Source organism: Kitasatospora sp. NPDC097691 (assembly GCF_040302665.1).
Lineage (GTDB): Bacteria > Actinomycetota > Actinomycetes > Streptomycetales > Streptomycetaceae > Kitasatospora.
Map to the genome: position 1 here is coordinate 1 of NZ_JBEORY010000068.1, position 48390 is coordinate 48390.

Consider the following 48390-nt stretch of genomic DNA (forward strand, 5'->3'; position numbering starts at 1 on the left):
ACCGCAGCACCCTGACCGACGGCCCGAACACCATCTACCCGGGCCAGCACCTGACCTTCGGTGACCACGGCCAGACCCAGGAGTCCGCCTCGTCGCAAAACATCCCACCTTTCCCGCAACAGTCTGTTTATCATCTCCGGGTCCTTGTCCCCCATCCGGAGCACTCACGCATGCCCACACCCCCGCCCGCCGCCACGCCCGGACCGCACCCGCTGCACGTCCTGCGGGCCACCGTCTTCGTCATCGGCGCCCTGCTCCTGCTCGTCGCGGTCGGCGTGCTGCTCCGCCAACCCCTGCTGATCCCCCCGTTGGCGGCCAGCGCGGCGCTGGTGCACGGCGCACCCGGCCTGCCGATCTCGCAGCCCCGCAACCTGGTCGGCGGTCAGCTGATGTCGGCCCTGATCGGCTACGCCACCCTCGCCGTCACCGGCAGCACCGCCTGGGGTGCGGCCGTCGCCGCCGGACTCTCGCTGGGCGCGATGATGCTCACCCACCTCTCGCACTCCCCGGCGGCGGCCACCGCCGTCATCGTGGTCCTGCAGGCGCCGCATCCGGTGCCGTTCCTCCCCCTGCTCGTGCTGGCCACCGGACTCCTGGTCGTCATCGGCCTGCTGCCCGGCCGGATCGGCGGTCACCCGGTCCGCTACCCGCTGTCCTGGTGACCGCGCACGGGCCGTCGTGACCACGCGCCCGTGCGACCACACGCCTCGCCTACCCGACCGCACGTCCGCCTGGCCGCCCACCCGGCGTCCCGTTGACCGCCGACGGCCGGGTCGTCCGATCGGATGACCCGGCCGTCATCCGTTCCGCCCGACACGACCGGCCGCCCCACCGACGCCACCGCGCACCGCGACGTCAGGCTGGGAACACCACGCCGACCGACCACCCCGTGGAGGAGCCCCCGTCATGACCGACCGCCCGCTCTCCCCCGCCGACCGGTCACTGCTGGAGGCCGCCGAACGCGGCGACCTCGACGCCACCCGCGCGGCGCCGGCCGCGGGCGCGGCCGTCGACGCCCGGGACACCGAGGGCCGCACCCCACTGCTGCGGGCCGCCTTCGCCGACCGCGTCGCCGTCGCCCGGCTGCTGGTCGGAGCCGGCGCCGACGTCAACGCGCAGGACCCTGCGCTGAACCCACGCCGAGCGCCACGGCTTCCACGCCATCGGTGAGGCACTCCGCGAGGCCGCGGTCGACCGCCGCCCGATGACTCGCTGCCGCTGGATCGCCGGCGCCGTCGTCACGGCGCTCGGGCTCGGCCTGGTGGTGGTCGCGGCCGACAGCGCGTCCGACAGCATGATCAACAACGCTCTCGACGCGGCCATGGCGCTGATCGTCGGCCTCACCCTGTTCCTGCCCGCGATCGTCCCGCCGATCGTCCGCGCCGTCTGGTGGCGACTGTCCGGACTCCGCGGCGCCACCGGCCTGGTGGCCCGGGAGAGCACGCTGACCGCCGTCCGGCGCACCGCCTCGACCGCCGCGCCGGTGCTGGTCACGGTCGGCTTCGCGGTGCTGATCGCGGGCCTGTTCCAGCTACGGGCCACCGGCTACGCGCTGGAGGAGACCGTCCGTCAGCAGGCCACCGCCGTGGTCGCCCCGCACGGCTCCCCCGGGCTCTCGGACGCCGCCGTCGCCGCCGTGCCGGGCGGCGCCTCGCTGCTGCCCACCCGGCTCTACGCCGGCGGCACCGACCACGTCGGCGCGGTCGGGATGAGCGACGCGGCTCTCCGGAAGGCGCGTACCGGGATGACCGTCACGTCCGGCTCGCTGGACGGCCTGACGGGCGCGAACGGCGCGAACACCGCGGTGGTCAAGGCCTCCACCGCGCGATGGCTGGGCTGGGCCACCGGCCACAGCGTCCCGGTCACCTTCGAGGACGGGCGGACCGCGGACCTCACGGTCGTCGCCGAGATCACCGACGACTCCGCCACCGCGAGCGTCCTGCTGACCGCCGACACCGTCCGGGCGCACGATCCCTCGGCGCTCACCTCGGTCGTCTACGCCGCCGACGCCGCCCCTTCCCCCGCCCTGGACGCCGCCCTCGCCCGCTCGGCGCGCAGGCGCTGAGCACCGCCGAGTACGCCGCCCGTACCGACCCCGAGGACGACGCGCTGGTCCGGATCTTCCTGGTCATCCTGATCGGCATGTCACTGGGCTACACCTGCCTGGCCATCGCCAACACCCTGCTGATGGCGACCGCCGAGCGGGCCGCGGACTTCGCGGTGCTGCGGCTGTCCGGCGCGACCCGCCGCCAGGTCCTCTGGGTCGTCGCCGCCGAGTCGGCCCTGGCGGTCGGCATCGGCACCGCGCTCGGCCTGGCCGTCGCCCCGGTCACCCTGCTCGGCCTGCGCTCCGGCCTCTCCGCGCAGCTCGGCACCCGGGTCGGCCTCGACCTGCCGTGGTCCGCCGTGGCGCTGACCGTCGGCGTCTGCCTGGCCATCGCCCTGACGGCCGGCCTGCTCCCGGCCCGGCTGGCGCTGCGCCGCACCGGCGCCCGGGTGAGCGGGTGAGCGGCTGAGCGGCTGACGGCCACTGCCGCCCGAGGTCGGACCGACCGTCCCCGGTCGGACCCGCCGCCCCGGTCGTCGTCGCCGAACCCGGTCGCGCCTGAACCCGGTCGGGCCCGCTGCTCCTGGTCGACCCCGTTCGCACCCGGTCGTTTCGTGCCGCCCGGCAGGGCGACCGGCGGACCTCGGCGCCCGCCCACGCCACCCGTGCCGCCTCACCGCCCCTTCCGCGAACCCCGGGACCGGCTCACCCGGCCGGGGAGCCGGGGGGAGTGATCACCGGACGGGCCTACTCCCCCTGCTCGGCGAGGGACTTGACGCCTTCGAGGGTGGCCGTCATGGCCCTGTGCAGCTCGCCCAGCCGGAGGTCGATGACCTTCTCCTCGATCTCGGGCTTGGCATCGATGATGGGGCTCATGGCGCTGCGGCCCGGGCCGATCACCACCGACTGGCGCAGCCGGGTGCCGCCGTCCTCGGGGGTCAGGTCGAAGCGCCAGCGGGCCAGCGCACCGGCCGTCTCGGACACCGGCTCGCCGTAGCGGCCGTCGGCGTCCATCACGGCCCAGGCGAAGGCGCGCGGGCGGGTGGGGTCGGCGGATCCGGCCGGTTCCGTCACGACCGTCACCTCCGTCACCTCGGAGACCGTCCGCCAGTCGGGCAGGCCCTCACGGCGGTTGTGGCCCTCGAAGCGGGCGCCCAGCGCCGGGCCGTCCGCGCCGTCCAGCCAGGCGACGCGCTGGAGCTCGGGGCTGAGCCGGGTGGGCAGTTCGATGTCCGTCACCAGCTCCCACACCCGTTCCACCGGTGCCTGGACGAAGATCTCGCAGACCGTACCCGGACCGTCGGCGTAGCGCATTCCGTTCCCCCTCCTGCTCATCCACGTCGTGCACGTCGTGGGTGTGGCGAATCGTACGTGTAGCGAATCGATGCGGGTCGACACCCGCCCGCGCCCCCGCTTGTGCGTCCGGAACGCCGCGAAGGCAGCGGGCGGGTTGCCGCCCTGGGCCCGGAAACGATGATCGAGCCCGCCGAACACCCAAGTCAATCCACCGGTTTGCTGGGACATCTCCAAGCGATACCTTGGATCCCCGTGACCATCGACGATCTCCGCGTCTTCGCCGCGGTCTGCCGGGCCGGCTCGCTCAGCGCCGTCGCCCGCGACCTCCACTGCACCCAGTCCGCGGTCAGCCAGCACGTGAAGCGGCTCGAACGCGAGCTCGGCCTCGCCCTGATCGAGCGGCACTCGCGCGGGGTGGTGCCCACCAAGGCGGGCCGCCTGCTCCAGGCCGCCGTCGCCACCGGCCTCGGCAGCATCGACCACGCGCTGCACCGGGTCGCCGAACTCGCGCGCGGCGAGGGCGGATCCGTTCGGATCACCACCGGCGCCACCAGCATCCGGCACTTCATGTCCGCGGCCGTGGTGGCCTTCCGTCGGCGTTTCCCCCAGGTCAGCCTGGAGTTCCAGACGGAGGTCTCCAGCCGCAGCTGCCTGGAGGCACTCACCGCCGGGCGGGTCGACCTGGCCTGGATCACCCTCGGCACCCCGGTCCGCGGCATCGACCAGCGGCCGGTCGTCGACCTGCCGTGGGTCCTGGCCGTCGCCTCGGGCGACCCGCTCGCCACCAGGGCCCGCATCGAACCCGCCGACCTCCAGGACGCCCGGCTCATCGGGCTGCCGCAGAACTCCGTCGCCCGCTCCCAACTCGACGCCTGGCTCGGGAAGTCGGGCATCCGACCGGTCTTCGACACCAGCGTCGCGGACTGGGACACCGCGATCCTGCTCGCCGAACTCGGCCTCGGCCACGCCGTCGTCCCCGCCCTCCCCCAGTGGCAGGGCCCGAGCCACCCCGGCCTGCGGCTGCTCCCGCTCCCCGACCTGCCCGCCCTCACCGCCGGCTGGGCCGTCCGCGACTGGGCCAACCTCTGCCCCCTCGCCCGTGCCTTCGCCGACACCGTCGCCGCCCACTGCGGCGCCGATCCCGCCCTCCCGGCGGGGCACCCGGGCGCCGTCTGACCGCCCGCGACCGCCCGCGACCGCGCCCGGACGACTACCGACCGTTGCCCGAGATCACCCGGCATCGCCCGATTCCCCCTCCACAGCCTCACCGTTGGGCCCTTCCACCCCACCGCACCGGCCCGGGCGGGCGCCCCCGGGAACGCGGGACCTGTGGGGCCGCCGTCAGCGGGAGCCGGACGTACGGTCCAGGAAGCGCCGCAGCCCGTCCCGGACGCCCTCGGTCGGCACCGTCGACGCGAAGGCCGCCGCCTCCACCGCGAGCCCCTCGTCGATCGGGAGGTTGATGCCGCGGGTCACCGCCCGGAGGCAGGCGGCCACCGCCGTCGGCGCGTGCCGGATGATGCGGTCGGCCAAGTCCCGGGCCGCGTCCATGAGTTCACTCGCCGGGACGACCGAGTTGACCAGGCCGAACTCGGCGGCCCGGGCGGCCGGGATCGGCTCCCCGGTGAGGATCATCTCCAGGCCGCGCTTGCGTCCGACGTGGCGCGGGAGCCGCTGCGAACCGCCGAAGGGCGGCGGGAAGCCGAGCGAGATCTCCGGCTTGCCGAAGGTCGCGTGCTCGGCCGCGAGGGCCAGCGGAGCCGCCTCGGTGACCTCGCAACCACCGCCGTACGCAAGGCCGTTGACGGCCACGATGATCGGCTTGGGGAACTCCTCGATCCGTCGGGTGAGGGTGTGGCCGCGGCGGACGAACTCGCGCAGGGCCCGCTCGGGCCCGCCGGCGATGTCGGCCGCCAGGGACGGGATATCGGCACCCGCGCTGAACGCCCGCTGCCCGGCACCGGTGAGGATCACGGCGCGGACGGTGTCGTCGGCGTCGATGCGGTCGAACTCGGCGAGCAGCCCGTCGATCGTCGGGTGGTCGAGGGCGTTGAGCTTCTTCTCGCGGTCGATGGTGAGGGTGACGACGTGCTGGTCCCGCTCGCTGCGGATGGTCATGGGCGCGCGCTCCGTTCCCGGCCTGGCTTCCCGGCCCCACTGCCGGACGGATCGAGGCTAGGAACACCGCCCCATGACAATCCAGTTATTGTCCTGGATACACCTCCACACGTATGACACCCAGGAACGGCAGGTGGCCGGTGCGACCGCGCTCCTACAAGGCCATCGTCGACGAGTACGCGACGGCCATCCGCTCCGGCGCGCTCACGGCGGGCACCCGGCTGCCGACCCACCGCGCCCTCGCCCGCGAACGGCGGGTCGCCCTCGCCACCGCCACCCGGGTCTACGCCGAACTGGCCGCCGCCGGGCTGGTGGTGGGCGAACAGGGCCGGGGCACCTTCGTCCGGGTCCGCGCCGGCTACGACGGCCTCGAACCCTCCCGCGCGCTCCCGGTGCCGCGGGTGGCGGACCTCTCCTTCAACCAGCCGCTCGCCCCCGGCCAGGGCGACCTGCTGCGGCAGGCCCTGCGCGCGCTCGCCTCCTCGGGCGACGCCGAGGCCCTGCTGCGCCAGCACCCCCCGGGCGGCCACCGGCACGACCGGGCGGCCGTCGCCAGGTACCTGCTGGACCGCGGCGTCGACACGGCACCGGAGAACGTGCTGCTCACCAGCGGGGCGCAGCAGGCGCTGGACTGCGTCCTGCGCACCCTCACCCGCCCCGGGGACGTCCTGGCCGTGGACGCGCTCAGCTACCCCGGCATCAAGCTGATCGCCTCCGCGCACGGGCTCGACCTGGCGCCCGTCCCGGTCACCCCCGCCGGACCGGACCTCGACGCCCTCGACCGGCTCTGCCGCGCCCGACCGGTACGCGCGGTGTACACCATGCCGACCGTCCACAATCCGCTCGGCTGGGTGCTCGACCGGGCGCGGCGCGAACGCCTGGTCGGTCTCGCCACCGAGCACGGCTGCACGCTGGTCGAGGACGGCACGTACGCCTTCCTGGAGGCCGCGCCGCCCCCGCCCCTGCACGCCCTCGCGCCCGAGCGCACCTGCTACGTGGCCGGGCTGTCGAAGAACGTGGCGCCGGGCCTGCGGTTCGGCTTCGCCGTCCTGCCCGATCACCTGCTGCGGCCCGCGACCACCCAGCTGCGCACGGCTGCCTGGGGCGCGCCCGGCCTGGTGACCGCCGTCGCCACGGGCTGGCTCGCGGACGGAACGGTGGCCCGCCTGGAACGGGAGCGCCGTGCGGACGCGGCCGCGCGCCAGGCCATCGCCCGCGCCGCCCTCGACGGCCTCACCACGACCGCCCACCCCGGCTCCTACATCCTCTGGCTCGCCCTCGAACCCCACCAGCGCCCGGACCGTGCGGCCGCCGCCCTCGCCGCCGAGGGCATTCTGACCTCCACCGCCGATGCGTTCGCGACCACCGCCCACCGCCCCAACGCCCTCCGCCTCGCCCTCGCCACACCCCCGCTCACCGACCTCCCCGCCGTCCTCACCCGCCTCCGCACCACCCTGGACGCCATCGCCCCCTGACGCACCGGAAGTCGGCCCGTCCGACTTCCTACTCCGGCCGTCCCGCTACCTCCCCCGCCTCCTCCGCCCCGGGCGCCTCCCCCGCCTCCCCGGGCGCCTCCCCCGCGGCGGCCGCGCGGCCGAAGCGGGTGCTCCAGTCCACCAGCAGCGTTCGCAGGCCGGGAGGGCCGATCACCTCGAAGTCGGCTCCGAGCGAGCCCAGGGCCATGGCGGGCCAGTCCAGGGAGTCGGCGGTCATCAGCAGCCGACAGCGGCCGGCGGCGACGGGCTCGACGGTGCCCCAGCGGCCGACCCGCGCCCGGACGTGGTCGGCGGGCGCGTCGACCAGCACCTCCACCCGGTGCGGCCGGGGCACGCCGTTGAGGCCCGCCCGGACGAACTCCGCCGCGTCGGCGGCCGGGAGGGTGCGCGGGGCGAAGCGGGCGCCGCTGCCCTGTGGGGCGGTGAGCCGGTCGAGGCGGAAGCTGCGCCAGTCGGCGCGGTCGAGGTCGTACGCGACCAGGTACCAGCGGCGGTTGAGGCAGACCAGCCGGTGCGGTTCGACGTGCCGCGCCGAACGGCGCCCGTCGGCGGCGGTGTACGCGAACCGCATCCGTTCGTCGTCCCGGCACGAGAGCGCCACCACCGTGAGGACGTCCGGGTCGACGCCCACGCCCGCCCGGGTTCCCCAGTCGACCGGGACGGTCATCGCGCGCAGCGCCTCCACCCGGCGGCGCAGCCGGGCCGGCATCACCTGGACCACCTTCGCCAGCACGCGCACCGAGGCCTCGGCGACGCCCTCCACCGGGCTCTCCGCCGCCGCCTGCAGGCCCACCGCCAGCGCCACCGCCTCCTCGTCGTCGATGACCAGCGGCGGCAGTGCCGCGCCCGCCGCCAGCTGGTAGCCGCCGTCGACGCCGCGCTGCGCCTCGACGGGGTAGCCGAGTTCACGCAGGCGGTCGATGTCGCGGCGCAGGGTGCGGACGGAGACGCCGAGCCGGTCGGCCAGTTGCTCGCCGGGCCAGTACCGGTGGGTCTGGAGCAGGGAGAGCAGTCGCAGCGTCCGGGTGCTGGTGTTCGCCATGGGTCCGATTCTCCCCGGGATTCAGGACAGGAAGTGGCCGCAATGGTCCGTAGCGTTGTTCTTGTCCGAGGGAGCAGGAACCGAACGGAAGGCCAGAACCATGACGACGACCACGCCCGAGACCGACACCGCGACCACCACCAACGCTGCGGACAGCGTCACCACCGCCACCGCCAGCGCCGTACCGGCGAACGTCACCGGCGAGCGCGCCGACTTCCTGGAGACGCTGGCGAAGCACCGCTACTTCCTGCGCTTCACCACCCGCGACCTCACCGACGAGCAGGCGGGCCTGCGGACCACCACGAGCGAGCTGTGCCTGGGCGGCCTGGTCAAGCACGTGACCTCGATGGAGCGGCTGTGGGTGGCCTTCATCCTGGAAGGCCCGTCCGCGATGCCCGACTTCACCGTCTGGACCGAGGAGGACATCGCCCGCCGGGCCGACGAGTACCGCATGCTGCCCGGGGAGACCCTGGCCGGCGTCCTGGCCGCCTACGAGGAGGTGGCGCGCCGTACGGACGAGCTGGTGGCCGCCCTCCCCGACCTGGACGTCGCGCACCCGCTGCCGAAGGCCCCCTGGTTCCAGGCGGACGCCTCGTGGTCGGCCCGCCGGGTGCTGCTGCACGTCATCGCCGAGACCGCCCAGCACGCGGGCCACGCCGACATCATCCGCGAGGCCCTGGACGGCGCGAAGACGATGGGCTGAGCCGGCCGTCGGCGGGGTCCGTCGGAGCGGACCGACGGACCCCGCGCCGTGCGCTGACCCGCCCTCAGGCGGGCCCGACCAGGGTGAACCCGGCCCCGTCGACCGCGCCGCGGACCACGTCCTCGTCCAGCGGCTGCGCGGAGGCCACGGTGACCCGCCCGCTCGGCGCGTCGGCGACGACGTCGGTGACGCCCGGCAGCGCGGAGAGCCCGGCGCTGACCGTCCTCTCGCAGTGGCCGCAGCTCATCCCTTCGACGGCGAAAACGGCGGTGGTGGACATGACGGTGCCTCCCATGACGGGCCCATGACGGACAGGTGGAACGGATCGCCCCGCACCACCCCACCCCAATCCGGCACCCGACCACAGGGACACGCCGCACGGATGACACCATCGAGCGGTTCCGGGAACCGACCGGGCCGCACATCCGACAGGGGCCCCTGAACCACTGCCCCGTCCCCACCCGTTCCTCCAAATACGACCCGAACAGGTACGAACCGAACAGGTACGAACCGACCGACCCGATCACGTACGACCCGATCACGTACGACCCGAAACCCGACCAGGCCGTGCCGTGCCGGTCCCCGCACTGGAGCCGTTCCACCATGTCCACACTGGCCCCGATACCCGCCCGACCGGAGGCCACCACGGCACTCCGGCCGTCCCACGCCGCCCCGCACGGCGGGTACGGCCACCTGCCCGCCGGGAGCAGCCGTTGAGCACGCCGGCCGGTCCGAGCCCGCAGCGCCCGAGCCCCCGACGCCTGAGCCTCCGTCGGCTGCGCCTCCGCAAGCCCTGGCACGGCGCGCTCGCCCTCGCACTGGCAGCCGCCGTGACGGCCGGTCTGCTGTGGTGGCAGCCGTGGAGCGACCGGAAGCGCGGCCCGGCCCCGCTCGCGTTCACCACCGCGCCCGGCGGCACCGCCCGCTTCGGCACCGGCGAGCACCTGTACCGGTACAAGGTGCGGGTGGAGAACGGGATCGCGGAGAGCCCGGAACAGTTCGCCGCCGAGGTGGACGCGGTCCTCGGTGACGTCCGGCAGGGCTGGGCCGCCGGCGGCACGGCCTCCTTCCAGCGGATGCCCGCCGACCCGGTGGACTTCACCGTCTACCTGGCCACCCCGAAGTCCACCGACCGGATCTGCGGCCAGTACGGGCTGGACACCGGCGGCTGGGTGAACTGCGGCGTCACCCACCAGGTGGTCATCAACCTCAAGCGCTGGACCGAGCTGTCCGAGTTCTACCAGGGCAAGCCCGAGCTCTACCACGCGCTCGCGGTCAACCACGAGGTCGGCCACATCCTCGGCGAGGGCCACGTCGACTGCCTCGGTCCGGGTGCCCCGGCGCCGGTGATGATGCAGCAGATCAAGGGGCTGCACGGCTGCGTCCCCAACGGCTGGCCCTACTCGGACACCGGTACCCTGCTCACCGGCCCGCCCGTCCAGGCCCCCACCAACGCCCCGTAGCCCGTCGCAGCGGCCCCGCCGCCACCCCGTGCCGAACCGTCCTCCCGAAACACGGATAATCCTGGTCGGACCGGACGCCGCCCCACCGCGCGCGCCCGGTCCGAGCAGCAGCCCGGGCCGTGTCCGTACACGGTGCCGACGGCTGATGAACGTGGCTGATGAACGTGGCAGAACGTGGAGGACGAGCGTTGAACGGTGTGCCCGGCGGGGAGAACCTGGACTGGCCGGTGCTGCTGGCGGCCGCGGAGACGGCCGCCCGGGCGACCCGCGGCCAGGGCAGGGTCGCCGACTACATTCCGGCCCTCGCCACCGCCGACCCGGAGGCCTTCGGCATGGCCGTCGCCACCGTCGACGGTGAGCTGCACGGTGTCGGGGACTGGGAGCAGCCGTTCTCCGTCCAGAGCGTGTCCAAGCTGTTCTCCCTGGCCCTCGCGGTCGCCTACGGCGGGGACACGCTCTGGCGGGGCGTCGGCCGCGAGCCGTCCGGCAACCCCTTCAACTCCCTGGTGCAGCTGGAGACCGAGCACGGTATCCCGCGCAACCCGTTCATCAACGCGGGCGCCCTCGTGGTGACCGACCGCCTGCAGACCATGACCGGCGACGCCTCCGGCGCGGTACGGGAGTTCCTGCGCCGCGAGTCCGGCAACCCCGGGCTCGACACCGACCCGGTGGTCGCCGCCTCCGAGGCCGAGCACGGCCACCGCAACGCCGCCCTGGCCCACTTCATCGCCAGCCACGGCAACCTGGAGAACCCGGTCGAGACCGTCCTGGAGCACTACTACGCCCACTGCGCCCTCACGACGAGCTGCCGCGACCTGGTCCTGGCCGGCTCCTTCCTGGCCCGCTACGGCGTGCGCGCCGACGGCACCCACCTGATGTCCCGCAGCGAGGCCAAGCGGATCAACGCCGTCCTGCTCACCTGCGGCACCTACGACGCGGCCGGCGAGTTCGCCTTCCGCGTCGGCCTCCCCGGCAAGAGCGGCGTCGGCGGCGGCATCCTCGCCATACTCCCCGGCCGCGCCGCCGTCTGCGCCTGGGGCCCGCGCCTCGACCAGGCCGGCAACTCCGTCGCCGCGGTCACCGCCCTGGACACCCTGACCACCCTCTCCGGCTGCTCGGTCTTCTGACCGGCTCACCCCCACCCCGCCGCCGGCTCACCGCCCACCCCGCCGCCCGCCACCTGCGCCCCGCAGCGACGGCGACGGCGACGGCGACGGCGACGGCCGCACACGAGCACCTCCGAAGCCGACCGGGCCCCGGTCGTCCGCACAGCGACCGGGGCCCGACGTCTTCACGCGACGACCGTGACGGCTACTCCACCGTCACGCTCTTCGCCAGGTTGCGCGGCTTGTCCACGTCGCGGCCGAGGGCGACGGCGGCGTGGTAGGCCAGCAGCTGCAGCGGGATGTTGAGCAGCAGCGGGTCCAGCTCGGGCTCGCTCTTGGGCACCAGGATGCAGTGGTCCGCGAGCTTCTCCTCCGGGCGGCGGTGCGCGACGGCGATGACGCGCCCCGACCGGGCCTTGATCTCGCCCAGCGTGGTGAGGTTCTTCTCCAGCAGCTCGTCGTCCGGGACGAGGGCCACGGTGGGCAGTTCGGGGCTGATCAGCGCCAGCGGGCCGTGCTTCAGCTCGCTCGCCGGGTAGGCCTCGGCGTGCACGTAGGAGATCTCCTTGAGCTTCTGCGCGCCCTCCCGGGCCACCGGGTAGCCGCGCACCCGGCCGATGAACATCATGCCCGCCGACTGGGCGTACTCGGCGGCGAGTTCGGCGATCGACTCGCTCTGCTCCAGCACCTCGCGGATCTGGTCCGGCAGCGCCTGCAGGGCCGAGACGATCCGGCGTCCGTCGGCGGGCGACAGGTCGTGGATGCGGCCGAAGTGCAGGGCCAGCAGCGCGAAGGCGACCACGGTGGAGGTGAACGCCTTGGTGGAGGCGACCGAGACCTCCGGCCCGGCGTGCAGGTAGATGCCGCCGTCGCACTCGCGGGCGATCGCGCTGCCCACGGTGTTGACGACGCCGAGCACCCGGCCGCCCTTGCGCTTGATCTCCTGGACGGCGGCCAGCGTGTCGTAGGTCTCGCCGGACTGGCTGACCGCGACGTACAGGGTGTCCGCCTCGATCACCGGGTTGCGGTAGCGGAACTCCGAGGCCGGCTCGCTGTGCGCGGGGATCCGGGACAGCTCCTCGATCAGCTGCGCGCCCATCTCGCCCGCGTAGTAGGCGGATCCGCAACCGAGGATCTTGACCCGGCGGATCTCGCGCAGCTCCCGGGCGTCCAGGTTGAGGCCGCCGAGGTGGGCGGTGGCGAAGCGCTCGTCGAGCCGGCCGCTCAGCGTGCGCTCGACCGAGCCGGGCTGCTCGTGGATCTCCTTGAGCAGGTAGTGCTCGTAGCCGGCGGTGTCGAAGGAGTCGATCTCCCAGTCCACCGTGGACGGCTGACGGTGGGTGGTGCGGGCGTCCGCGGTGAAGGTGCGGAAGCCGTCGGCCCGGACGGTGGCCAGCTCGCCGTCCTCCAGGTGGACGACCTGGCGGGTGTAGCGGACCAGCGCGGAGACGTCGGAGGCGGCGAACATCTCCTTCTCACCGATGCCCAGCACGATCGGGCTGCCGTTGCGGGCGACCACGATCCGGTCGGGCTGGTCGGCGTCGAGCACCGCGATGCCGTACGTGCCGACCACCCGGCCGAGCGCGGCGCGCACCGCGTCCTCCAGCTCGACGCCCTCGGTGAGGTGGGCGGCGATCAGGTGGGAGAGCACCTCGGTGTCGGTCTCGGAGCGGAACACGGCGCCGTCGGCGGTCAGCTTGGCGCGCAGTTCGTCGGCGTTCTCGATGATGCCGTTGTGGACGACGGCGATGCGCTCGGCATTGTCCAGGTGCGGGTGCGCGTTGGCGTCGCTGGGGACGCCGTGGGTGGCCCAGCGGGTGTGGCCGATGCCGGTGGAGCCCTTGAACCGGGCCGGGACGGCGGCGGCGAGGTCGGCGACCCGGCCCTTCACCTTGCGCAGCTTGATGCCGCCGGTGCGCCCGGTGACGGCGACGCCCGCCGAGTCGTAGCCGCGGTACTCCAGTCGGGCCAGGCCCTCCAGCAGGAAGGGGGTCGCGTCCTTGGGGCCGATGTAGGCCACGATTCCGCACATGCGTGGACTCCTCGTTGATAGTGACGGGGCGTGAGCGACGTCGCTCAGCCGTGGGCGGTCCGCGCTCAGCCGTAGACGATCCGCCGCAGCTGGCGGGCCGAGAGCTCCGGCGCCGCGACGCGGCGCTGCGGGAGTTCCTCGGCGAGCTGGGCGAAGATCCGCTCGTTGGTCAGACCGCGTGCCTGCAGCTCGGTGTGGCGTCGGCGCACGTACTCCTCGGTGCTCTCCGAGAAGTACGCCAGCACCTCCGCCACGACCCGCGCCGCCTCCCGGGGTCCCAGCTGGCTGGTCCGGGTCAGGTGGGCGAGGAGGTCTTCGTGAGGGTGGGGTGAGCTCGGCACGAGTGAGGAGCCTAGGTCGAACCGCCACCGAAGACAAAGATCTTGCCCGAAATCGGGCAGACATGACGGCTTTTGGCCCAGTCCAACCCCACACCCACCCTCACGCCACCCCTCACGCCACTCCACACCCACCTTCCGCGGCACCCCTGGCGACCACCCGCCCCCGTTCGTTCGTCTTCCGCCGAACCCTTGAAGCGCCACCGGCTCCACACGTAGCGTGATCCCCTGAACACGAAGCGGAAGACCGGAGGCTTGCTGATGTGCGGGATCACCGGATGGGTCGCCTTCGACCGCGACCTCACCGCCGAACCGAGGGCCCGGCACGTCCTCGACGCGATGACGGCCACCCAGCTCTGCCGCGGCCCGGACGCGGGCGGCGTCCTCCTCGAACCGCACACCGCGATCGGCCACCGCCGCCTCGCGGTGATCGACATCGAGGGCGGCACCCAGCCGATGACGGTCGAGCAGGACGGCCGGCTGCTGGCCGCGCTCACCTACAGCGGCGAGGTCTACAACCACCGCGAGCTGCGCGCGGAGCTGGAGGCGGCCGGCCACCGCTTCCGCACCCGCAGCGACACCGAGGTCGTGCTGCACGCCTACCTGGAGTGGGGCGCGGGGCTCGCCGAGCGGCTCAACGGCATGTTCGCCTTCGCCGTCTGGGACGCCCGGCGCGAGGAGCTGCTGCTGGTCCGCGACCGGATGGGCGTCAAACCGCTGCACTACCACCCCACCCCGGACGGCGTGGTCTTCGGCGCCGAGCCCAAGGCCCTGCTCGCCCACCCCGCCGTCCGCCCGGTGGTCGACCTGGACGGGCTGCGCGAACTGCTCGGCCACACCCGCACCCCCGGCCTGACGCCGTACCGCGACATCCACGAGGTCCGGCCCGGCCACCTCGTCCGGGTACGCCGGGAGGGCCTCTCGGTCCACCGCTACTGGGCACTGGAGGCACGCGAGCACCGCGACGGCCTGGCGAACACCGTCGCCACCGTCCGGGCCCTGCTGGACGACATCGTGCACCGCCAGCTCGACGCGGACGTCCCGCTCTGCTCGCTGCTCTCCGGCGGCCTGGACTCCAGCGCCATCACCGCCCTCGCCGCCCGGACGCTGCGCGCCGCCGGGGCCGGCCCGGTGCGCTCCTTCTCCGTCGGCTTCACCGGCCAGGGCGAGTTCCAGGCCAGCGAGGTCCGGCAGACCCCGGACGGCCCGTTCGCCCGGATGCTCGCCGACCACGTCGGCGCCGACCACAGCGTGATCGAGCTGGACGCCGCCGAGCTGACCGACTTCGCCCGGCGCTCCGCCGCGCTGCGCGCCCGCGACCTGCCGGGCGGCGTCGGCGACATGGACGTCTCGCTGCTGCTGCTCTTCCGCGGCGTGCGCCGCCACTCCACCGTCGCGCTGTCCGGCGAGTCCGCGGACGAGCTCTTCGGCGGGTACCGCTGGTTCCACGACCCGCGGACCGTCGCCACCGAGGACTTCCCCTGGGCCGCCGGCCTCACCCACATCGCCGGCCTGGGCTCCGGCCCGCGCGAACAGCTGCTCGACGCCGAGCTGCTGCGCAAGCTCGACCTGGACGGCTACCGCCGGGCCCGCTACCGCGAGGCGATCGCCGAGGTCCCGCACCTGGACGCGGCAGACCCGCTGGAACGGCGGATGCGCGAGATCTCGTACCTCAACCTGACCCGCTTCGTCCGGATCCTGCTCGACCGCAAGGACCGGATGAGCATGGCCAACGGCCTGGAGGTACGGGTGCCGTTCTGCGACCACCGACTGGTCCAGTACGTCTTCAACACGCCGTGGGCGATGAAGAGCTTCGACGGACGGGAGAAGAGCCTGCTGCGCGCCGCCGTCCGGGACCTCCTGCCCGCGGCGATCGCCGACCGGGCGAAGAGCCCGTACCCGGTGACCAACGACCCGCACTACCCGGCCCAACTGCGCGCCGAGCTCACCCGGCTGGCCGTCGAGCGGAAGTCCCCCGCGCTCGACCTGCTCGACCGGCGGCGCCTCGCCGACGCGCTCGCCCCGGAGACCGACCCGCAGTCCGTCCGGCTGGGCGTCGACCTCGCGCTCGACCTGGACGCCTGGCTGAGGGAGTACCAGGTCACCCTGGAGCTCTGACACACCGGCGCCCACCCGGCCCGTCACCCGGACAGCCCCTCGAGCGCCCGGCCCGGCGGCCGGGCGACGCACCGTCACCCGGACGACGCCGCGGCCCGGTCGCTCCGGCCGCTGCGCCATCCGGGTGATCTTCGGGAACCATCCCGGCGCGCCCGGGCGTCGCACGGTGCGGTAGCGTCGCCGACACCTCCCGAATGGCGGGCGAAATCATGGATTCCCGCCCCCGTGCCGTCAGGATGGGAGCGAACCGTTCACCTCGATCCGCCGGGGGATCCCGTCATGCAGCCGCGAGTCTTCGCGATTCTCACCGCCCTGCTCCTGGGCGTCCTGGGCCTCGGGTCGGTGGCCGTCACCGACTGGTCGCCCGCGGCGGCCACCGCGACCCCGGCCGCCACGGCCGCCGGGGCGCCGTCCGGCGCCGCCCAGCCGGCCTCGGCGGGCGCGGCGAGCGCCACCCCGACCGGCGACCCGGCGGTGTGGACCCGCTCGACGCTGCGCAACAAGCTGATGGCCGAGATGGACGCCACCGACCCCGGTGTCGCCCTCGCCGACCTCGACAAGATCACCAAGGAGAAGCCGTACACCGTGCGCTTCTGCCACCCGATCGCGCACGAGCTCGGCCACGCGGCGGTCAAGCGGTTCAACGCCGACTTCCAGAAGGTCATCTCCTTCCCGCACGAGACCTGCGCGGCCGGCTACCTGCACGGCGCCGTCGAGGAGATGCTCAACGCCTCCACCCAGCCCGAGGTGGACCTGCTCAAGCTCTGCCAGCCCAAGAACAGCGGCCCCTGCATCCACGGCGTCGGCCACGGCACGATGTTCGTCGCCAAGCAGGACGTCGCCAAGGCCCGCGACCTGTGCAACAAGTTCCCGACCGACCAGAACCGGATCCGCTGCTCCGAGGGCCTGTTCATGCAGCTCTTCGGCCCGGACGAGGAGGACGAGCAGGCCAAGGCCAACCTGCCCGCCGACAAGCTCGCCCAGGACCCGCTCTACCCGTGCAAGGACCAGCCGGCCCTGTTCCAGTCGGCCTGCTTCTTCTACGCCCCGACCTTCTACCTCTCCTCGCACGACTACCCGAACCACCCCGAGGTCTACGCCGACGCCCTCAAGTGGTGCCTCAACGGCAAGGCCAGCGGCGGGTCGGTGGACTGCAGCCGCGGGGTCGGCTCGCGGACCATGAAGTACAACCTGGACCGCGAGGACTGGGCCGCCCAGCAGTGCGCCACCGCCGCCGACGGCTGGCAGCGCAAGGCCTGCGCCGAGGGCCTGGTCAGCTACTACACGGTCAACTACACGGACGCCGGGGCGGCCGGCCGGCTCTGCGCCAAGATCACCGACAAGGAGATGCAGGGGTACTGCCGCTCCGCGGGCGGCCTGTCCGGCTCGCTGGACTGACCGGACCGACCCCCGACGATCTCAGCATGAGGGCCCGCGCCGCACGGCGCGGGCCCTTTCCGTAGGATCACGGACCATCGCCTGATCAGGGTGCGCCGAGGACGCCGCGCCTCCCCTCCCCCGGCCTCCCTGGAGTGTCCCCCATGGCCACCGACGACTTCCGCGCCACCGCCCGCCCCACGCGCGACTCCGACCCCACCGACGACTTCCGCGCCGCCGCCCACGCCACCGCCGACCTGGTCTCCGACTACCTCGCCGAACTGCCCGACCGCCCGGTGTGGCAGCCCATGGACGAGACCGCGCGCAGGGCCCTGCTCGACGCCCCGCTGCCCGCCGACGGCCGCCCGCTCGCCGAGCTCCTCGACGCCGTCGGGCGCGACGTGATGCCGTACCCGATGGGCAACGGCAACCCGCGCTTCTTCGGCTGGGTCAACTCCGCCCCCGCGCCCGCCGGGGTGCTCGCCACCCTCGCCGCCTCCGCGATGAACCCCAGCTCGGCCGGCGGCGACCACGCCGACGTCCACCTGGAACGCGCCGTGGTCCGCTGGATCGCCGAGCTCGTCGGCTTCCCCCACCCGGCAGGCGGCGGGCTGCTCACCTCCGGCACCTCGATGGCGACCATCGTCTGCCTCGCCGCCGCCCGCAACCGCGCCGCCCGCCTGGCCGGCCGGGACGTCCGCGAGGACGGCCTGGCGGGCCTGCCCCCGCTGGTCGGCTACGTCACCGGCGAGACCCACTCCTGCGTCCGCAAGGCCGCCGAACTCCTCGGCCTCGGCAGCAGGCACCTGCGCACCGTCGCCACCGGCCCCGACGGCCGCCTGGACACCGCCGAGCTGCGCGCCGCCGTCGAGCGCGACCGGGCGGCCGGCCTGCTGCCGTTCCTCGTCGTCGCCTCCGCCGGCACCGTCGGCACCGGCGCGGTCGACGCGTTCGGCCCGATCGCCGACCTGTGCGAGGAACAGCGGCTGTGGCTGCACGTGGACGGCGCGTACGGTGCCTTCGGCCGGCTCGACCCCGCCATCGCCCACCGCTACGACGGCCTGGAGCGCGCCGACTCGCTCGCCCTCGACCCGCACAAGTGGCTCGGCGTCCCGGTCGACTGCGGCTGCGCCCTGGTCCGCGACACCGGGGAACTGCGCGGCACCTTCAGCCTCGTCCCGTCCTACCTGCGCGACGAGGCGGCCGGCTCACTCGGCTGGTTCTCCGAGTACGGCACCGAGCAGACCCGCCCGTTCCGCGCCCTCAAGGTGTGGGCCACCATCGCCCACCGGGGCCGCGCCGGTCTCGCCCGGGACATCGCCCGGTGCACCGCGCTGGCCCGACGCCTGGGCGAACTCGTCCGGGCCGACGAGGAGTTGGAGCTGCTCGCCGAGGTCCAGACCTCCATCGTGGCGTTCCGCCACCGCGCGACCGGCCTGGCCCCCGCCGCCCGTGACGCCCTCAACCGCGACCTGCCCGTCGCCGTCCAGCAGCGCGGCCGGGTCTTCGTCACCGGCGCCCGCCTCGGCACGGACGAGATGCTCCGCGCCTGCCTCCTCAACGCCACGACGACGGAGGAGGACCTGCACCTCCTGCTCGCCGAGGTCAAGGCCGCCGCCCGCGACCTGCTCCCGTAACAGCCCCGCGCGGACCGTAACCGCCTGGTCACGGCGGACGCGCGGCCGGGAAACACCGGTCGGGCACGGTGGTGGCATGGAGCATTCGAAGCCCTCCCCCCGCCGTGCCACCGGTGCTCTCCGCAGCCGCCGCACCCACCACTGGCGCCGTGACACCGTCGAACTCGCCGCCGTCTTCCTGTCCGTCACGGCGGCCGACCTCATCGCCAAGGTCGTCGTCCACGGCCCGGACGGCCCGGTCGTGGTGGCCGCCTCCGCGCTCGCCCTGCTCGCCACCGCCCTGCTCCACACCTGGTGGTCACCGCACGCCCCGCCACCGGCCACGCTCTGGCGGGTGCGCACCACGGCCCTCGCCCACACGCCCACGGCGCTCGCCGACCACCGGATCACCCTGCTCTCCGTCCACCCCCACCCCACCACCGACGAGCTCTACCTCCGCACCGAGCCCTCGGTCACCCCGGCCGTCCTGACGGCGCTGCTGACGACCACCGGCCACACCGTCCAGGACGTGCCGACCCGCATCGCCTGAGCCCACCCGCGCCGCCCCGGGCGCCGGCCCGACCGGGCGTCAGGCCGGGCGTCAGGCCGGGCCGGGGTCGTTGGGGTGCGGTTCGAGCGGGGTCACCACGGCGGTCATCCACGGCCACAGCGGGAGGCTGCCCAGCACCTCCGCCCGCAGCTCCGCCTCGTCGGCCGCCCGCCAGACACCGATGCTGCGCCGCTCGCCGACCGGACGCCACAGCCGCGCCAGCCGACCGGTGGCGGCCAGCTCGCGGGCCCGGACGGCCTCGGCGGCCCGCCGCCGGGAGACCTCCTCCTCGGCGGTGCCCTCGGGAATGGCGGTGGTGATCTCGACCAGGAACTCCTGCACGGTCCTGCTCCCTCCTCGCCCCGTCCCCCGCCCCCTCATCGTCGGCCCCGCACCCGCGCGACGCCACGACGGGTCGGCTGCCGGTGGGCCGGTCGGACGAATCCGGAGCCGACCCGGGCCGCCCCACGCCCGCCGTGGAGCGAACCGCTCAGCGACGGCGGGATCCTCCCCTTGGGCGGCCGGACGAGCACCGGGCGCGACACACACCGCACACCCCGGGAGCATCCGCCATGCACCGCACCACCGAGTCCGACGAGACGATCCTGCGCGGCGTCCTCGACGGCTGGAAGGCCGCCGTCGACCGGCACCAGCCCGACCGGGTCGCCGCCTTCTTCACCGAGGACGCGATCTTCCAGGGCCTGCACCCCTACAGCGTCGGACGCCCCGGCATCGCCGCCTACTACGACGCGCAGCCCCTCGGCATGACCGCCGACTACCGCGTCCTGGAGACCAGGCGCCCGGTCGACGACCTCGTCCTGGGCTACCTGGGCGTCGACTTCTCCTTCACCGACCGGCCCACCGTCGCCGTCAAGCTCGGCGTCCTGCTGCGCCGCACCGACGAGCAGGGCTGGGCCATCGCCCACTACCAGGTCTCCCGGCTGGACGGCACGCCCTGACAGCCCCGGGCCGGAGGCGCGTCCCGGTTCGGCACGGCGCCGGATACCACGTCAGCGCACGGACGCTCCTTTCCGGGAGAGTCCGTGCGCTGACGGATCGTGAGCCGCTCAGCCCTTGGCGGCCGGCTGCACGACGCACAGGGCGTTGCCGAGCATGGAGCCGAAGCCGCCGAGCAGGGTGCCGGTGACGGCCTTGCAGGCGGCGGCCTCCTGCGGGGTCTTGGGGCCGTTGTGGCTGTTGTCGGCCGCCGCGGCCGACTGCGCGAAGGCGAGCGGTACGGCCAGGAGCAGGGCGGCGCAGGCCGTGGCCGGCGCGAAGGTCTTGGAGAACACGAGGAGCCCCTTCGGGTCGAGGTGGGATCGGCGGAAAGCCGAGCCATCCCTATCCGAAGGGGCTCCCCCGCCCGCGGATCCTGGGCCATCCGTGAGCGTGTCCACCTCAGCGGGTGTCGCCCGTCCGCTCCAGTGCCCGGATCGCGGCGACGAGTTCGGCCACGCCGTGCTCCTTCAGCACCCCGTAGTGGTCCCCGGCCAGGTCGACCACGGCGGGCGGGGCGGCGGAGTAGCCGCTGCTGCCCTCGATGAAGGAGTAGTCGTCGCCGGCGGCCTTGAAGACGGTCACCGGGGCGTCCAGCCGCCGCTCGGCCAGCTCGCGGAAGCTGTACTCGAACTCGTAGGTCTCACCGACGATTCCGGTGATCCGGCGGATCAGCTCCTCGTCCAGTTCCGGCAGCATCCGGTGCACGGAGGCGACGAAGCTGTCCTCGTCCGCCGTCTCGGTCAGGCAGCGTGCCAGCTCGGGACCGCTGATCCGGCCGGTGAACACCCCGAACAGGATGGTCACGTACGCGGGGTTGGCGTACGAGGCCTCGCGGCCCCACCGGTTGCCGTCGTCCTGGCGCACCTCCGGGTTGCCAGGGCAGATCAGCAGCAGGTTCTCCACCCGCTGTCCGGCCTGTTCCAGCTGCCAGGCGGCCTCGAAGGCGACCCGCGCGCCGAAGGAGAAGCCCCACAGCGTGTAGGGGCCTTCGGGCTGCACCCGGCGCAGTTCGGCGACGTCGGCGGCGGCCATCTCCCGGATGGTGGGGTACGGCCTCTCGCCCTCGTTGATGCCGTGCGCCTGGATGCCGTAGAAGGCGCGGCCGTCGCCCGCCTCCCGGCCGAGCAGGCGCAGGTTCATCGGGTAGCCGCCCAGTCCGGGCCAGCAGAACACCGGCCGGCCGGACTCGCCCGGGTGCAGCGGGATCAGCCGGGAGCTCGCGCCCTCGGCGGCCGCGCCGCCGCCGGCCGTCCCGCGGGCCCGCTCGATCCGCGCGGCCAGGTCGCCCAGCCGGGGGCACTCGAACAGCACCTGCAGCGGCAGTGCGACGCCGAACTCGCGGTTGATCCGGTTGACCAGGGCCACGGCGATCAGCGAGTTGCCGCCGACGGCGAAGAACTCGTCCGCCACCGAGACGTCCTCGTACTTCAGCGCCTGTCCCCAGGCCTCGGCCAGCCACCGCTCGTGCTCGGTGCTCGGGGCGACGTACTCGCTGCGGACGTCGGCCGTGCGGACAGCGTCGGAGGCGGCGAGCGCCTTGAGGTCGACCTTGCCGTTCGCGGTGAGCGGCAGGGCGTCCACGATCAGCACCCGGTTGGGCAGCATGTAGTCGGGCAGCAGGTTGGCCAGTTCGTCCTTGATGATCTCGGCCGGGCCCTTCATGTGGACGGCGTCCTCCTGCATGCCCTCGCTGCGGATCTGCTCCTCGCTCACCTTGCCGCCGAGGAAGAAGTACGACGCTCCGCCGGCGATGCCGCGGCCGGCCAGGATCTCGTCGATGCGGCGGGCGGCGGGCAGCGGGTGACCGGACTTGGAGCTGTAGCCGGAGGACATGAAGCCCAGGCCCCGGCCGTTGCGCTGCAGGTGGTGCAGCTTGGTGCCGAGCGCGACGTACTCCAGCCACTCCTCGTCGGCGCGGCTGACGGCGGTGATGCCGAACGCGGCGCGGGCGTAGACGGACTGGTTGATCGCGATCACGTGCCGGGACTCCACCACCGCGTCCGAGACCGGTGCCAACTCGCCGTCGGCGTACCGGTAGAGGCCGCCCGGCAGGCCGTCCACCCGGCCCTCGTGGACCTGGAGGTACAGCTCGGTGCACTCGGCGCGGGCCGTGCCGTCGTTGCGCGCGACCGCGAAGCTGCCCAGGTAGTGGTCCTCCTCGGCGACGTCCAGCCGTTCCCTGACCTCCGGGTCGAGGCCGAGCGGGCGCACGTCCAGCCCGTACTCGGGCAGCACCTCCTCGAAGACGCCGAGCATGTGGCCGGTCTCGAACTCCAGCACCTCGCGGATGTTGTTCTTGTACACCGGCTCGATGGCGCCGTGCTTCCCGGAGAAGTGCAGCGTCAGGTACGCCTCCTCGCGGGCCTCGGCGGGGCCGATCCGGACCAGGGCGTGCTCGACCGGGTGGTAGTAGTACAGCCCGGCCGCGAGCCCGTCCAGGCCGCCGGTCTCAAGGTACAGCTGGGTGGCGTAGAGCGCGCCCGGCGAGGCGTACGCGTACTTGGGCAGCAGCCGCTCCTCGCTGTGGAACTGGCCGAACCACCGCAGGACGCGGCCGAGTTCGGGGAAGCTCAGCAGCTCCAGGTCCCGGCCGAAGGCGTCGGCCGGGCGCGGGGCGAGCAGCGCGGTGAGGTCCTCCCGGGTGACCGGACCGCCGTCGTAGAAGCGGTAGGTCTTGCGGGCGAAGGTCTCCCGGCGCTGGGTCTCGCTCTCCCTCCGCCCGTGCAGCTCGACCCGCTCGCGGCCGGCGAGCCGCTCCGGATCACGGACGCCCGGGTCGGAGAGCTGTGCCTTGACCTGCAGCTTGCTGGCCTTGGACTGGTGGTGGCCGCCGTGGTTGCCCTGGTCCATCAGGGCGGCCTCGCGCGGGTTGAGTTCGACGCAGGCGACCAGGTTCCGGTGGCCGGTGCGGTCGTCGCCGGTGACGATCGCGGCCGAGCGGCGCACCCAGGTGTGCTCCTCGATCGCGCGGGCGATCTCGTCCAGCTCGACCCGGTAGCCGCGCAGCTTGACCTGGTTGTCGACCCGGCCGGCGAACTGGATGGTGCCGTCCCGGTTCCACTGCGCGAGGTCGCCGGTGCGGTACAGCCGCTCACCGTGGGCGAACGGGGAGGGGACGAACCGCTCCTCGGTCAGCTCCGGCCGGTGCAGGTAGCCGCGGGCCAGCTGCACGCCGCCGATGTAGAGCTCGCCGACGCCGTCGGCGTCGACCGGCACCAGCTGCTCGTCCAGGATGTAGCACTGGGTGTTGTCGACCGGCCGGCCGATCGGCACCGAACCGGCGCCGTCGCCCAGCTCGGCCGGGTCGACCACGTGGGCGGTGGCGTTGATGGTGCACTCGGTCGGACCGTACAGGTTGACCAGCGCCGCCCCGGGCAGGGCCCGGCCCAGGTTGCGGGCGAGCCGCCGGGACAGCGCCTCGCCGCCGGAGAACAGCCGGGCCAGGCTGGTGCAGTCGGTGAAGCCCTCGGTGTCCAGCAGCGCCTGGAGCAGGGTGGGCACGCACTGCAGCGCGGTGACGCCGTGTCGCCGTACGGTGGCGACCAGCGCCTCCGGGTCGCGGTAGAGGCCGGGCGTGCCGGCCACCACGCGGGCGCCGACGGCCGGGGCGAGGATCTCCCACTGGGCGGCGTCGAAGCTCATCGGGGTCTTCTGCAGCACGGTGACCCCGGGGTCGAGGTGCCCGGCGTCGCGCATCCAGCGCAGCTGGGAGACCACCGCGCGGTGCTCGATCATCACGCCCTTGGGGCGGCCGGTGGAGCCGGAGGTGTAGATGACGTAGGCCAGCGACTCCGGCCGGGCGACGGGCTCGGCGACGGCCTCGGCGACGGGCTCGTCGACGCCGGTGTCCTCGGCCACGGCGTCCCCGGCCGCGGCGTCCCCGGCCACCGCACGGTCCGCCGGGGCGCCCTCGACGGTGACGATCGCGGTCCCGGCCGGGGCGAGCGCGGCCAGCCGCTCGCGCAGGTGCTCCTGGGTGAGCACGATCCGGGTGCCGCTGTCCTCGATCATGTAGCGGAGCCGGTCCTCGGGGTACTCGGGCGATAGCGGCAGGTAGCCGGCCCCGGCGTACAGGACGCCCCAGGCCCCGGCGACCAGCTCCACCGACGGCTCGACGTACAGGCCGACGCAGGTGTCGGCGCCGGCGCCGAGGCGGCGCAGCTCGGCGGCCAGCCGGCGGGCGGTCCCGGACAGCTCCGGGAAGGTGAGACCGCGGCCCTCGCCGATCACGGCCGTGGTGTCCGGCCGGATGCGCGCCTGCCGGTCGAGCAGAGCGGTGAGCGCGGTGCCGACCGGGGCGCGACGGGCGTGCGGGACGGCGGAGGCGGCGGTGGTGGAGGCGGAGGGAGTGTGGCGCATGGGAGGTGCCTTCGGTACTCGGTGGGAAGGGATCCCGGCGGCCTGCTCTCCAGGGGCGCCGGGCACGGATCCACCGTCGGCCGCCCGCTGTCCCGCCCGCCTGAGTCAGCGGTCTGGACCTGTTCCGGCTCGGTCCCGGCCCGGGCCCGGCCGGTCCCGGGCGCTTCCCGGGCACGTCCCGGCCGCGTCCCGGGCATTCGGGCGTTCACGATCACGTAACCGAACGGAAGCGAAGCGTAGGTAGCGTCGGCCCCATGACGGCATCGCGCACTCGACCCGAACGGCTCTGGCACCGACCTTTCCGCAGGTCGGACCGCAGGTGCGCGGTGCCCGACGGCCAGGCCGGCCGCCCGCCCGCGCTCACCGACGGCCCGTTCCGGGTCGCCCGGCAGCACCCGCACCAGCCGTCGCGCCCGCAGCCGCACACCCAGCACGGCCCGACCGGCCCGGCCCCGGAAGCCCCGTCCCGGCTGTCCCTGCCGGACGGGACCGAGCTGCAGCTGCGCCCCGCCGACCCGGCCGACAAGGCCGCCGCCCTGGCGATGCACGGCCGCTGCTCCCCCGCCGCGCTGCGGCTGCGCTACCACGGCCCGGTCCGCGACGCCGACCGCTACCTCGACCACCTGCTGGACCCCCGGCACGGCCACAGCCTCGCGGTGGCCGCCCCGGACGGGCGGATCCTCGCCCTCGGCCACCTGATGTGGGACGACGACGAGGCGGAGCTGGCCGTCCTGGTCGAGGACGCCTGGCAGCGCCGCGGGCTGGGCGTGGCGCTGCTGCGGCGGCTGTCGGCGACGGCCCGGGCGGCCGGGATCGCGACGGCGTACGCGGTGACCCACGCCGCCAACACCGGCCTGATCGCCGCGATGCGCCGGCTGGAGGCGCCGCTGGACGTTCGCGCCGAGGACGGCACCCTGGTGATCACCGCCACCCTGGGTGCCGGGGATCCGGCCGCTTGCACCCCCTGACCGGGCCTCCGATCATTTCTTCACCAGATCCTTACCGAAGCGTCCCGGGAACCCGGATGAGCCGGTGGGCGTCTTGAAGCGGCAGAGACTCCGTCCGTACACGGCTCTCCTTGACGGGCCGTCAGCAGCCCCGGTCGGCGCGTCGCAGCAGGCGGTGCAGGGTCCGGATCGTCCGGTCGGGCGACGGAGTCGGTAGGCTGACCCCCGTCCCCGCCGCCCGACGGCCTGTTGTCCGGTCCAGGGCGGTGCCGCAGCAAGGAGGAACCACTGAGCATGGCAGGCACCGAATCGGAGCCCACAGGCGCACGCGACGCCTCGCTGCCGGCCCGCGCCAAGATCGCGGTCACGGCCGGCCGGGTCGCCGCCGCCGTGTCGCGCAAGGCCGGACGCGGGAGCGGCTCGGTGATCGGCGGCAAGGTCGCCCTCAAGCTCGACCCCGACCTGCTCGCCACCCTCGCCGACCACCTCGACGTCGTCCTGGTCAGCGCGACCAACGGCAAGACCACCACCACCCGCCTGATCGCCGAGGCGCTGCGCGCCGCCGGCCCGGTGGTCTCCAACGCCCTCGGCGCCAACATGCCGGCCGGCATCACCTCCGCCCTCGCGGGCGGCACGGAGGCCCGCTTCGGCGTGATCGAGGTCGACGAGAAGTACCTCGCGACGGTCGCCCGCGACACCCGCCCCAAGGCGATCGCCCTGCTCAACCTCTCCCGCGACCAGCTCGACCGCGCCGCCGAGACCCGGATGATGGCCGAGAAGTGGCGCGAGGGCCTGCAGGACACCGAGGCCGTGGTCATCGCCAACGCCGACGACCCGCTGGTCACCTGGGCCGCCTCGTCCTGCAAGAAGGTGGTCTGGGTGGCCGCCGGGCAGGCCTGGAAGGAGGACGCCTGGTCCTGCCCCGCCTGCGGCGGTGTGATGCAGCGCCCCGGCGAGGACTGGTTCTGCCAGGAGTGCGGCTTCCGTCGCCCCAACCCGCACTGGGCGCTCCAGGGCACCCACGTGATCGACCCTCAGCGCGGCGCCTGGCCGATCCAGCTGCAGCTGCCCGGCCGGGCCAACCTGGCCAACGCCACCAGCTCGGCCGCCGTCGCCGCCGTGTTCGGCGTCTCCCCGCAGGTCGCCCTGGAGCGGATGCGCTCGGTGACCGCCGTGGCCGGCCGCTACGACGTGGTCCAGTACCAGGGCCGGGACATCCGGCTGCTGCTGGCCAAGAACCCGGCCGGCTGGCTGGAGACCTTCTCGCTGATCGACGGCCCGCCGGCCCCGGTGATCCTCTCCGTCAACGCCCTCGACGCCGACGGCACCGACACCTCCTGGCTGTGGGACGTCGACTACGAGCGCCTCGCGGGGCACCCCGTCTTCGTGATGGGCCAGCGCAAGCTGGACCTGGCCGTCCGCCTGGAGGTGGCCGGGCTGCAGTTCCACGTGGTGGACACCCTGGAGCAGGCCGTCCGGATGGCGCCGCCCGGCCGGATCGAGGCCATCGCCAACTACACCGCCTTCCAGCAGCTGCGGAAGGTCGTGGCCGGCTGATGCCGCGCCCGCACACCAGTCTTTACGTGACGGAAGGCCTTCGAGGATGAGTGAGAGCAGCCTGCGCGTGGTCTGGGTCTACCCGGACCTGCTCAGCACCTACGGCGACCGCGGCAACGCCCTGGTCGTGGAGCGCCGGGCCCGCCAGCGCCACCTCAACGTGACCCGGATCGACGTCCGCTCCGACCAGGCGATCCCCACCAGCGGGGACATCTACCTGATCGGCGGCGGCGAGGACCGCCCGCAGCGACTGGCCGCCGAGCGGCTGCGCGCCGACAGCGGCCTGGTGCGGGCCGCCGAGAACGGCGCGATCATCTTCGGCGTCTGCGCCGGTTTCCAGATCATGGGCCACGAGTTCATCAACGACCTCGGCGAGCGGGAGCCGGGCCTGGGCCTGCTCGACGTCTGGACCCAGCGCGGCGAGGGCGCCCGCTGCGTCGGCGACGTGCTCGCCGACGTCGACCCCCGACTCGGCCTGCCGCAGCTGACCGGCTTCGAGAACCACCAGGGCGTCACCCACCTCGGCCAGGGCGTCCAGCCCTTCGCCAACGTCTCCGTCGGCCGGGGCAACGGCACCGGTGACGGCACCGAGGGCGCCTGGCGGGACACCGTCTTCGGCACCTACCTGCACGGCCCGGTGCTGGCGCGCAACCCCGCCGTGGCCGACATGCTGATCAAGCTGGCGCTGGACGTCAACGCCCTGCCGCCGGCCGACACCACCTGGTACGACGCGTTGCGCGCCGAGCGCATCGCCGCGGCCACGCGCCCCGCGTAGTACGCCGGTACGCCCCGGCCGGGTGCCCGCGATGCGGTCACCCGGCCCGCGGGCGGCCCCGGACGTACGACAATGGGGCTGCCTACTGCACACCCTCCTCGGCAGCAGGCTGCACTTCCGCGCGGGGGCGCCGACGGCGCCGCTCCCGCGTCGGCTCCTGCCCGGCCGGACCAGGGGCCGTATGCTCGACATCACGGTCGGTTTTCGGATGTTCTGTCCGGATCGACCGGTCCTTCACCCCACGGCCACTCCCCGCCCCCTGCGGCGCGGGAGCGCCCCGTCACGGTGACGGCTCGTCGTCCCAGCCTGTAGTCCGGCCGTACCTCGGTTCTGCTCGGGAGTTGCAAAGCTAATGCGTATCGGAGTGCTGACCAGCGGCGGTGACTGCCCCGGCCTGAACGCGGTGATCCGTTCCGTGGTGCACCGGGGGGTGGTCGACCACGGCGACGAGATCATCGGGTTCGAGGACGGCTGGCGCGGATTCCTGGAGGGCCACCACCGCCCCCTGACCCTGGACTCGGTGAGCGGCATCCTGGCCCAGGGCGGCACCATCCTCGGTTCCTCCCGGGTCCAGCCCAGCCACCTGCGGGACGGCGTCGAGCGTGCCAAGAAGTACTGCTCGGACCTCGGCCTGGACGCGGTCATCCCGATCGGCGGCGAGGGCACCCTGAAGGCCGCCAAGCTGATGAGCGACGCGGGCCTGCCGATCGTCGGCGTGCCGAAGACCATCGACAACGACATCGCCGCCACCGACGTCACCTTCGGCTTCGACACCGCCGTCTCGGTCGCCACCGAGGCGCTGGACCGGCTGAAGACCACCGCCGAGTCCCACCAGCGGGTCATGGTCGTCGAGGTCATGGGCCGGCACACCGGCTGGATCGCGCTCAACGCGGGCATGGCGGCCGGTGCGCACGCCATCGTCGTCCCGGAGCGCGCGTTCCACATCGAGAAGCTCACCGCCGTCGTCCGCGAGCGCTTCGACCGCCAGAAGAAGTTCGCCATCGTGGTCTGCGCCGAGGGCGCCAAGCCCGAGCCCGGCACCATGCACTGGGAGGAGGGCAGCAAGGACATCTACGGCCACGAGCGCTTCACCGGCATCGCCACCCAGCTGTCCCGCGAGCTGGAGCACCGCCTCGGCAAGGAGGCCCGCCCGGTCATCCTCGGCCACACCCAGCGCGGCGGCACCCCGACCGCCTACGACCGGGTGCTCGCCACCCGCTTCGGCTGGCACGCCGTCGAGGCCGTCCACAAGGGCGCGTTCGGGCACATCACCGCGCTGCAGGGCACCAACATCAACCTGGTGCCGCTCGCCGAGGCCGTCGCCGAGCTGAAGACCGTCCCGCAGGAGCGCTACCTGGAGGCCGAGACGGTCATCTGACCGCCCGCCCCCGCACAGGCCCCCGGACCCGCCGTACGGTCCGGGGGCCTTCGCGTATCCCGGGGCCTTCGCGCATCCGGCGGGCGTCCGCGCGCCCCGGCCGCTAGCGTGGCCGCAGACCCGGCCCGGCCGCAGACCGGGCACGGGAGCCGACCGGAGGGACCGCGCATGGACATCCTCGCGTACGGGGTGCAGGCCGACGAACGGCCGCTGCTGGAAAGGGCCTTCGCGGGCCGACACGAACTGCGCTGCCTGGACGTGTTCCTGAACCGGGACACCGCGCCGCTGGCCGCCGCATACCCGGTCGTCAGCAGCAGCGTCAACGCCGTCCTGGACGCCGAGACGCTCGCGGCGCTGGCCGACGGCGGCACCAAGCTGATCGCCCAGCGCTCCACCGGCTTCAACAACATCGACCTGGACGCCGCCGCCGAACTCGGCCTCACCGTCGCCCGGGTGTCCCACTACAGCCCGTACTCCGTCGCCGAACACGCCTGGGCCCTCGCCCTGGCCGTCAACCGCCGCCTCACCCGTGCCGCCGGCCGCACCCGCGAGTTCGACTTCCGCCTCGACGGCCTGCTCGGCCGGGACGTCCACGGGATGACCGTCGGCGTCATCGGCACCGGCAAGATCGGCGCGTGCTTCGCCCGGATCGCCGCCGGCTTCGGCACCGAGCTGCTCGGCTGGGACATTGCCGAGAACCCGGCCTGCCGCGAACTCGGCATGACGTACACCGAACTGCCCGAACTCCTCACCCGCGCCGACCTGGTGAGCCTGCACGTGCCCCTGGTCCCGGCCACCCACCACCTGATCGACGCGGCGGCGCTGGCCCGGATGAAGGACGACGCGATCCTCGTCAACTCCAGCCGCGGCGGCCTCGTCGACAGCGCCGCCCTCGTCGAGACGCTGCGCGCCGGACGCCTCTCCGGCGTCGGCCTGGACGTGTACGAGGAGGAGACCGGCGTCTTCTTCACCGACCGCTCCGTCCACGGCATCACCGACGACGTCCTCGCCCGGCTGGTCACCTTCCCGCAGGTGCTGGTGACCAGCCACCAGGCCTACTTCACCCGCACCGCCGTCGGCCAGATCATCGACGCCACCGCCCGCAACGTCGACGACTTCGCCGCCGGGCGGCGCAGCGAGAACACCCTGGTCCCGGCTGAACGACGCACCGCCTGACGGGCGGTCGGACGCCGGTGCGCGGGCGGAGGCGGTCCGACGGAGGCGCCGGCAGGCGGAGACGGCTGCACGGAGCGCCCGCGCGCACGGGTTCATCCTGGGCAACGCCGTCGAGGGGCCGACGTCACCGCCTCACCGCTTCACCGCCTCGCCGTCACCGCTTCGAGGCGACGGCCGGCCCGAGCGCCGAGCGGTACCACGCCGCGGCCTCGGGGAGGCGGGCGAGCGGGCCGGGGCCGGGTGGGCAGGCGGCCAGCTGCCAGATCTCCTCGCTGCGGTACCAGTGGTCGCGGGCGATCAGGGCGAACTGGCGCTCGGAGACCCGGCCGGGCGCGGCGGCCAGCAGGCGGCGGCACTCGTCCCACGGGACGTCCGGCACGTCCGGGCCGTCCAGGTCGGGCAGCAGGCCGAGGGCGGCCAGGGCGGCGAGCAGGTCGCCGGCGCGGACCGGGCCGGGGTGCGAGGCGTGGTGGACGCCGGGCGGGGCGGTGTGGTCGTCCAGGGCGAGCGCGGTGATCAGCCGGGCCAGGTCGGTGCGGTCCACGACCGAGAGCCGGGCCTCGCCGCCGTCCCAGCGGACCGGCACCCGGCGGACCAGCTCGGCCAAGGCGGGCACCACCCAGCGGTCGCCCGTCCCGGTGACCAGCCCGGGGCGCAGCACGTGCGCGCCGGCGTCCAGGGCGTGGCGCTCGCCGAGCAGCCGGGTGCGGCTGGCCTCGGACAGCGGGGCGGGCGTCACCTCGTCCACCGCGATGCCCGCGTGCGGGCCCTCGCCGTACACCGCCGCCGTGGAGAGGTGGACGATCCGGCGCACCCCGGCGCCGGTGGCGGCCGCCATCACGGCGGCCGTGCCGCGGACGTTCGCCGCCTCGCACTCCTCGGTGCCGCCGGAGACCAGGGAGGCCAGGTGCACCAGCACGTCGGCGCCCTCGCAGAGCTCCGCGAGCCCCGCCCCGTCGGCGAGGTCGCCCGGCACCCAGGTGGTGCCCGGGTCGGTGGCCTCCGGCACCCGGCGGGCCAGTGCGCGCACCCGTACGCCGCGCGCCGTGAGGGCCGCCAGGACCCCGGAGCCGATGAAGCCGGTCGCCCCGGTCAGCGCGACCGTGGTCGCCCCGGCAGCGCCCCGTTCCGTCGCCGTACGCGGTTCCGTCACCGTACGCGGTTCCGTCGCACGTGGTTGTGTCGCCATGTCTGGACCCCTCCCTGCCGACCGGCCGATCAGTCTAGCCAGCCGGCCGCCGGGTGCGGCGAGCCACCCGTACGGAGGGGGCGGGGAACGGCCCGAGGTAAGGCCCACCTAGGCTGTATGCCAAGCAAAACGGGCGAACCGGACCCGCACCAGGGACCACCGTGACGGAAAGCAGGACCCGCCGATGGGCGACGGAATGTCAGGAATGCACCACCACGGCGGGATGACCCAGCTAGGACCGTTCACCTTCTCGAACGTGTGGACCTGGTCCCCGGACTGGGTGTTCCTGTTCGCCGGCCTGGTCGTCCTGGGGCTCTACGCGGCGGGCGTGGTCCGGCTGTACCGGCGCGGCGACCGCTGGCCGGTCGGCCGGATGGTCGGCTGGGCGGCCGGCGTCGCCACCATGCTGTTCGTGACCTGCAGCGGGCTGAACGACTACGGCATGGTGCTGTTCAGCGCGCACATGATCCAGCACATGGTGCTCTCCATGCTGACGCCCATCCTGCTGCTGCTGGGCGCCCCGATCACCCTGGCGCTGCGCGCCCTGCGCCCGGCCGGCAAGGGCCGCCCGCGCGGTCCGCGCGAGCTGCTGGTGGCGCTGTTGCACAGCCGGTACGTCCGGATCATCTCGCACCCGGCGTTCACCATCCCGATGTTCATCGCGAGCCTGTACGGGGTCTACTTCACCCCGGCGTTCGACTTCCTGATGCAGTACCGCCTCGGGCACATCTTCATGATGGTGCACTTCCTGTTCACCGGTCTGGCCTTCTTCTGGCCGATCATGGGCGTGGACCCGGGGCCGCACCGGCCCGGCCACGTGATGCGGATCATCGAGCTGTTCATGGGGATGCCGTTCCACGCCTTCTTCGGCGTGGCGGTGATGATGGCCGCCCACCCGCTGGTCACCACCTTCACCGTGGAGGGAGCCCCGCCCGGGACGAACCTGCTGGAGGACCAGAAGCTCGCGGGCGGCATCACCTGGGCCTTCGGCGAGATCCCGACCGCGATCGTGCTGATCGCCCTGGTGTACCAGTGGATGGGCTCCGAACAGCGGCGGGCCCGCCGCACCGACCGTTCCGAGGAGCGCTCGGGAGACGCCGAGCTGGAGGCGTACAACGCCTACCTGGCGTCGCTGCACCGGAACGACCGGCGCCCCGGGGCGGGCGCCGCTCAGCCCGCCCCGGCCGCCCCGGCCGCTCCCGCCGCTCCCGCCGCTCCCGCCGCCGAGGCGGGCTGAGCCCGGCGCCGCCCCGCTCCGGAGCCCCTGGTCCCGAGAACCCCCGTTCCACCTCCGGAACGGGGGTTCCGCCGTTTCCGGGCGGTGCCCGCGTCGTCGTGCCGGAACGGTGGTTCCGCCGTACGCGTTCGAACGGATATGCACGTCCTGCTGATCGTCGCCGTCCTGCTCTGCGGGTACGTCCTGCTCTGGCTGCTCGGCTTCCTCGGCTTCTCACTGCTGTACCGGCGACGTCGGCCCGCACCGGTCGGCTCCGACTACCTGGTCGTCCTGGGCGCCGCGCTGGACGGCTGCGAGCCCGGCCGGGCGCTGGCGGGCCGGCTGGACGCCGCGCTGGACCGGCTCGCCGCCGAGGAGGCGGCCGGGTACGCCCCGCTGGTCGTGGTGACCGGCGGCAAGGGCCCGCACGAGCAGTGCACCGAGGCCGCCGCGATGGCCCGCTACCTGGTCGCCCGGGGCGTCCCGGCCGAGCGGATCCGGCGCGAGGAGCGGGCCGCGAACACCGCCGAGAACCTCCGCTTCAGCGCCGCCCTGATGGCCGCCGAACGGCCCGGCTACCGGTGCACGGTGATCACCAGCGGATTCCACACCGTCCGCTCCGCACTCGCCGCCCGCCGGGCCGGCGCCCCCGCCGAGGTCCTGGGGGCGGACGGACCGCTGGCGCACGGCCCGTACCTGCTCCTCCGGGAGGCCGTCGGCACCGCGCTGGCCGTGCTCGGCCGGGTCTGAGCCGGTCTCCGCACCGACCGACGCTCCGACCGGCGAGCCGGCAGGCGGACCGGCCGACGGACCGGGGAAACGCGGGGAGGCCCCCGGGTCCGCTGTCACGGACCCGGGGGCCTCCCGGTGGTGCGGCTCGGCTCGGGCTCGGCCCGGCCGGGTTCAGCCGAGGTTGGCGAGTGCCTCGTTGAAGGTCTTCGAGGGGCGCATCACGGCCGCGGCCTTGGCCGGGTCCGGCTGGTAGTAGCCGCCGAGGTCGACCGCCGAACCCTGCACGGCGATCAGCTCCTCCACGATGGCCTGCTCCTGCTCGGTGAGCGTCTTGGCCAGGCCCGCGAAGGCCTCGGCCAGCTCGGCGTCGGCGGTCTGCTTGGCCAGCTCCTGGGCCCAGTAGGTGGCCAGGTAGAAGTGGCTGCCGCGGTTGTCGATGCCACCGAGGCGGCGGCTCGGCGACTTGTCCTCGTTGAGGAAGGTGCCGGTGGCGCGGTCCAGGGTGTCGGCCAGCACCTGGGCGCGGGCGTTGCCGGTGGTGGTGGCCAGGTGCTCGAAGCTGGCGGCCAGCGCGAAGAACTCGCCCAGGCTGTCCCAGCGCAGGTAGTTCTCCTTGACCAGCTGCTGGACGTGCTTCGGGGCGGAGCCGCCGGCGCCGGTCTCGAACAGGCCGCCGCCCGCCATCAGCGGGACGACCGACAGCATCTTGGCGCTGGTGCCCAGCTCCAGGATCGGGAACAGGTCGGTCAGGTAGTCACGCAGCACGTTGCCGGTCACCGAGATGGTGTTCTCGCCGCGGCGGATGCGCTCCAGCGAGAACTTGGTGGCCTCGACCGGGGACTTGATCTCGATCTGCAGGCCGGTGGTGTCGTGCTCCGGCAGGTAGGTCTTGATCTTCTCGATCAGCACCGCGTCGTGGGCGCGGGTCTCGTCCAGCCAGAACACCGCCGGGTCGCCGGTGGCGCGGGCGCGGGTGACGGCCAGCTTGACCCAGTCCTGGATCGGCAGGTCCTTGGTCTGGCAGGCGCGGAAGATGTCGCCCGGCTGGACGGCCTGCTCCAGCACCACGTTGCCCTCGGCGTCGACCAGGCGGACGGTGCCGGCGGCCTCGATCTCGAAGGTCTTGTCGTGGGAGCCGTACTCCTCGGCCTTCTGCGCCATCAGGCCGACGTTCGGCACCGAGCCGATGGTGGCCGGGTCGAGGGCGCCGTTGGCGCGGCAGTCGTCGATGACGGCCTGGTAGACGCCGGAGTAGCTGCTGTCGGGCAGCACGGCGAGGGTGTCGGCCTCCTGGCCGTCCGGGCCCCACATGTGGCCGGAGGTGCGGATCATGGCCGGCATCGAGGCGTCGACGATGACGTCGCTCGGCACGTGCAGGTTGGTGATGCCCTTGTCGGAGTCGACCATGGCCAGGGCCGGGCCCTCGGCCAGCTCGGCCTCGAAGGAGGCCTTGATCTCGGCGCCGTTCGGCAGCGCGTCCAGGCCGGCCAGGATGCCGCCGAGGCCGTTGTTCGGGTTCAGACCGGCGGCGGTCAGCGCCGCGCCGTGGGCGGCGAAGGTCTTCGGGAAGAAGGCGCGCACGACGTGGCCGAAGACGATCGGGTCGGAGACCTTCATCATGGTGGCCTTGAGGTGCACCGAGAACAGCACGCCCTCGGCCTTGGCCCGGGCGACCTGGGCGGCCAGGAAGGTGTTCAGGGCGGCGGCGCGCATCACGGAGGCGTCGACGACCTCGCCGGCCAGCACCGGCACCTTCTCGCGCAGCACGGTGGTGGTGCCGTCCTCGCCGACCAGCTCGATGCGCAGGGCGCCGGCGGCCTCGATCACGGCGGACTTCTCGGTGGACCGGAAGTCGTTCTCGCCCATGGTGGCGACGTTGGTCTTGGACCCGGCGGTCCAGGCACCCATGCGGTGCGGGTGGGTCTTGGCGTAGTTCTTGACCGACTGCGGGGCGCGGCGGTCCGAGTTGCCCTCGCGCAGGACCGGGTTGACGGCGCTGCCCTTGACCTTGTCGTAACGGGCGCGGACGTCCTTGTCCTCGTCGGTCTGCGGGTCGTCCGGGTAGTCCGGCAGGGCGTAGCCCTGGGCCTGCAGCTCGGCGACGGCGGCCTTCAGCTGCGGCACGGAGGCCGAGATGTTCGGCAGCTTGATGATGTTGGCGCTCGGGGTCTTGGCCAGCTCACCCAGCTCGGCCAGGGCGTCGCCGATCCGCTGCGCCTCGGTCAGACGCTCCGGGAAGCTCGCGATGATCCGCCCGGCCAGGGAGATGTCGCGGGTCTCCACCCGTACGCCCGCGGTCGAGGCGTACGCCTGGACCACCGGCAGGAACGAGTAGGTCGCCAGGGCCGGAGCCTCGTCGGTGTGCGTATAGATGATGGTCGAGTCAGTCATCGGTACTCCGCTTCACGTCTCCAACGTCTTGACGTCAAGATATCTCGTCACGGGCCCCTCGCTCCACCTCCCCCCGCCCCGGAGCGCGCGCCGGTCTCCCCCGGGGCGCTCCCCCGACCGTGACGAGCGACACGATCCACGGTGGTCCGAGCCGGGACGCGGGGCAAACGGAGCGGCCTCGACCGGTGGTGCGGTCCACCCGGGTGAGTCGAACGTCAGGAGTGCGTCAACGCACCACCCCATTCGGTCAACGCTGCGTCAGGACCGGGGACACCCGGGGCGAGCCGACCTAGCGTCGAGGAAGCAGTTCCGGCAGCCACCACCCCATTCGGGAGCAGGAGCATTCGCATGGCCCGCGTCGTCTGGCACGTACCGGTCACCACCTCCGGCACCGGCAGCACCACCGCACTCCGCCTCTTCCGCCTGCGCGACGGCCGCCGCTGCGCGGTCGGATTCTCCAGCCCCGAGGCCCTCGCCGCCCTCCTCGGGGCGGAGCAGGCCTACACCGAGCTCGGCGAGCCCGCCCTGCGGGACCTCACCGCCCCGCTCGGCGTGGACACCCTGGTGCTGGACCCGAGGCTGGTCGCCCCGCCCGTCACCGCCCCCGCCACTCCGGCCGCCCCGGCCCCGACCGCACTGCTCCAGCGCCGGTGACGGCCCCGCTCCGGCTCGTCCCGGACGGGCCGGCCCCCGAGGCACACCTGCGGCCGGCCCGCACCCTGCACGCGATCGCCCGGGTGAGCCACGGCCCGGTCCCGCTCGACTTCGACCGGCTCGCAGCCGAGTTCCCGGCCGTCCGGAGCGGCCTCGCCCTGGCCGGCGAGGCCGACCTGGAGCTCCGGCTCGCCTGCACCGGCCCGGAGGAGTTACGGACGATCGCCGCGGCCCTGCACCGCGCGGGCGCCGCCAAGGTCCACGTCGACCTGGTCCTGCGCACCCTCACCCCGGCCCCGGTCACCCTACGGCCGGTCCCGTGAGGGCGCCCCTCCCCCGGGGTGGCCGCCGACCGGCCCCCGGGGAGGGGGCTCACTCCTCGCCGGGGCGGGGGTCCGGGTTGATCGCCTGGCCGTCGACGGGCTGACCCCAGGCGTCGTCACCGAGTGCGTCGACGCAGTAACCGCTGCCCTCGACGTGCCCGCCCGCGCTCCGGCACTGCTCGGAGGTGACGTCCCGGAGCCCGGTCGCCGACGCCGGAGCAGCCGCGGCGGAGACCGCGGCACCGGCGGCGGTGGACGCGGCGGTGGCGAGCAGGACGACGGAGGCGGTCGAGGCGGCCACCCGGGCCAGACGTGAGCGGTTCATGCGGACCACCACAGCACGGCCGCGCGCGCCCGGCGACCACAGGGCGCCCGCCCGGGTGGCCGCCGAGCGGGGCACGACCGGGCCGACCGCCACGCAACACCCTTGTGGAACAGCGAAGTTGGCGAAGAGCCGTGCGCCTTGACGGGGCCCGGCGCGGGCCGCTCGAAGCCCCCTCGCGCATCACTATGCGGAGATCTTCAATTCCATGAATCGCCGGGGTCCCCAATCTTGCAGGCTCGCGGCTCAAACCTCAACCGCCGCTCAAATCCCGGACTTACCAACAAGTAACGTAACAGACAACTGAACAGAATGCCTCCTACCAGCACGGATATCCGGCAAAGAAAGTAAACATTCAGTAATGAAATCTGTGCAGAGGTCTATGAATAGCCCTACTGTGTGGCAACTCTCCGCGCTCCGCCCATCCCGCTGGAGCCCCCACACACAGAGAGATCGCCCATGGCTTCCCTCAACCAGATCTCGCCGCCCGGACAGAGCACCGGCGCCGAATCCGGCACCACCACCCGGTCGCTCAAGCGCCACGTGGGCCTCATCGGCCTCATGTGGGCCTCGGTCGGCTCGATCATCGGCTCCGGCTGGCTGTTCGGCGCGAAGAACGCCGTCGTCGCCGCCGGACCGGCGGCCCTCCTCTCCTGGGGCATCGGCGCGGTAGCGATCGTGCTGCTCGCCTTCGTGCACGCCGAGCTCGGCGGCATGTTCCCGGTCGCCGGTGGCACCGCGCGCTACCCGCACTACGCCTTCGGTGGCCTCGCCGGCATGTCCTTCGGCTGGTTCTCCTGGCTCCAGGCCGCGACCGTCGCCCCGATCGAGGTCGAGGCGATGATCGGCTACGCGGGCCACTGGCACTTCGCCAAGAGCTTCCTCAACGCCAACGGCACCCTCACCACCAGCGGCTTCATCGTCGCGGTGCTGCTGATGGGCGTCTTCGTGGCGGTCAACTTCCTCGGTGTGCGGGTCCTCGCGGCCACCAACTCGATCGCGACCTGGCTCAAGATCGGCGTCCCGCTGCTCACGATCCTGGCGCTGTCGATCACCAACTTCCACGCCTCCAACTTCACCTCGCACGGCTTCGCCCCGTTCGGCGCCAAGGGCGTCCTCGCCGCGATCAGCTCCAGCGGCATCATCTTCGCGCTGCTCGGCTTCGAGCAGGCCATCCAGATCTCCGGTGAGAGCCGCAACCCCAAGCGCGACATCCCCCGCGCCGTCCTGGGCTCGGTCGCCATCGGCACCCTGATCTACGTCCTGCTGCAGGTCGCCTTCATCGGCTCGCTGCCGGTCAGCTCCTTCATCAACGGCTGGGACAAGCTCGACTTCCCGGGCATCGAGGGTCCGTTCGCCGGCCTCGCCACCCTGGTCGGCCTCGGCTGGCTCTCCTGGGTGCTGTACTTCGACGCCATCGTCTCCCCCGGCGGCACCGGCCTGATCTACACCACCTCCACCTCGCGCATCTCCTACGGCCTGAGCAAGAACGGCTACGCGCCGCAGAAGTTCGAGCAGCTGGACAAGAACGGCGTGCCGTGGTTCGGCCTGATCATGTCCTTCATCACCGGCGTGATCTGCTTCCTGCCCTTCCCGAGCTGGCAGGAGCTGGTCGGCTTCATCACCTCCGCCAGCGTGCTGATGTACGCCGGCGCCCCGCTGGCCTTCGGCGCCCTGCGCCGCCGGCTGCCGAACCACGAGCGCTCGTACCGGCTGCCGCTCGGCGGGATCATCTCCCCGGCCGCCTTCGTGGTCTCCAGCCTGATCATCTACTGGTCCGGCTGGCACACCCTGTCCCGTCTGGGCATGGCGATCGTGCTCGGCTACGCCCTGCTCGGCGGCTACGCGGCCTACGCGATCCGCAAGGGCCTGCCGAACGCGCCCCGGCTCAGCTGGAAGTCCGCCCAGTGGCTGCCGGTCTACCTGGTGGGCCTCGGCCTGATCTCCTGGCAGGGCGGCTTCGGCGACGGCACCGGCCGGATCCCGATGTGGTACGACATGGGCCTGGTGGCGGTCTTCGCGCTGGGCATCTACTTCTGGGCGATCCGGGTGGCCCTGCCGGCCGAGGCGATCGAGCGTGAGGTCGCCGACGTCGAGGTGGTCGACGCGGGCGGTCACTGACCCCCACCCAGTGATCCTCACCCACTGACGCGCAAGGGCCCGCCGGTCGTTCGACCGGCGGGCCCTTGCGCGTGTGTTCAGAGGCCCAGCACCGTCCGCAGCACCGTGCCCAGCTCGGCCTCCGGGTCCAGCGCCGGGCCGGGCGAGCGCCAGGCGACGAAGCCGTCCGGGCGGACCAGGACCGCGCCCTGCGGGCCGATGCCGTGCAGGGCGGCGAAGTCCGAGCCCGGCTCGGGGGCCAGGTCGTCCTCGGCCCCGTCGCCGATCCGGTAGGCGTCCAGCGGGACGGCCAGCCGGTCCGCGGCCCGCCGGGCACCCGCCTGCCAGGCGCCGCCCTCGGGACCGGTGAGCAGCACCATCGCCTGCTCGTACAGGTCCAGCGTGGAGAGCTTGACGCCCGCCCGCAGCAGCCACTGGTGCGGGGCCCTGCTGCCCGGCTCGCCCGCCGCCTCGAACTGCTCCGGGACGACGGCGCCCGCCCGGTCCGTGCCGATCACCGCGCCGACCGGGTAGCGGTAGCCGAGCGCCACCGCGAGCACCCCGGCCTGCCGCCCGACGCCCGGCACCACCGCGTAGCCCGGGTGGCTGTGCTCGGCGGAGCGGGCCGAGGCGCGCTCACCGGTCACCTGGGCGACCGGCCGCCGCTCCTGCCCGTACGTCTCCAGCAGCCGCGGCCCGGCCCAGCCGCACAGCACGGCGGCGAGCTTCCAGGCCAGGTTGTGGGCGTCCTGGATGCCGGTGTTGGAGCCGAAGGCACCGGTCGGGGACATCTCGTGGGCGGAGTCCCCGGCGAGGAAGACCCGCCCGGCGCCGTAGCGCTCGGCCACCCGCTCGGCGGCGTGCCAGGGCGCCCGGCCGGTCACCTCGACGTCCAGTTCCGGCAGGCCGACGGCGGTGCGGATGTGCCGTTCGCAGCGCTCGTCGGTGAAGGCCTCCAGCGGCTCGCCGTGCTCGGGGTGCCACGGCGCGTGGAAGACCCACTCCTCCTGGTTGTCCACCGGCAGCAGCGCGCCGTCCGCCTCCGGGTTGGTCAGGTAGCAGGCGATGAAGTGCCGGTCGCCGACCACCTCGGCCAGCCGCTTGGCCCGGAAGGTGATGCTCACGTTGTGGAAGAGCTCGCCCTTGCCGGTCTGGCCGATGCCCAGGCGCTCGCGGACCGGGCTGCGCGGGCCGTCCGCCGCGATCAGGAAGTCCGAGCGCACCACCCGCTGCTCGCCGTTCTCCCTGCTGCGCAGGACCGACGTCACGCCGTCGGCGTCCTGCTCGAAGGAGATCAGCTCGGTGCTGAACCGGACGTCCCCGCCCAGGTCGCGGGCCGCCCGCAGCAGCACCGGCTCCAGGTCGTTCTGGCTGCACAGGCACCACGAGCTGGGGCTGAAGCGGGCCAGCCGACCGCCGGGGTCGATCGCACGGAACAGCCACTCCTGCTCGGCGCCGGTCAGCGAGGGCGCCTGCAGGATGCCGTGGTTGGGGGCCAGGATCGAGGCCGCCTCCCGGATCGCCGGCTCGATCCCGGCCACCCGGTACAGCTCCATGGTGCGGACGTTGTTGCCCCGGCCGCGCGGGTGACGCGAGGTGTCGGCGTGCTTCTCGACCAGCAGGTGTCTGACCCCGAGCCGGCCGAGGAAGAGCGAGGCCGACAGCCCGACCAGCGAGCCGCCCACGATCAGGACCGGCACCCGGTCGTCGATCTTCGGATTCATCTTTGCTCCGCCCTGTAACGGGATTCCGCGGCCCGGCGACTGGGCTCGGCGCCGCCCTCGACGGGCCCGCTCAGCCGGGGGCCCCGCTCTTCCATCCCCCGCCGGAGGCCGGCTGTGCCGCCCCTTCGCCCGGATGGCCCGCAAATCTCGCGCCGCACCCGGTGCGCCGCCCACGATCGACCTCAGGCCTGGAGCCGACCGCCCGGGCCCGACCGCCGTCGCACCGCCTTCCCAGGCCGGGGAGCACCCGCCGGGCACGGCCGACACGGCCCGCAGCGTGCGGCCCAGAGCAGAAAGTGGATCATGACAACTCTGTCCGAACCCCAGCCGAAGCAGCAGGACGAGTCCGACTCCCGGTTGCGGGTGGTGCTGATGCTGGAGATCCAGGACGGCGCCCAGCAGCGCTTCCTCGACGTCTACGAGCAGCTGCGCCACCAGGTGGCCTCGGTCCCCGGCCACGTCAGCGACCAGCTGTGCCAGTCGATCAACGACCCGCGCCAGTGGCTGATCACCAGCGAGTGGCGGGACCAGGAGACCTTCCTGCAGTGGGTGGACAGCCCGGCCCACCGCGAGATGGTCAAGCCGATGCACGGCTGCGTCAGCGACAACTTCCGCTCGCTGCGCTACGCCGTCCTGCGCGAGACCTCGGCGGCCGGCTCGACCGGCACCCGGGCCCCGATGGAGGTGCCGCCCGGCCTGCCGCCCACCACGCCGGCCGGCCACGTCGGCCCGCCGAAGGCCGAACCTGGCCCGGACGGCGTGGTCCGCCACGCGCTGACCTTCACCGTCAAGCCCGGCAGCGAGCCCGAGGTGGCCAGGATCCTGTCCGGCTACGCCTCCCCCCGGGCCGAGGTGGACGAGCACACCCGGCTGCAGCGCACCTCGCTGTTCATGCACGGCAACCGGGTGGTGCGGGCCGTCGAGGTGGTCGGCAACCTGGGCGACGCCCTGCGGCACGTGGCGATGCAGCCCGAGGTGCGAGCCGTCGAGGAGGCGATCAACCCGCACCTGGAGGAGGCCCGCCAGCTGGGTGACCCGCAGGCCGCCCGCGCGTTCTTCGCCAAGGCCGCGCTGCCCGCCAAGCACCAGGCGATCGCCAGCTCCCCCGCCTCCGGCCGACTGCACCGGCACGCCGTGCTCTACCCCGTCCGCCCGGGCAACGGGCGGGCCGTGGCCGAGCTGCTGGCCGAGCACGACAACCTGGCCACCGCCGACCCGACCGGGCCGGTGGCGGCGGGCACCGTCTTCCAGCGCGAGGACGTGGTGGTGCGCCTGGTCGACCTGCGGGTGCCGGCCGAGGCCGACCCGGCCGCGGCCCTCGGCGTGGCGGACGACCGGGAGGCGGCCGCGCTGGCCCGGCTGCTCGACCTCGGCCCGCAGGGCGACCTGCGCACCGTCACCGGACTCGGCGCCTTCCTCGCCGCCCGGGCCATGAACCCGGTCACCGACCGCAGCTCCGCCGACCCCCGCAACAACTGACGCTCCGCCACCCCGAACGTCAACTCCACGTCGACTCCACGGAGGAAGACCATCATGACCACGCAGTACCCACGGATCGTCAACGTCGACGAGGCTCCGGAGAACCGCCGTCACGGCGCCGAGCTGCGCACCATGCTCACCCCGACCACGTGCGGGGCGACCAGCGGCTTCATGGGCCTGGCGATCGTCCGGCCCGGCGAGCGGATCGGCGAGCACTACCACCCGTACTCCGAGGAGTTCGTGTTCGTCGTCTGCGGCGAGCTGGAGGTCGACCTGGACGGGGAGACCCGGCCGCTCAAGGCCGACCAGGGCCTCATGATCCCGATCAACATGCGCCACCGCTTCCGCAACGTCGGCGACACCGAGGCCCGGATGGTCTTCCACCTCGGCCCGCTCGCCCCGCGCCCCGACCTCGGCCACGTGACCACCGAGGAGTCCGCCGCCTCCGGCCCGCCGGAACACGCCAAGGTGGCCTCGTGACCCGGCGCGTCGCCGTCACGGGGATCGGTGTGGTCGCGCCCGGCGGGGTCGGGGTCCCGGCGTTCTGGGAGCTCCTCACGGCCGGCCGCACCGCGACCCGGGGCATCACGCTCTTCGACCCCACCGGGTTCCGCTCCCGGATCGCCGCCGAGGTCGACTTCGACCCGGCGGCCCACGGGCTGAGCCCGGAGGACGCCCAACGGGCCGACCGCTACGTCCAGTTCGCGATGGTCGCGGCCGACGAGGCGATCGCCGACGCCGGCCTGGACCTCGCCGCCGAGGACCCGTGGCGGATCTCCGTCTCGCTCGGCACCGCCGTCGGCGGCACCACCCGACTGGAGCACGACTACGCCCTGGTCAGCTCCGCCGGCGCGCGCTGGGACGTGGACCACCGACAGGCGGAGCCGCAGCTGCACCGGGCCTTCGCGCCCAGCACGCTCGCCTCCGCGGTGGCCGAGCGGACCGGCGCCCGCGGCCCGGTGCAGACCGTCTCCACCGGCTGCACCTCCGGCCTGGACGCGATCGGCTACGCCTTCCAGGCGGTCGAGGAGGGCCGCGCCGACATCTGCATCGCCGGCGCCTCCGACTCCCCGATCTCGCCGATCACCGTCGCCTGCTTCGACGCCATCAAGGCCACCAGCGAGCGCAACGACGACCCGCAGCACGCCTCCCGTCCCTTCGACGCCGACCGCGACGGCTTCGTCCTCGGCGAGGGCGGCGCCGTCCTGGTGCTGGAGGAACTGGAGCACGCCCGGCGCCGCGGCGCCCGGATCTACGGCGAGGTCGGCGGCTTCGCCACCTTCGGCAACGCCTACCACATGACCGGCCTCACCAAGGAGGGGCTGGAGATGTCCCGGGCGATCGACCACGCGCTCGCCCACGCCCGGGTCGACCGCACCGACGTCGACTACGTCAACGCGCACGGCTCGGGCACCAAGCAGAACGACCGCCACGAGACGGCCGCGGTCAAGCGCTCGCTGGGCGGGCACGCATTCGGGACCCCGATGAGCTCGATCAAGTCGATGGTCGGGCACTCGCTCGGCGCGATCGGCGCGATCGAGGTCGTCGCCTGCACCCTGGCGCTCGCCCACGGCGTCGTGCCGCCGACCGCCAACTACGAGACTCCGGACCCGGAGTGCGACCTCGACTACGTGCCGCGCACCGCGCGCGAGCTGCCGCTGAGCCACATCCTCTCGGTCGGCAGCGGATTCGGCGGATTCCAGTCCGCCGTCGTGCTCAACAGAACGGGGTGAGTTCCATGACGTCACGTCAGCATGGCCGCCGGGCGGTGGTCACCGGCCTCGGCGTGGTGGCGCCGAACGGTGTCGGGGCCGACGCCTTCTGGAAGGCCACCAGGCAGGGCGTGAGCGTCCTCGACCGGATATCCCGCGAGGGCTGCACCGAGCTGCCGCTCAGGATCGCGGGCCAGGTACGGGACTTCGAGCCGCAGTCGGCGATCGACAACCGCTACCTGGTGCAGACCGACCGCTTCACGCACTACGCAATGGCCGCCGCCGACCTGGCGGTGGCGGACGCCGGCTTCCGGCCCGACCCCGAACAGCCCTTCGCGGTCGGCGTGGTGACCGCGGCCGGCTCCGGCGGCGGCGAGTTCGGCCAGCGCGAGCTCCAGCAACTCTGGGGCCAGGGGCCGAAGTTCGTCGGCCCGTACCAGTCCATCGCCTGGTTCTACGCGGCCAGCACCGGCCAGATCTCGATCCGCGGCGGCTACAAGGGCCCCTGCGGTGTCGTCGCCAGCGACGAGGCCGGCGGCCTGGACGCCCTCGCACACGCGGCCCGCTCGATCGAGCGCGGCACCCACGCCATGGTGGTCGGCGCCGCCGAGGCCCCCCTGGCTCCCTACTCGATGGTCTGCCAGCTCGGCTACCCCGAGCTCAGCCTGGCCGAGCGGGCCGAGGAGGCCTACCTGCCGTTCACCGCGCGGGCCTGCGGCTTCGCCCCCGCCGAGGGCGGCGCGATGCTGATGCTGGAGGACGAGCGGACGGCGCAGCGGCGCGGCGCCAACGTCCGGGCGCACCTGGCCGGGCACGGCGCCACCTTCACCGGGGCCTCCCGCTGGGAGGAGTCCCGCGAGGGGCTGGCCGCCGCGATCCGGATCGCGCTGGACGAGGCCCGGATCGCGCCCGAGGAGATCGACGTGGTCTTCGCGGACGCCCTCGGCGTCCCCGCCGCCGACCGGGCGGAGGCACTGGCGCTGGCCGACGCGCTCGGCCCGGCCACCGAGCGCGTCCCGGTCACCGCGCCCAAGACCGGTACCGGCCGGGCCTACTGCGGCGCCCCGCTGCTGGACGTGACCGCCGCCGTGCTGGCCATGGAGGACGGCGTGCTGCCGCCCACCCCCAACGTCACCGAGGTCTGCCACGACCTCGCCCTGGTGACCGACCGCGCCCGCCCGGCCGAGCTGCGCACCGCCCTGGTGCTCAGCCGCGGGCTGATGGGCTCCAACTCCGCGCTGGTGCTCCGGCGCGGGGAGCCGTCCTGAACCTCCCGAACCACTCCGTCACACCTTCGAAGGGACACACCCCCGTGAGCAACACCCTCAGCTATCCGGAACTCGCCGCCCTGCTGCAGGCCCGGGCCGGCGTCACCGTGGAGCCGAGCGACCTGGAGCAGCCGGGCGCGCAGTTCGACGTGTTCGGCGTCGACTCGCTCGGACTGCTCGGCGTCGTCGGCGAGTTGGAGAACCGGCACGGCCTCAAGGTCACCTCCGGCGCCGAGTCCGCCAAGACCCCGGCCGAGTTCATCGAGCTGGTCAACTCCTCCCTCTCCGCGAAGGCTGGTGCCTGAGATGCCCGGACACACCGACAACGAGATCGTCATCGCCGCGCCGCTCGACCTGGTCTGGGAGATCACCAACGACCTGGAGAACTGGCCGGAGCTGTTCAGCGAGTACGCCTCGGTCGAGGTCCTGGAGCGCGACGGCGACCGCGTGCAGTTCCGGCTCACCATGCACCCGGACGAGAACGGCCAGGTGTGGAGCTGGGTCTCCGAGCGCACCACCGACAAGTCCTCGCTCGCGGTGCGGGCCCGCCGGGTCGAGCCCGGTCCGTTCGAGTTCATGGACATCCGCTGGGAGTACGCGGAGGTCCCGGCCGGCACCAGGATGCGCTGGATCCAGGACTTCGCGATGAAGCCCACCGCGCCGGTCGACGACGACGGCATGGTCAACCACATCAACAAGAACTCGCGGATCCAGATGCAGCTGATCCGCGAGAAGGTCGAGAAGCGGGCGGCGGAGCTGTGAGCGGCGCGCACCGGGCCCTGATCGTCGCCCGGATGAAGCCCGAGGCGGCGCCGGACATCGCCGAGGTGTTCGCCGAGTCCGACCAGGGCGAACTGCCGCACCTGATCGGCGTCACCGGCCGCAGCCTCTTCCAGTTCGGCGACGTCTACCTCCACCTGATCGAGGCCGACCGCCCGCCGGGCCCGGCCGTCGCCAAGGTCGTCGGACACCCGGACTTCCGGTCCGTCAGCGACCGCCTGACCGCCTTCGTCCAGGCCTACGACCCGGCCACCTGGCGCGAGCCGAAGGACGCGATGGCGCGGGAGTTCTACCGCTGGGACCGCTGAACCGGCGTCCCCGATGGGCCCGCCCCCGGCCGTGTGCCGGGGGCGGGCCCATTGCGCTCCCCCGCCGGTCCGGGGCACGCCCCTGCCCCCGACCGCCGACCCCCGACGCCCGGCCCCCGGCCCGCAGCGCCCGGCCCCTGTGCGGATTCACCCGGATCGCCCGGCCAGCCGGGTGAACACACCCGGGACTCCACCCGAAGGGCGCACAGTCCGTGCCGGCGCTGCCACGCTCCGGTGGCAGGCGGCGGCACCGTGGTTGACGGTGGATCAGGCGCACCCCCCGCGAGTCCCCTTGCCCGGCACCGTGTCGGCGGTCGCGGTCCGCGCGCCGGAAGGATCATCCTCATGCGTTCTGCACGCACGCTGCTCGCCGCGGCGGCCGTCGCCGCCGTCCTCACCGCCGGTGCCCCCATGGCCTTCGCCGACGGCTCTTCCGACCAAGGCAAGAACCTCACCTGGCAGGAGAAGCAGGACAAGCCCGACAAGGGCGCCGCCGACGCTCCGAAGGGCGCCGACAGCTCGATGGGCTCGGCCGCCTCCCAGGAGCACAAGGGCACCGACTCCAAGGGCACCGAGGAGCACAAGGGCTCCGACTCCAAGGGCACCGAGTCCAAGGGCGAGGAGCACAAGGGCTCCGACTCGAAGGGCGAGGAGCACAAGGGCTCCGAGGCCAAGGACGAGGACCACAAGACCCCGCACGGCGGTGTGCACACCGGTGGCGGCGGTCTCTCGCTGTCCGGCGGCGGGCTCGCCTCCGGCGCGGTGCTGCTGCTCGGCGGCCTCGGAGCCGGCGCCTTCGCCCTGCGCCGCGGCCGCCGCGCCTCCGGCGCGGTCGCCTGACGCCCGACGCGCTGCTTCCGCCGCCTCCGGGCGCCTTCCCCGGCCGGGGTGGGGCGCACCGGGGGCGGCGGGCCGTTCGGAACCGGTTGAGCGGAGGACAGGAATGACGGGTGGTCCCGCCTCTGGAATGCCCCGGCTGCTGCGCGCCGGGATGGGCGCGGCAGCGGTGGGTCTGCTGCTGATCTACAACTCGGTGGACACCGAGCCGAGCACCGACGCGGCGGCCACCCAGGCCGCTCCCCCGGCGGCCACCGCCTCGGCCGTCCCCGGGCCGCCGGCCGCCGCCTCCCCGCCGCCCTCGGCGGCCGCGCCGGGGGTACCGGCGCTCAAGGCCTCCAAGCCGACCCGGCTGCGGATCCCGCAGATCGCCGTGGACGCACCGTTCACCGAGCTGACCCTCAACGCGGCCGGCCAGCTCAACGCGCCGCCGCCGGACGACAAGAACCTGGTCGGTTGGTACCGCGGTGGCGTGACCCCGGGCGAGCGCGGCAGCGCGGTCGTCGCCGGGCACGTGGACACCACCAAGGGCCCGGCGGTGTTCCTGCTGCTGAGCCTGCTGCTGCCCGGCAACAAGGTCGAGGTGAGCCGCGCCGACGGCACGGTCGCCGTCTTCACCGTGGACGCGGTGGAGACCTTCGCCAAGGACGCCTTCCCCGACCAGAAGGTGTACGGCAAGACGCCCGACGCCCAGCTGCGGCTGATCACCTGCGGCGGCACGTACGACAAGAAGCGGCGGGACTACCTGGACAACGTGGTGGTCTTCGGACCGCCACCACTTCACCCTGATGTGCGAGAACTTCGCCCAGCTGGGGCAGTTCGTCCAGATCGACAACGCCGTCTTCCGCGCCGTCAAGGCGGC

The 48390-nt window shown here is 73.6% G+C and carries 45 protein-coding genes and 2 pseudogenes; 34 read left to right on the top strand and 13 right to left on the bottom strand.

What is annotated here, in order from left to right; translation table 11 throughout:
• Nucleotides 1-170 precede the first annotated feature (170 nt).
• The 4 genes from ABTY56_RS32975 (at nucleotide 171) to ABTY56_RS32990 (ending at nucleotide 2508) form a co-directional block, all read left to right on the top strand.
• Nucleotides 171-662, top strand: a complete 492-nt coding sequence (locus ABTY56_RS32975; RefSeq protein ID WP_350633052.1) for an HPP family protein — start codon at nucleotides 171-173, stop codon at nucleotides 660-662.
• 244 nt (nucleotides 663-906) lie between these two features.
• Nucleotides 907-1170: an ankyrin repeat domain-containing protein gene (locus ABTY56_RS32980; RefSeq protein WP_350633053.1), complete on the top strand. Its 264-nt coding sequence runs from the start codon at nucleotides 907-909 to the stop codon at nucleotides 1168-1170.
• A gap of 34 nt (nucleotides 1171-1204) precedes the next feature.
• Complete coding sequence (locus ABTY56_RS32985) at nucleotides 1205-2065, top strand: hypothetical protein (RefSeq protein ID WP_350633054.1); 861 nt, start codon at nucleotides 1205-1207, stop codon at nucleotides 2063-2065.
• A gap of 77 nt (nucleotides 2066-2142) precedes the next feature.
• Nucleotides 2143-2508 carry an ABC transporter permease gene (locus tag ABTY56_RS32990; protein WP_350633055.1) on the top strand — a complete coding sequence of 122 codons (366 nt, stop codon included), beginning with the start codon at nucleotides 2143-2145 and terminating at the stop codon, nucleotides 2506-2508.
• Nucleotides 2509-2794: 286 nt separating this feature from the next.
• On the opposite strand, the gene ABTY56_RS32995 is transcribed toward ABTY56_RS32990, so the two are convergent.
• A complete protein-coding gene (locus tag ABTY56_RS32995) occupies nucleotides 2795-3361 on the bottom strand; it encodes an SRPBCC family protein (protein ID WP_350633056.1) in 567 nt (188 codons plus the stop codon).
• Between the two features lie 234 nt (nucleotides 3362-3595).
• Between ABTY56_RS32995 and ABTY56_RS33000 the strand changes: the two genes are divergently transcribed.
• Nucleotides 3596-4519, top strand: a complete 924-nt coding sequence (locus ABTY56_RS33000) for a LysR family transcriptional regulator (RefSeq protein ID WP_350633057.1) — start codon at nucleotides 3596-3598, stop codon at nucleotides 4517-4519.
• Between the two features lie 165 nt (nucleotides 4520-4684).
• Here the strand turns inward: ABTY56_RS33000 and ABTY56_RS33005 are convergent, their stop codons facing one another.
• Nucleotides 4685-5461: an enoyl-CoA hydratase-related protein gene (locus ABTY56_RS33005; protein WP_350633058.1), complete on the bottom strand. Its 777-nt coding sequence runs from the start codon at nucleotides 5459-5461 to the stop codon at nucleotides 4685-4687.
• 140 nt (nucleotides 5462-5601) lie between these two features.
• Between ABTY56_RS33005 and ABTY56_RS33010 the strand changes: the two genes are divergently transcribed.
• A complete protein-coding gene (locus ABTY56_RS33010) occupies nucleotides 5602-6936 on the top strand; it encodes an aminotransferase-like domain-containing protein (RefSeq protein WP_350633059.1) in 1335 nt (444 codons plus the stop codon).
• A 28-nt stretch (nucleotides 6937-6964) separates the two neighbouring features.
• Here ABTY56_RS33010 and ABTY56_RS33015 read toward each other — a convergent pair whose 3' ends face one another.
• A complete protein-coding gene (locus tag ABTY56_RS33015) occupies nucleotides 6965-7999 on the bottom strand; it encodes a helix-turn-helix transcriptional regulator (protein WP_350633060.1) in 1035 nt (344 codons plus the stop codon).
• A gap of 100 nt (nucleotides 8000-8099) precedes the next feature.
• Between ABTY56_RS33015 and ABTY56_RS33020 the strand changes: the two genes are divergently transcribed.
• Nucleotides 8100-8702: a DinB family protein gene (locus ABTY56_RS33020; protein ID WP_350633061.1), complete on the top strand. Its 603-nt coding sequence runs from the start codon at nucleotides 8100-8102 to the stop codon at nucleotides 8700-8702.
• 64 nt (nucleotides 8703-8766) lie between these two features.
• On the opposite strand, the gene ABTY56_RS33025 is transcribed toward ABTY56_RS33020, so the two are convergent.
• A complete protein-coding gene (locus tag ABTY56_RS33025; RefSeq protein ID WP_502893237.1) occupies nucleotides 8767-8982 on the bottom strand; it encodes a heavy-metal-associated domain-containing protein in 216 nt (71 codons plus the stop codon).
• Nucleotides 8983-9415: 433 nt separating this feature from the next.
• On the opposite strand from ABTY56_RS33025, the gene ABTY56_RS33030 reads away from it, so the two are divergent.
• Nucleotides 9416-10165 (top strand): DUF3152 domain-containing protein, encoded by a 750-nt coding sequence (locus ABTY56_RS33030; protein ID WP_350633063.1) that lies wholly within the window; start codon nucleotides 9416-9418, stop codon nucleotides 10163-10165.
• Nucleotides 10166-10323: 158 nt separating this feature from the next.
• Nucleotides 10324-11292: a glutaminase gene (locus ABTY56_RS33035; RefSeq protein WP_502893238.1), complete on the top strand. Its 969-nt coding sequence runs from the start codon at nucleotides 10324-10326 to the stop codon at nucleotides 11290-11292.
• A 184-nt stretch (nucleotides 11293-11476) separates the two neighbouring features.
• On the opposite strand, the gene glmS is transcribed toward ABTY56_RS33035, so the two are convergent.
• Together glmS and ABTY56_RS33045 are read right to left on the bottom strand one after the other, a co-directional pair.
• Nucleotides 11477-13303, bottom strand: a complete 1827-nt coding sequence (glmS, locus tag ABTY56_RS33040) for a glutamine--fructose-6-phosphate transaminase (isomerizing) (RefSeq protein WP_350633064.1) — start codon at nucleotides 13301-13303, stop codon at nucleotides 11477-11479.
• Between the two features lie 65 nt (nucleotides 13304-13368).
• The gene (locus ABTY56_RS33045) at nucleotides 13369-13644 is read right to left on the bottom strand and encodes a hypothetical protein (protein ID WP_350633065.1); all 276 of its coding nucleotides are present in this window, start codon (nucleotides 13642-13644) and stop codon (nucleotides 13369-13371) included.
• Nucleotides 13645-13902: 258 nt separating this feature from the next.
• On the opposite strand from ABTY56_RS33045, the gene asnB reads away from it, so the two are divergent.
• The 4 genes from asnB to ABTY56_RS33065 all read left to right on the top strand — a co-directional run bounded on the left by asnB (nucleotide 13903) and on the right by ABTY56_RS33065 (nucleotide 19302).
• Entirely contained in the window at nucleotides 13903-15759 is a 1857-nt protein-coding gene (asnB, locus tag ABTY56_RS33050) for an asparagine synthase (glutamine-hydrolyzing) (protein ID WP_350633066.1), read from the top strand.
• Nucleotides 15760-16038: 279 nt separating this feature from the next.
• Nucleotides 16039-17157, top strand: coding sequence for a hypothetical protein (locus ABTY56_RS33055; protein ID WP_350633067.1), 1119 nt, complete (start codon nucleotides 16039-16041; stop codon nucleotides 17155-17157).
• Between the two features lie 143 nt (nucleotides 17158-17300).
• Nucleotides 17301-18773 carry a pyridoxal phosphate-dependent decarboxylase family protein gene (locus ABTY56_RS33060; RefSeq protein ID WP_350633068.1) on the top strand — a complete coding sequence of 491 codons (1473 nt, stop codon included), beginning with the start codon at nucleotides 17301-17303 and terminating at the stop codon, nucleotides 18771-18773.
• 76 nt (nucleotides 18774-18849) lie between these two features.
• Nucleotides 18850-19302 carry a hypothetical protein gene (locus ABTY56_RS33065; protein ID WP_350633069.1) on the top strand — a complete coding sequence of 151 codons (453 nt, stop codon included), beginning with the start codon at nucleotides 18850-18852 and terminating at the stop codon, nucleotides 19300-19302.
• Nucleotides 19303-19353: 51 nt separating this feature from the next.
• Here the strand turns inward: ABTY56_RS33065 and ABTY56_RS33070 are convergent, their stop codons facing one another.
• A complete protein-coding gene (locus ABTY56_RS33070) occupies nucleotides 19354-19644 on the bottom strand; it encodes a muconolactone Delta-isomerase family protein (protein WP_350633070.1) in 291 nt (96 codons plus the stop codon).
• A gap of 230 nt (nucleotides 19645-19874) precedes the next feature.
• On the opposite strand from ABTY56_RS33070, the gene ABTY56_RS33075 reads away from it, so the two are divergent.
• Entirely contained in the window at nucleotides 19875-20261 is a 387-nt protein-coding gene (locus ABTY56_RS33075) for a YybH family protein (RefSeq protein WP_350633071.1), read from the top strand.
• A gap of 108 nt (nucleotides 20262-20369) precedes the next feature.
• On the opposite strand, the gene ABTY56_RS33080 is transcribed toward ABTY56_RS33075, so the two are convergent.
• Nucleotides 20370-20594, bottom strand: a complete 225-nt coding sequence (locus tag ABTY56_RS33080; protein WP_350633072.1) for a hypothetical protein — start codon at nucleotides 20592-20594, stop codon at nucleotides 20370-20372.
• A 106-nt stretch (nucleotides 20595-20700) separates the two neighbouring features.
• Entirely contained in the window at nucleotides 20701-24660 is a 3960-nt protein-coding gene (locus ABTY56_RS33085; RefSeq protein WP_350633073.1) for a non-ribosomal peptide synthetase family protein, read from the bottom strand.
• A gap of 326 nt (nucleotides 24661-24986) precedes the next feature.
• On the opposite strand from ABTY56_RS33085, the gene ABTY56_RS33090 reads away from it, so the two are divergent.
• The 5 genes from ABTY56_RS33090 to ABTY56_RS33110 all read left to right on the top strand — a co-directional run bounded on the left by ABTY56_RS33090 (nucleotide 24987) and on the right by ABTY56_RS33110 (nucleotide 30493).
• Entirely contained in the window at nucleotides 24987-25628 is a 642-nt protein-coding gene (locus ABTY56_RS33090; protein ID WP_502893239.1) for a GNAT family N-acetyltransferase, read from the top strand.
• 273 nt (nucleotides 25629-25901) lie between these two features.
• Nucleotides 25902-27164, top strand: a complete 1263-nt coding sequence (locus ABTY56_RS33095) for a MurT ligase domain-containing protein (protein ID WP_350633074.1) — start codon at nucleotides 25902-25904, stop codon at nucleotides 27162-27164.
• Between the two features lie 46 nt (nucleotides 27165-27210).
• Nucleotides 27211-27939 (top strand): type 1 glutamine amidotransferase, encoded by a 729-nt coding sequence (locus tag ABTY56_RS33100; RefSeq protein WP_350633075.1) that lies wholly within the window; start codon nucleotides 27211-27213, stop codon nucleotides 27937-27939.
• 352 nt (nucleotides 27940-28291) lie between these two features.
• Complete coding sequence (locus ABTY56_RS33105; RefSeq protein WP_350520156.1) at nucleotides 28292-29317, top strand: 6-phosphofructokinase; 1026 nt, start codon at nucleotides 28292-28294, stop codon at nucleotides 29315-29317.
• Nucleotides 29318-29485: 168 nt separating this feature from the next.
• Nucleotides 29486-30493, top strand: a complete 1008-nt coding sequence (locus ABTY56_RS33110; protein ID WP_350633076.1) for a 2-hydroxyacid dehydrogenase — start codon at nucleotides 29486-29488, stop codon at nucleotides 30491-30493.
• A 154-nt stretch (nucleotides 30494-30647) separates the two neighbouring features.
• Here ABTY56_RS33110 and ABTY56_RS33115 read toward each other — a convergent pair whose 3' ends face one another.
• Nucleotides 30648-31646, bottom strand: a complete 999-nt coding sequence (locus ABTY56_RS33115) for an NAD-dependent epimerase/dehydratase family protein (protein WP_350633077.1) — start codon at nucleotides 31644-31646, stop codon at nucleotides 30648-30650.
• 241 nt (nucleotides 31647-31887) lie between these two features.
• Here ABTY56_RS33115 and ABTY56_RS33120 point away from each other — a divergent pair, with 241 nt between their 5' ends.
• Nucleotides 31888-32919: a cytochrome c oxidase assembly protein gene (locus tag ABTY56_RS33120; RefSeq protein ID WP_350633094.1), complete on the top strand. Its 1032-nt coding sequence runs from the start codon at nucleotides 31888-31890 to the stop codon at nucleotides 32917-32919.
• A 138-nt stretch (nucleotides 32920-33057) separates the two neighbouring features.
• Nucleotides 33058-33648, top strand: a complete 591-nt coding sequence (locus ABTY56_RS33125; protein ID WP_350633078.1) for a YdcF family protein — start codon at nucleotides 33058-33060, stop codon at nucleotides 33646-33648.
• Nucleotides 33649-33801: 153 nt separating this feature from the next.
• On the opposite strand, the gene ABTY56_RS33130 is transcribed toward ABTY56_RS33125, so the two are convergent.
• Complete coding sequence (locus ABTY56_RS33130; RefSeq protein ID WP_350633079.1) at nucleotides 33802-36021, bottom strand: NADP-dependent isocitrate dehydrogenase; 2220 nt, start codon at nucleotides 36019-36021, stop codon at nucleotides 33802-33804.
• Between the two features lie 348 nt (nucleotides 36022-36369).
• On the opposite strand from ABTY56_RS33130, the gene ABTY56_RS33135 reads away from it, so the two are divergent.
• Both ABTY56_RS33135 and ABTY56_RS33140 read left to right on the top strand, forming a co-directional pair.
• The gene (locus ABTY56_RS33135) at nucleotides 36370-36675 is read left to right on the top strand and encodes an SAV_915 family protein (protein WP_350633080.1); all 306 of its coding nucleotides are present in this window, start codon (nucleotides 36370-36372) and stop codon (nucleotides 36673-36675) included.
• Complete coding sequence (locus tag ABTY56_RS33140) at nucleotides 36672-36998, top strand: hypothetical protein (RefSeq protein ID WP_350633081.1); 327 nt, start codon at nucleotides 36672-36674, stop codon at nucleotides 36996-36998. Before ABTY56_RS33135 ends, ABTY56_RS33140 begins: the two co-directional genes overlap by 4 nt.
• Nucleotides 36999-37047: 49 nt before the next feature.
• Here ABTY56_RS33140 and ABTY56_RS33145 read toward each other — a convergent pair whose 3' ends face one another.
• On the bottom strand, nucleotides 37048-37323 hold the full coding sequence (locus tag ABTY56_RS33145) for a hypothetical protein (protein ID WP_350633082.1): 276 nt from the start codon (nucleotides 37321-37323) through the stop codon (nucleotides 37048-37050).
• 456 nt (nucleotides 37324-37779) lie between these two features.
• On the opposite strand from ABTY56_RS33145, the gene ABTY56_RS33150 reads away from it, so the two are divergent.
• Nucleotides 37780-39441, top strand: coding sequence for an APC family permease (locus ABTY56_RS33150; protein ID WP_350633083.1), 1662 nt, complete (start codon nucleotides 37780-37782; stop codon nucleotides 39439-39441).
• A 77-nt stretch (nucleotides 39442-39518) separates the two neighbouring features.
• Here ABTY56_RS33150 and ABTY56_RS33155 read toward each other — a convergent pair whose 3' ends face one another.
• A complete protein-coding gene (locus ABTY56_RS33155; protein ID WP_350633084.1) occupies nucleotides 39519-41144 on the bottom strand; it encodes an FAD-dependent oxidoreductase in 1626 nt (541 codons plus the stop codon).
• 303 nt (nucleotides 41145-41447) lie between these two features.
• On the opposite strand from ABTY56_RS33155, the gene ABTY56_RS33160 reads away from it, so the two are divergent.
• From ABTY56_RS33160 to ABTY56_RS33205, 10 genes and pseudogenes are all read left to right on the top strand, one after another.
• Complete coding sequence (locus ABTY56_RS33160; protein ID WP_350633085.1) at nucleotides 41448-42623, top strand: SchA/CurD-like domain-containing protein; 1176 nt, start codon at nucleotides 41448-41450, stop codon at nucleotides 42621-42623.
• Between the two features lie 54 nt (nucleotides 42624-42677).
• A complete protein-coding gene (locus ABTY56_RS33165) occupies nucleotides 42678-43103 on the top strand; it encodes a cupin domain-containing protein (RefSeq protein WP_350520168.1) in 426 nt (141 codons plus the stop codon).
• On the top strand, nucleotides 43100-44356 hold the full coding sequence (locus ABTY56_RS33170; protein ID WP_350633086.1) for a beta-ketoacyl-[acyl-carrier-protein] synthase family protein: 1257 nt from the start codon (nucleotides 43100-43102) through the stop codon (nucleotides 44354-44356). The genes ABTY56_RS33165 and ABTY56_RS33170 overlap by 4 nt, the downstream gene beginning before the upstream one ends.
• Before the next feature lie 5 nt (nucleotides 44357-44361).
• On the top strand, nucleotides 44362-45603 hold the full coding sequence (locus ABTY56_RS33175) for a beta-ketoacyl synthase N-terminal-like domain-containing protein (RefSeq protein WP_350633087.1): 1242 nt from the start codon (nucleotides 44362-44364) through the stop codon (nucleotides 45601-45603).
• A 44-nt stretch (nucleotides 45604-45647) separates the two neighbouring features.
• A complete protein-coding gene (locus ABTY56_RS33180) occupies nucleotides 45648-45908 on the top strand; it encodes a phosphopantetheine-binding protein (protein ID WP_350633088.1) in 261 nt (86 codons plus the stop codon).
• Between the two features lies 1 nt (nucleotide 45909).
• The gene (locus ABTY56_RS33185) at nucleotides 45910-46365 is read left to right on the top strand and encodes an SRPBCC family protein (protein ID WP_350633089.1); all 456 of its coding nucleotides are present in this window, start codon (nucleotides 45910-45912) and stop codon (nucleotides 46363-46365) included.
• Nucleotides 46362-46691 (top strand): TcmI family type II polyketide cyclase, encoded by a 330-nt coding sequence (locus ABTY56_RS33190; RefSeq protein ID WP_350633090.1) that lies wholly within the window; start codon nucleotides 46362-46364, stop codon nucleotides 46689-46691. The genes ABTY56_RS33185 and ABTY56_RS33190 overlap by 4 nt, the downstream gene beginning before the upstream one ends.
• A gap of 345 nt (nucleotides 46692-47036) precedes the next feature.
• Nucleotides 47037-47531 (top strand): hypothetical protein, encoded by a 495-nt coding sequence (locus ABTY56_RS33195; protein WP_350633091.1) that lies wholly within the window; start codon nucleotides 47037-47039, stop codon nucleotides 47529-47531.
• Nucleotides 47532-47634: 103 nt separating this feature from the next.
• Nucleotides 47635-48294 (top strand): annotated as a pseudogene (locus tag ABTY56_RS33200) (class F sortase); the annotation flags it as partial.
• Between the two features lies 1 nt (nucleotide 48295).
• Nucleotides 48296-48390, top strand: a pseudogene (locus ABTY56_RS33205) (L-threonylcarbamoyladenylate synthase); the annotation flags it as partial.

What these genes read in the sequence shown, in the direction of transcription:
- ABTY56_RS32975 (WP_350633052.1), top strand. Translation starts at nt 171, where the DNA reads ATGCCCACACCCCCGCCCGCCGCCACGCCCGGACCGCACCCGCTGCAC.
- ABTY56_RS32980 (WP_350633053.1), top strand. Translation starts at nt 907, where the DNA reads ATGACCGACCGCCCGCTCTCCCCCGCCGACCGGTCACTGCTGGAGGCC.
- ABTY56_RS32985 (WP_350633054.1), top strand. Translation starts at nt 1,205, where the DNA reads ATGACTCGCTGCCGCTGGATCGCCGGCGCCGTCGTCACGGCGCTCGGG.
- ABTY56_RS32990 (WP_350633055.1), top strand. Translation starts at nt 2,143, where the DNA reads ATGTCACTGGGCTACACCTGCCTGGCCATCGCCAACACCCTGCTGATG.
- ABTY56_RS32995 (WP_350633056.1), bottom strand. Translation starts at nt 3,361, where the DNA reads ATGCGCTACGCCGACGGTCCGGGTACGGTCTGCGAGATCTTCGTCCAG.
- ABTY56_RS33005 (WP_350633058.1), bottom strand. Translation starts at nt 5,461, where the DNA reads ATGACCATCCGCAGCGAGCGGGACCAGCACGTCGTCACCCTCACCATC.
- ABTY56_RS33015 (WP_350633060.1), bottom strand. Translation starts at nt 7,999, where the DNA reads ATGGCGAACACCAGCACCCGGACGCTGCGACTGCTCTCCCTGCTCCAG.
- ABTY56_RS33020 (WP_350633061.1), top strand. Translation starts at nt 8,100, where the DNA reads ATGACGACGACCACGCCCGAGACCGACACCGCGACCACCACCAACGCT.
- ABTY56_RS33025 (WP_502893237.1), bottom strand. Translation starts at nt 8,982, where the DNA reads ATGTCCACCACCGCCGTTTTCGCCGTCGAAGGGATGAGCTGCGGCCAC.
- ABTY56_RS33035 (WP_502893238.1), top strand. Translation starts at nt 10,324, where the DNA reads ATGAACGTGGCAGAACGTGGAGGACGAGCGTTGAACGGTGTGCCCGGC.
- glmS (WP_350633064.1), bottom strand. Translation starts at nt 13,303, where the DNA reads ATGTGCGGAATCGTGGCCTACATCGGCCCCAAGGACGCGACCCCCTTC.
- asnB (WP_350633066.1), top strand. Translation starts at nt 13,903, where the DNA reads ATGTGCGGGATCACCGGATGGGTCGCCTTCGACCGCGACCTCACCGCC.
- ABTY56_RS33055 (WP_350633067.1), top strand. Translation starts at nt 16,039, where the DNA reads ATGCAGCCGCGAGTCTTCGCGATTCTCACCGCCCTGCTCCTGGGCGTC.
- ABTY56_RS33060 (WP_350633068.1), top strand. Translation starts at nt 17,301, where the DNA reads ATGGCCACCGACGACTTCCGCGCCACCGCCCGCCCCACGCGCGACTCC.
- ABTY56_RS33065 (WP_350633069.1), top strand. Translation starts at nt 18,850, where the DNA reads ATGGAGCATTCGAAGCCCTCCCCCCGCCGTGCCACCGGTGCTCTCCGC.
- ABTY56_RS33075 (WP_350633071.1), top strand. Translation starts at nt 19,875, where the DNA reads ATGCACCGCACCACCGAGTCCGACGAGACGATCCTGCGCGGCGTCCTC.
- ABTY56_RS33085 (WP_350633073.1), bottom strand. Translation starts at nt 24,660, where the DNA reads ATGCGCCACACTCCCTCCGCCTCCACCACCGCCGCCTCCGCCGTCCCG.
- ABTY56_RS33095 (WP_350633074.1), top strand. Translation starts at nt 25,902, where the DNA reads ATGGCAGGCACCGAATCGGAGCCCACAGGCGCACGCGACGCCTCGCTG.
- ABTY56_RS33100 (WP_350633075.1), top strand. Translation starts at nt 27,211, where the DNA reads ATGAGTGAGAGCAGCCTGCGCGTGGTCTGGGTCTACCCGGACCTGCTC.
- ABTY56_RS33105 (WP_350520156.1), top strand. Translation starts at nt 28,292, where the DNA reads ATGCGTATCGGAGTGCTGACCAGCGGCGGTGACTGCCCCGGCCTGAAC.
- ABTY56_RS33110 (WP_350633076.1), top strand. Translation starts at nt 29,486, where the DNA reads ATGGACATCCTCGCGTACGGGGTGCAGGCCGACGAACGGCCGCTGCTG.
- ABTY56_RS33120 (WP_350633094.1), top strand. Translation starts at nt 31,888, where the DNA reads ATGCACCACCACGGCGGGATGACCCAGCTAGGACCGTTCACCTTCTCG.
- ABTY56_RS33125 (WP_350633078.1), top strand. Translation starts at nt 33,058, where the DNA reads ATGCACGTCCTGCTGATCGTCGCCGTCCTGCTCTGCGGGTACGTCCTG.
- ABTY56_RS33130 (WP_350633079.1), bottom strand. Translation starts at nt 36,021, where the DNA reads ATGACTGACTCGACCATCATCTATACGCACACCGACGAGGCTCCGGCC.
- ABTY56_RS33135 (WP_350633080.1), top strand. Translation starts at nt 36,370, where the DNA reads ATGGCCCGCGTCGTCTGGCACGTACCGGTCACCACCTCCGGCACCGGC.
- ABTY56_RS33145 (WP_350633082.1), bottom strand. Translation starts at nt 37,323, where the DNA reads ATGAACCGCTCACGTCTGGCCCGGGTGGCCGCCTCGACCGCCTCCGTC.
- ABTY56_RS33150 (WP_350633083.1), top strand. Translation starts at nt 37,780, where the DNA reads ATGGCTTCCCTCAACCAGATCTCGCCGCCCGGACAGAGCACCGGCGCC.
- ABTY56_RS33155 (WP_350633084.1), bottom strand. Translation starts at nt 41,144, where the DNA reads ATGAATCCGAAGATCGACGACCGGGTGCCGGTCCTGATCGTGGGCGGC.
- ABTY56_RS33160 (WP_350633085.1), top strand. Translation starts at nt 41,448, where the DNA reads ATGACAACTCTGTCCGAACCCCAGCCGAAGCAGCAGGACGAGTCCGAC.
- ABTY56_RS33165 (WP_350520168.1), top strand. Translation starts at nt 42,678, where the DNA reads ATGACCACGCAGTACCCACGGATCGTCAACGTCGACGAGGCTCCGGAG.
- ABTY56_RS33175 (WP_350633087.1), top strand. Translation starts at nt 44,362, where the DNA reads ATGACGTCACGTCAGCATGGCCGCCGGGCGGTGGTCACCGGCCTCGGC.
- ABTY56_RS33185 (WP_350633089.1), top strand. Translation starts at nt 45,910, where the DNA reads ATGCCCGGACACACCGACAACGAGATCGTCATCGCCGCGCCGCTCGAC.
- ABTY56_RS33195 (WP_350633091.1), top strand. Translation starts at nt 47,037, where the DNA reads ATGCGTTCTGCACGCACGCTGCTCGCCGCGGCGGCCGTCGCCGCCGTC.